The following is a 57,541-nucleotide window of genomic DNA, read 5'->3' as shown; positions in this document are numbered from 1 at the left end:
GCTTGCGGTAGGGCAGGTATTCGAGAATCGCCGGCACCGGCTTTGACTCGGCATCCTCGGGTAGCCAGATGCGCGCCGCCAGCCGCGTTCCGTCGGCCAGCACGATCCATTGGTTCTCGATTTCGCGTACGCGGTGCGGAAAGTCGTGCTTGATGTTCATGCGTCGTCCTTGGCGGTGTGAGAAGAGTGAGGCGGTGTTGCGAGGCGCTCGGGATATTTCAGCCAGCGCCATAGCGAGCCGGTGGCGAGAAGCACGATGATCAGCGCAGGCAGGCCGCCGAGGTTGGAGAGCATCTTGATGCCGTCGATTCCCACGAAGCTGACCATGACCCAGGACACGATGCCGACGATGATCCCCCACAGGACTTTCATCGACACGCCGGTATTGAGATCCGAGTCGGCGGTCAGGCCACGTGTGCATAGGTTGCCGATGGCATCGGTCTGCGAATCCGCCGCCGTGACATAGGAGATGTAGGCGATGAATAGCAGCAGCGGAATCCACACCTGCGAGAACGGCATTTGCCGGAAGAGCTCGTAGAGCACGTTCTCTACGCCGCGATCGCTGAGGATGGCATACAGGTCGACGCCGGTATGCGCCTGATAATAGAGCGCCGCGCCGGAGAAGATGATGACCCAGGCGGAGGCGAAAAGGGCTGGATAGAAGAGGTTGACCCGCAGGAACTCGCGTACCGTGTAGCCGCGTGAAATCTTGCCCAGGAACAGCGCCGCCATAGGCGCCCAGGCGAACCATACTGCCCAATAGAAGATCGACCATGATTGCGGCCACGGGTCTTCGCCGGCGGCGCCGGTAAACAGGCTCTTGGAGAAGAAATCGCTGAGATAGACGCCGAAGGATTCCACGCCCAGCGAGAGCATGAAGCTCGTCGGCCCCACCACGAAGATGAACACGCCGAGAATCGCGAGCAATACGGCATTCAGCGAGGAGAGGCGCGCGATGCCCTTTTGCAGGCCGCTGGCCGCCGAGATCACGAACGTCACCACGATCAGGGCGATGACCACACCCAGGCGTAGCGGGCTGGTCTCGCCGCCCAGGTATTGCCCCGCGCCGCCGGCCAGCGTCAGCGCGCCGGTGCCCAGCGACGAGGCCATGCCGGCCACCAGGGCGTAGAGCGAGACGGCGTCGATCAAGCCGCCGAAGCGCTTGACCTTGGGCCCGAAGACCGGCTCCAGCATGCTGGAGATCGAGAAGCGCAGACGCAGATTGTAAAACGCCAGGGCGAAGATCAGCGCCGGCACGGCGTAGATGGCATAGGGCGTGAACGACCAGTGCAGGAACATGGTCGACATCGCGAACAGCATGGCATCGCTGGAACCGGCTTCCAGGCCCAGTGACTCGGGCGGCCCCATGAAGTGATACAGCGGCTCGGCGGTGGTCCAGAACAACACGCCCACGGCCAGCGTGGTGCACAAGGTGATCGAGAACCAGCGCAGTCGTGACAGCATGGGTGTTGCCTGCTCGCCGCCGATGCGCAGTTTACCCAGCGGCGAGAAATAAACGATGACCGCCAACACCAGCAGGTACAGGCTGCCCAGACTAAATAGCCACGAAAAGTTATCCAGAATGGCATCGTTGAGCGCGCTGGTGGTCGCCAGGAAGGCATCGAGATTGACGTAGCTGGCGATCACTGCCGCCAGCAGTACCAGAAAGGTCGGCCAGAATACCAAGGGCCGTAGCGATGTTTGCATCACCCAGTCTCCGTTTGTCGTTATCGTGTGGCGTCATGCGCCAATAGCATGGCATGTCACTCTACCGACACACGGTGGCCTACACTCAAACGCTACTTGGTAATGGGGGTATGCGTGTGATGCATGGCATACATGCCATGGCGACGTGTATCGCCGCGTCCGTTAGCATGGCCTCTTAGAGCCTTTACGCGAGAAGCGCCGCCATGAATCCTGAAGATCTGCAAAAGCTCACCACCCGCGAGATGCCCTTCGGCAAATACGCAGGCCGGCTGATCGCCGACCTTCCGGGCCCCTACCTTGCCTGGTTTGCCCGGCAGGGTTTTCCCAACGGCGAGATCGGACGGCTGCTCGCCTTGATGCACGAGGTCGATCACAACGGGCTCAATGCCTTGCTCGAGCCGCTGCGTGAGTCATCTCAGGGTGATGAATAGCCGTTGGGAGGAAGGTGGCGCGACGCTATCACGCCTGGGGAAGATTCTCCGGCCCGAAGGAGTCGGGCAGTAACTGCGCCATGGTATAGCGCTTGAGCGGGGCGCCGTCGCCGTCGAGGACGATGATGACGGTCTCCGGCGTGGCGAATTCACGGATACGCTGGCGGCAGTCGCCGCAGGGTGTACACAGGTGTTCACCGGGGCCGATGACGTAGAGCGTGGCGATCCCGCGCTCGCCTTGGGCGATCATCGCGCTGATGGCACCGGCCTCGGCGCAGAGCCCCTTGTAGTTGGCGCTTTCCACGTTGCAGCCCAGGTAATGCTGGCCGCTTTCGGCAATCAGCAAGGCTCCCACCGGATGGCGGGAATAGGGCGCATAAGCGCGCTCGCGCGTCTCGATCAACGCTTGGCGTAGCGCATCGGAAAGCGGTGTGGGGAAGGTCTCAGCCATGGGCGGTTTCTCCGTTCAGATCGTCGTCGCGGCGCAGGGCATCGAGGGTGATCGCCATCATCTCGTGAAAGCCGGTCTGACGGGTGTGCGCATCGAGCGCCTCGCCCTTGAGAATGTGATCGGAGACGGTGCAGACGGTCAGCGCGCGGGCACCGAATTCGGCAGCGACGCCGTACAGGCCGGCGGCTTCCATCTCGACGCCGAGCACGCCGTGGCGCTTCATGAGCTCGAATAGCGCGTCGTCGGGCGAATAGAACAGGTCTGCCGAGAATAGATTGCCGACTAAGACCTTCGTGCCGCGTTCACGGGCGGCATCCGCTGCATGGCGGGTCAGGTCGAAATCGGCGATGGCGGCGAAATCGTGGCCCTTGAAGCGGGTGCGGTTGACCCCAGAGTCGGTACACGCGCCCATGCCGACGACGATGTCGTTGACGGCGACATCGTCGCGCACCGCGCCGCAGGAGCCCACGCGCACCAGGCGCTTGACGCCGTACTCCGTGATCAGTTCCTTGGCGTAGATCGAGATCGAGGGGATGCCCATGCCGCTGCCCATCACCGAGATGCGCTGGCCCTGGTAGGTGCCGGTGAAGCCGAGCATGTTGCGCACCTGGTTGACGCATTCCACGTCGTCCAGAAAGGTCTCGGCGATGAATTGCGCGCGCAGCGGATCGCCGGGCATGAGCACGGTATCGGCGAAGGCGCCTGCGGGGGCATCGATGTGCGGGGTAGCCATCAGCTTTCTCCCTTGGATGAGATTGGCAATAAAGACTGTCCGTATTCCATCGGGCTCAATCCGAAATGCGTCGCCAGACTCTGGCCGATATCGGCGAAGGTCGCCAGGCGGCCGGCATCGTCACCCAACGGCCCTGGCGCCAGGCTCGCGCCGCTGGCGAGCACCGGAACTTGCTCGCGGGTGTGGTCGGTCCCCGTCCAGGTCGGGTCGTTGCCATGATCGGCGGTGAGGATGAGCAGGTCATCGGGACGCAGCTTGGCGAGCACTTCCGGCAGGCGCCGGTCGAAGGCCTCCAACGCCTCGGCGTAGCCATCCGGGTCGCGGCGGTGGCCGTAGAGCGTGTCGAAGTCGACGAAGTTGGTCATCACCAGCGTCTGCTCATTCGCCAGTGAACGCTCGTCGGCCTCATCGATGGCGTTGAGCGTGGCATCGAACAGGGCATCATGGCCGTGCGCCTTGAGCACTTTCGAGACGCCGCAGTGGGCGTAGATATCGCCGATCTTGCCCACGCCCAATACCATGCCGCCGCTGTCATGCAGCTTTTGAAGTACGGTCGGCGTGGGCGGCTCGATGGCGTAGTCGCGGCGATTACCGGTGCGCTCGAAGGTCTCGGGGGACTCTCCAATGAAACCCGAAGCCGTTTCGCCGACGAAAGGGCGCGCGATGACGCGGCCGATGTTGTAGGGCATTAGCAGCTCGCGGGCGATCTCGCACAGTGCGTACAGGCGGTCGAGGCCGAAATGGGTCTCGTGGGCGGCGATCTGAAACACCGAATCCGCCGAGGTGTAGACGATCGGTTTGCCGCTTGCGATATGTTCCTCGCCCAACTCCTTGAGCACCGGGATGCCGGACGCGTGGCAGTTACCCAGTACGCCGGGCAGGTCGGCCCGCTCGATCAGCGCGTCCAAGAGATCGGGCGGGAAGCTCTGCGTCTTGTCGAGGAAGTAGCCCCACTCGAATAGCGCCGGTACGCCGGCGATTTCCCAGTGACCGGAGGGCGTGTCCTTGCCCGAGGATATCTCGGCGGCCGCCGCGTAGGCGCCGTCGAGCGTATCGGGCGGCGTGACACCCGCTGCCCACTCGCCGGTGGCGAGATGATGCGCGTGATAGAGCCCGAGCTTGGCCAGGTTGGGCAGCGCGAGCGGCCGGCCGGCAGCGGCACGATGGCGGGCGATGTGGCCCAGCGTATCCGCACCGGCATCGCCGAAGGCGGCGGCGTCCGGGGCGTTGCCGATGCCGAAGGAATCAAGCACTAATAGAACGGCGCGGGTCATGACAGATCCTCCTGTCTCAGGGTAGCGTGGATCGGCAACGCTGGCGCGATGCTATCTTCCTCGCCGAGGGTGAAGGCCGCGCCCAACTGATGTGTGACGGCCTCGGCCTCGGCACGGTTGGCGGCATGGAGGCGCAGCAGCGGTTGCCCGGCGTCGACGCGCTGGCCGAGGGCGGCGATCTGCGAGAGGCCGACGCGGTGGTCGATGGCATCACCGGCGTTGCGGCGTCCGCCGCCCAGTTCGACCACGCCGAGTCCCAGCGCACGGGTATCGATGGCGTTGACGGTGCCGGCCCCAGGGGCGACTACGTCGGTCGTGAAGGGCGCTGGCGCTAAATAGTGCGCGGGGCGTTCGGCCAGGTCGCTCGGGCCGCCGAGGCCATGGACCATGCGCGAGAAGCGCTCTAGCGCCTCGCCGGAGTCGAGGGCCCGATCCAGGCGAGTTTCGGCGTCTTCCGCGTCGCTTGCCAATCCCGACTGGAGCAGCATTTCCGCCGCCAGCGCATGAGTGACCTGATAGAGACGGCTATCGCGCCCTTCCCCGCGCAACAGCCGCAATGCCTCGTGGACTTCCAGCGCATTGCCGGCGCAGTCGGCGAGCGGTTGGTTCATGTCGGTCAGCAGCACGCTGGTGGGCGTGCCGGCGCCGCTGCCGATGGCGACGATGGCGTCGGCGAGTTCCCGGGAGGCCTTGGCGGTGGGCATGAAGGCGCCGTTGCCGACCTTGACGTCCATCACCAGGGTGTCGAGCCCGCAGGCGAGTTTCTTGCCCAGGATCGAGGCCACGATCAGCGGCAGCGACTCCACCGTGGCGGTGATGTCGCGCACGCCGTAGAGGCGTTTGTCGGCGGGGGCGAGGGTGCCGGTCTGGCCGATGATCGCCACGCCGACGTCTTTCACCAGTTGGCGGAAGCGAGCATCGCTGGGGGCGACGTCATAGCCGGGAATCGCTTCGAGCTTGTCCAGCGTGCCGCCGGTATGGCCGAGCCCGCGCCCCGAGATCATGGGGACGTGACCGCCGCAGGCGGCGATCCACGGCCCCAGCACCAGCGAGACGAGATCGCCCACGCCGCCGGTAGAGTGCTTGTCGAGCACCGGGCCGTCGAGATCGAGATCGTCCCAGCGCAGCACCTGGCCGGAGTCACGAGTGGCTACGGTGAGCGCGATGGCTTCGTCACGGGTCATGCCGTTGAGCATGACCGCCATGGCGAAGGCACCGATCTGGGCGTCGCCGATGCTGCCGTCGGTGATGCCACGCATGAAGGTGTGGATGGCGTCGGCGTCGAGGACCTCGGCGTCACGCTTACGGCGGATAATGTCTTGAATCAGCATGGCGATGTCCGCGTTGTTATTGTCTGCCGGTGAATGTCGATGTCTGTCGTTGTGTATGGGTGTTGCCGGACAGCCTTCAGTAACCGCTTGGTGCGGTGTCGGCCTCGCCGATGTCCAAGGTGGCGAGCAGGGCATCGAGCAGCCCCGAGGCACCGAAGCGGAAATGCGCGGCGCTGATCCAGTCCTCGCCCATGATCCGCGCGGCCAGCTCGAGATAGGCCTTGGCGTCCTCGGTGGTGCGAATGCCGCCGGCGGCCTTGAAGCCGACGTCGCGGCCGCTGTCGCGTATCGTCTCGAGCATGATCTCGGCGGCCTCGAGGGTGGCGTTGACGGCGACCTTGCCGGTGGAGGTCTTGATGAAATCGGCACCCGCAGTGATCGCGATCTCCGCGGCCTGACGGATCAGGGCAGGATCCTCGAGTTCGCCGCTCTCGAGGATGACCTTCAAGGTCGCGCCGCCACAGGCTTCGCGGCAAGCCTCGACGAGCAAGCGGCCGACATCGGGCGCGCCGTCGCGCAGGGCGCGATAGGGAAAGACCACGTCGACTTCGTCGGCGCCGGCGGCCACGGCGAGGCGTGTCTCGCGCGCCGCGCGCTCGGCATTGGGGGCGCCGTCAGGGAAATTGGTCACCGTGGCGATGCGCACGCGCTGGGTCAGGCCGAGGGCGTCGAGTTCGCGCTGGGCGTCCTCGATGAAGGCCGGATACAGGCACAGCGCGGCGGGATGGCCGGCGGGCGTGTCGGCACGGCGGCATAGCGCCTGGATACGAGCGCTGTCGTCATCATCGTTGAGCGAGGTCAGATCCATCAGGCCGAGCGCCTGACGGGCGATGAGCGTGAGATCGGTCATGGGCGTGAGTCCCCGAGTGGCAAGCATGCGCTTGGCGCGCGTGCATGGGTCGATGAGTCGGTCGCGCGGACGCCGAATATGTCGGATGACGCGCAGAAAGACGCTGGCATGGTAATGTCCTTGTCTTCATTGTTGGGCTACATTTGTTATTTTTTTAACAGAAAATTTGTGGCTAAGCTAACAAAATGTGTCGGAGAGATGCGAAATGAATAGCCGCAGTGCGGCCCGCCTTGAATGGCTGCAGGATGCCTTGCGTGCGGAAGGCATGTTGTCCATCGCCGAAGCAGCACAGCGCTGCCAAGTCTCGGAGATGACCATACGCCGCGACATTGCCGCCAGCCAGGACACCATCGTCTCGCTGGGCGGACGTTTGTTGTTGGCCGAGAATCCTCAGGTGGCCACCGGCTACGATTTCGCCGCCCAGCAGGACAGCTTTGCGCAGGCCAAGCAGCGTATGTGTGATGAGGCGGTGCGCATGATCAAGGCCGATGACACCATCTTCGTGGATTGCGGCACGACGCTGATTCCGCTGTTCGCCGGGCTCGACCCCGAGATGCCGCTGACGGTGGTGACGTACGCGCTCAACGTCGCCAATGCCATCGAGCAAATGGCGCTGCCTCACGTGCGCCTGGTACTGCTCGGCGGGCTTTATTACCCCGTGTCACAGTCTTTTGGCGGTGAGGAGCTGGTCACCGCGATCCGCCGCCTGGGCATCAACAAAGCGTTCATTTCCGCTGCCGGCGTACATGCCGACAAGGGCGTGAGCTGCTTTCACTTCCATGAGGTGGTGCCCAAGCAGGTGGCGCTGGAGACCGCCGTGCAGCGCATCCTCGTCGCCGACGAGAGCAAGCTCGACCTGGTGCGCCCGGCGTTTTTCGCCGATCTCGAGACCTTCGATGTGATGCTGACCAGCGGGGCGGCGGGCGAGGCCTTGCGTGACACCCTGGTGGCGCGGCCGGGGCACACTTGGCCGACGCTCAAGGTGTTGTGACGGGCGCGTTCGATTGCGTGGCTGGTCATCCTGTTGCGCTGTTACTACGCGCGGCATGATGGGGCTTATCTGAGTGTCGTGTGTTGTGCAGGTGGTGGCGTGACGAGCGCTTCGAAGGTCTCGACAGAACTCGGGCGTCCATAGTAATAGCCTTGGTAATGATGACAGCCGAGCCGCGCGAGGAAATCGCGTTGAGGCAGGGTTTCCACACCTTCGGCCACGGTCTTGAGTTGCAGGCTGTCGGCCAGGGCGATGATGGTCTTGACGATGGCGGCATCGTTGGCCTCGACGAGGACGTCGCGCACGAAGGAGAGATCGATCTTCAAGGTATTGAACGGTAGGCGCTTTAAATAGGCCAGCGACGAATAGCCGGTGCCGAAGTCATCCAGGGAAAAGCTCACGCCGTGGTGCTTGAGCTGCATCATCTTGTCGATGACGCTCTCGACGTTGACGAGTAGCAGGCTTTCGGTGAGTTCCAGAGTAAGGCGTTCGGGTGGCGCTTGATGGTCGGCGAGTGAGGCCAGCACCTGGGCGACGAAGTCGTGCTGCTGAAACTGGTGCACACTGACATTGACGGACAGCTGCAGGTCGGCCAACGCCGGATCTGTCGCCCAGCAAGCCAGTCGTTCGCATGCCTTTGCCAGCACCCATTGCCCCATGGGCACGATCAATCCGGTTTCCTCGGCGAGGGGAATGAATGCGCCCGGAGAGATCATGCCACGTTCGGGATGCTGCCAGCGGATCAGCGTCTCGGCTCCGATGATGGCGCTTCCGGTATCGACCTGGGGTTGGTAGTACAAGCGCATCTGCTCGCTCTGGATAGCCTGGCGCAGCTCGGCTTCCATCCATAGGCGATCGCGGAGGGCGGCTTCCATCTCGGGATGGAAGACGTGAGCCGCGTTGCCCCCGTTCTGCTTGGCCTGCGAGAGCGCCAGGCTGGCGCGCTTGACCAGCTCGTCCGTTGCCACGTCGTCGTCACTGAACCACACCCCGCCCAGGCTATGCGTCGTGGGGTGCGAATAATCGTCGAGACTGTACATGCCGCTGGCGGCTTGTTGCACGGTGGTCATGTGGTGTTGCAATTCGGCAATGGCGGTGTCGCGAGCGGATGGCAAGCCGGTCACGACCAGGGCGAATTCATTGCCGTCCAGGCGTGCCAGATCGTGCTCGTGGCGTGCGAAACGCTTGAGGCGATGTGCCACATGGCGCAGCAGTATATCGCCGGCAGCATGGCCTCGTGAGTCGTTGAGTGCCTTGAAGTTGTCGATGTCGAGCATGATCAGCGCACCGCTGGTATGGTGGGTACGGCAATCGGCTTGTATGGCGTCGAGACGCTCGTAGAGGGTTCGGCGATTGGGCAGTCCGGTTAGGGTGTCGTGATGCGCCAGGCGGTGGATTTTCGCTTCTGCCTCGCGACGCGCGCTCAAGTCGTTGAGCGTGGCGACGTAATGTCGGGTGGTGCCCTGACTGTACTCGACGCGGCTGATGCTCAAGCGCGCGGGGAAGGCCTGGCCGTCCTTGCGCCGTGCCTTGATCTCACCTTGCCATTGTCCGCTGTCGATGATGTGGCGGCGTATATCGCGTTGGATTCGGGCGCTTGCATTGGAGTGCTCGAGCACTGACAGAGGCTTGCCTTGAATGTCGGTGGGAGAGTAGCCGGTCATGGTCGTGAAGGCCCGGTTGCTGAGTACGATCCGGCCTTGGGCATCGAACAGCAGGAAGGCGTCATTAATCGCGGCGATGACTTCCATGAGTTGTTCGCGTGACATCGTCGACTGACGCGCGTGGCGCTGCAGGCGCCGGTCGATGGCGACACTCAGCGCGGCGAACAGCAACAGTAACGTGACGACACTACTGACGCTAACGGCGAGCCACGAGGGCGATGTTTCTACCATGTGGTGGGGGGCTGCGGGTATCGGGAGATAATACGTGGCGTACATGGCGACGTAATGCATGCCGCTGCTGGCGAGTGCGATGCAGGCGGCGACCCCGAAAAGACGCCGGCCGAGGTGTGTCAGGCGGCGGTGGCGAACGCAGTAGCGGTGAGCCAGCATTGCCACCACGCTGAGTACTAGCGCAACGCCGAACGACATGACGAACAGCGTGGCATCGTAGCGCACGGCGACGGGGACGCGCATGGCCTCCATGCCCAGGTAGTGCATGGTGCCGATACCCGCACCCAACACCAGTCCCCCCAGTACCGAGTAACGCGGTTTCGCGACGGGCCGGGCCATGATGCGCATGGTGTAGATACTGCCAAGCACGGCCGGAAGTAGCGACAAGAATGTCAGCCCCACATCATGTTGCATGGGCAATGGCAGGCGCAGTGCGAGCATCCCGATGAAATGCATACTCCACACTCCCAGCCCCATCATGCCGGCGCCGGCGACTAGCCAGACGCCTCGGCGCAGGCGATTATCGGCTTCCTGCATGCGCTCGCCGATCACCAGTCCGAGGCCCGAAGCGAGCCACGCTACCAGGCACGACAGCACGATCAACCACGGGTCCCATTGGCCATGGATGGCGTTGTCGACAGAAGCTGAAGAGGTCAGGTGGATCATGCGGTCGGTGCTTTCCTGATAAGGCATTGTACGACCACGAGCGGTACCGTGCCGTGATGCATCGATGAATGGCGTGCAGTGGCAAACGCCGTGCAGGAGCCTTCAGGATATTGTTATCGGCATGTAGGGGGCGCTACTTTAGGTATCACGACGCGACGGGGGTGGCGTGTTGTCGATCCCCTAAGGGGTTCTGACCGAAATAGCGTTTGTAATCGCGGCTGAACTGCGAGGCGCTCTGGTAACCCACCTGGGTGGCGGCCTGGGCGACTTGATAGCCCTGCTGGGTGAGCAGGGCGCGCGCCTTGAGCAGGCGCAGGCGCTTGAGATACTGCATCGGCGCGAGTTGCGTGGTGCGTTTGAAGTGATGATGGAAATGCGAAGCGCTCATGTTGACGCGTTGTGCGAGCGTGTCAACGTTCAGGGTCTGAGTATAGTGTTGATGCAGGAAGGCCAGCGCCTCGGCGATGCGCGAGTATTGGCCATGGTAGGCGACCAGCTGACGCAACGAGGCACCCTGTGGCCCGCGAAGCGCGGTGAACAGGACTTCCCGGATGCGCCCATCGCCCAGGGCTGCGGCTTGCTCGGGGTCGTCGAGACAATCGATGAGCCGTGACACGTTCTCTTCCATGTCGGCGTCCATGGAGACGGCGGCCATGGGAGCGGGCATGCGTGGAGAAGTCGCCGATGGCAGGCGCGCCACCAGATCGCTGAGCATGGTCATGTCGAGACTCACTGACAAGCCCAGCAGAGGCTCGGTGTCGGAAGCGTGGGTTTCGCACTCGAAAGGCAGGGACATGGCCTGGATCAGATAGTGACCAGCGCCGTAGTGGATGATGCGATCGCCGAGATACCCGGTCTTGTTGCCCTGAACGATGATCACCAGGCTAGGCTCGTACATCAGTGGTGTGCGCGGATGGCCGCAATGCGAGGCGATGAGTTGTACGCCGGGCAGTGTGGTGGGCGTGAAGCCATCTCGAGTGGTGAGCGACGCCAAGCGCGCGGCTAGGCGCGTCTCCGAGGAAGGTTCGGCGCGGGGCCCACCGGCGGTCAAGTGAGGGGGCGATGGGTGGGTCATGAGGTGGCTCCTCGGCAATGGCGAACGCCCGTCAGGATAACATCGTGCATGAAAAATGCCGTCTATTCGGCGATTCAGGGGGCGAGGCAATAGTTACAGGCAAAGATTACACAGAATCGGGCATGGAGGAAATCGCCTATGGCACCCACACTGGTCGTGTTCGCGACCCAGGCTGAGCGATTCGCTGAGCCGGTACGCGGTTGCACTCACCATTCATAGGATATTCTCTATGCCACAAGCCACGGGCTATGCAATGCACTCTGCCGAGTCGGCACTCGAGCCATATGCTTTCGAGCGCCGCACGCCGCGTCCCGATGACGTCGCCATCGAGATTCTCTACTGCGGGGTCTGCCACAGCGACCTGCACTTCGCACGCGACGACTGGGGAATGGCGCAGTATCCGATCGTACCGGGCCACGAGATCGTCGGTCGGGTCACATCCGTCGGCAGTGATGTCGCCAACTTCAAGGAAGGCGATGTGGTCGGCGTGGGTTGCATGGTCGATTCCTGCCGTCATTGCCAAGCGTGCAACGATGGAGTGGAGCAGTACTGCGCCGAGGGCTTCACCATGACCTACGGCAGCCCCGACCGCCACGACGGCAGTCTCACCCAGGGCGGCTATTCCGACCGGGTCACGGTCAGCGAGCGTTTCGTGCTGCGCATGCCGGAAGGTATCGATCTCAAGTCCGCAGCACCGATTCTGTGTGCCGGGGTCACCACCTATTCGCCGCTGCGTCATTATGGCGTCAAACCGGGTGACAAGGTCGGCGTGATCGGCATGGGGGGACTCGGTCACATGGGCGTCAAGCTGGCCAAGGCACTGGGTGCCGAGGTCACCTTGTTTACGCGTTCCGAGAGCAAGATCGCCGAGGCCAAGTCCAACGGCGCCGATCATGTGGTGGTCTCTTCCGACGAGGAACAGATGGCGGCACTCGCCGAGACCTTCGACTTCATGCTCGATACCGTGCCGAACGAGCATGACCTGAATCCGTACCTGCAGGCCTTGAAGTACGACGGTACGCACATTCTGGTCGGCCAGATGCAACCATTGGAGCCCGGCGTGGCGGGCGCTAACCTGATCTTCCGGCGTCGTGTGCTGGGCGGTTCGCTGATCGGCGGTATTCCTGAGACGCAAGAATTGCTGGATTTCTGCGCCGAGAAGGGCATTACCTGCGATGTCGAGATGATCGATATCCAGAACATCAATGAAGCCTGGGATCGCATGCAGAAAGGCGACGTGCGTTATCGCTTCGTCATCGACATGGCATCGATGAAAGAGGGCTGAATAGCTACGAGCTACGAGCTACGAGCTACGAGCTACGCGCTACGCGCGAAAAACGCCAGCGGCAGTGCCGCTGGCGTTTTTTCGTCTCGGGTAAAGTGCCATCATTTTATGGCTCAAGAGCGACGCCTGACCAAGCCTTCCTGTGCCACTGAGGCGACCAGCCGTCCGGTCCGGTCGTAGACGCTGCCGCGCGCGAATCCACGTGCTGCGCCGGCCCAGGGGCTTTCCATGTCATACAGTAGCCAGTCGTTGATGGTCACGTCGTCGTGGAACCACAGGGCATGATCGAGGCTGGCGATCTGCAGCCGGGGGTCGCCGAAAAAGGTGTCGTGCGAGACGAGGCTGGTAGTCAGCAGGTTGAAGTCAGAGCTGTAGGCAAGCAAATAGCGGTGCAGCGAGCCGTCCTCGGGCAATTCGCCCGCGAGTCGGAACCACAATCGCTTGCGCGGCATATCGGTGGTGACATCCGGGAAATGCAGGAACTCGATGGGATGGCCGTCGAAACGCTGCACCTCGGCGCCGGCCTCGATCAGCGCTTGGGGTGACTCGAGGTCGGGCATTTCACGTTGATGGCCGAAGCCCGGTTCCTCGCCCTGGAACGAAGCGCTGCAGAAGAAGATGGTCTTGCCGTTCTGGATGGCGCTGACGCGCCGGGTGGTGAAACTCCCGCCGTCGCGTACGCGATCGACCTGATACACTACCGGACGTTTGGCGTCGCCGGGGCGCAGAAAATAGCCGTGCAACGAGTGGGCACGGCGCGCCATATCGACCGTGTGGGTGGCGGCGGAAAGTGCTTGGCCGAGCACCTGGCCGCCAAACAACTGGGGAAGGCCGAGATCCTGGCTGCGACCGCGAAACAGGTTCTCCTCCAGAGGTTCCAGACCCAATAGATCGACGAGAGTGGCGAGTGGTTGCGTCATGCCGGCATCCTTCTGATGGCTCGTTTTCATACGATTGTTGCAATTCTACCAGCATACCGGAGTGCCCCTGTGATGCGCAGCGATACCTTCTACATGCACCGTGCGCTGGATCAAGCGCGCATGGGGTTGGAAGCAGGCGAGGTGCCGGTGGGCGCGGTGGTAGTCGAGCCCAGTGGCGAGATCGTGGGGGCGAGCTTCAATGCTCCGGTCTCGTGTCACGATCCGAGTGGGCATGCCGAGGTGCGCGCCTTGCGCGACGCCGCCGCGCATCTGGGCAATTATCGACTGGATAGCTGCACGCTCTTCGTCACCCTGGAGCCTTGCATGATGTGCGCCGGGGCGATCATCCATGCGCGGGTGGCGCGGGTCGTGTACGGCGCTGCCGAACCCAAGAGCGGCATGGTCGAGTCGCGGGCCAACCTGTTTGCCCAGCCGTGGTTCAATCACCGTGTCCAGGTGGAAGGCGGACTGCTGGCGACACGTGCAGCGCAATTGCTGAAAGCCTTTTTCGCTGCGCGACGTGACTGATCTAGAGCACTGGCGGAACGGTGTCGAAAGGCGTTCCCTGAAGCATCGAATCGTCGCGTTCGCCGAGCTGGTGAAACTGGCGCCGGCTGCGATCCACGTAGTTCAGAATTTCGTAATAACGCCGAATGTTGCGCACATAGATCACCGGCTCGCCGCCACGCGCGTAGCCATGGTGAACTTTGCTGTACCACTGTCGTTTCTGCAACAGAGGTAAAGCCTTGCGCACGTCCGCCCAGCTGTAAGGGTCGCCGTCCTGCATCTTGGCGATCTTCTGAGCGTCGTAGAGGTGTCCCAGGCCGACGTTGTAGGCAGCAAGTGCCATCCAGGTACGGTCCGGTTCGGTGATCTCTTCTTGCAGGCGCCCCTTCACATGGCCGAGGTAGATGGCGCCACCCTCGATACTCTGTTCGGGGTCGAGTCGGTTGCTCACGCCGACCTCGGCAGCGGTGGCGTTGGTCAGCATCATCAGGCCGCGCACGCCGGTCGGTGAGGTCGCGCGGGGTTTCCAGTGCGATTCCTGGTAGCCCAGGGCAGCCAACAGTTTCCAGTCGAAGCCGGAGTCGCGCGCCGCTTGCTTGAAAGTGTCTTCATAGCGCGGCAGGCGATTTTGGGCATGCCGGATGAAAAGGCTCGCACCCACGTATTCGAGATAGTTGTCATGACCGAAGTAGCGTGCGATTAGATCTGCAAGGTCGCCGTGCTCTCTAAGGCGTGCAATAAACTGGTTGGCGGCTTGCAAGAGTGCCACGCCGCCCTCCTTGGGGAGTGCCCACACCAGGCTTTGCGGTTCGCCCAGAGGAAAGCCGTTCTCCACGTCGGGGAAGAAAAGCCGATTGAGCTTGAACTGATGGGCATAGACGACAGCGGCATCGAGTTCGCCTTTCTCGACCATTTCGATGAGGTCAGTGACTTCCAGTTCGTCGGTTTCTCGCCACGTAAGCTCGGGGAGCGACTTCTGCAAATCGCGAAGCGCATGGCCGGTTCCTGAGCCACGCAGTGCGGCGATATCCAGCCCCAGGAGGTCTTCCGGTGCCTTGGGAGGAGTGATGCCGTGGTGATAGATGACCAGGGGCTGCATCGACATGATCGGGCGCGTGTAATTCACCCCAGGCTCGGCGGGGTCGAGTGCCAGTGTCGCGGCGCCGAGATCGGCACGGCCACCGCGCACGGCAGTGAGTACGTCGCCGATATTGCCCTGGCTATCGATCGACAAGCTGACGTCCAATGTCTCGGCGAATTGCCGCACCAGCTCGTATTCGAATCCCGTTGGGCCATGGCGACCTTCGTAATAGGTCGACGGCGTATTGCGGGTGAATACCTGGATGAAGTCACGCGAGAAAACCTCCGACAACGCCGCGTCCCGAACAGGGAGCGTGCGGCCGTCAGGAATCAGCAGCGCCAGCAGGGCGACGAGTGCGGTCGCGGCTGGCTGCATGTAGCGTAGGAGAGCATTGAGCATGCCAGTTCGAGTCAGCGATGAGAGGGGCCACCTTAGCGGGCGTTGCGCCTTGTGTCACCTGGTACCGATTCCACGCAATGTGCGAGGGCGTGAAGGCGACTTCGCCCGTGGAGACCTTTTCCAGTATCATGATCGTTCATTGGCCGCCGCCCGCGGCATCGTTTACTTGTTGTCCCAGAGGCCCATTCGACATGCTCGAACTGCGAGGAGCGCCCGCCCTTTCCGCCTTCCGTCATGCCAAGCTGTTAGCCGCGTTGCGTGATGCCGTGCCCGAGGTCGAGGCGCTGCATGCCGATTACGTTCATTTCGTCGATCATCAGGACGAACTCGATGACGCGGCGCAAGAGGTGCTGGCGCAACTGCTGAGTTACGGTCCCGTCCGTGATGGCGGAGAGGCCGAGCACGAAGGGCATCTGTTGTTGGTCGTGCCGCGCCTGGGCACGCTATCGCCGTGGTCGACGAAGGCCACCGATATCGCCCTCAACTGCGGTTTGACGCAGATTCGCCGGATCGAACGGGGCATCGCCTACCGTGTGACGCTCAAGGGCGCGCTCGACGAAGCGGCCTTCGCGAGCCTGGTGGCGGTGCTTCACGACCCGATGACGGAAACGGTGTTGGCTAATTCGAGCGATGCGGCCAAGCTCTTCGAGCGCCACGAGCCGGCGCCGCTGGGGCGTGTCGATGTGCTCGACGGTGGGCGCGATGCGCTGGCCGAGGCCAACGATGCCCTGGGCCTGGCGCTGGCCGACGATGAGATCGACTACCTGCTCGATGCCTTCCAGGGGCTCGATCGCAATCCCACCGATGTCGAACTGATGATGTTCGCGCAGGCCAATTCCGAGCACTGCCGGCATAAGATCTTCAATGCCGATTGGCATGTCGATGGCGAGGCGCAGCCGCATTCGCTGTTCAAGATGATCAAGAACACCCATGCGTGTTCCAGCGCCGGCATCCTTTCCGCCTACAGCGACAACGCCGCCGTGATTCGTGGCACCCAGGCGGGACGTTTCTTCGCTGCCCCCTGGCTACCGGGCGGTGAGCAGGAAGCGCGCTACGCGGCGACGCAGGAGCCGATCCACATCTTGATGAAGGTGGAAACCCACAACCACCCGACGGCCATCGCGCCGCATCCCGGTGCCGCGACCGGTGCCGGTGGCGAGATTCGTGACGAAGGCGCCGCCGGTGTCGGTGGCAAGCCCAAGGCCGGGCTAACCGGGTTTGCGGTCTCCAATCTGCGTATCCCCGAGTTCGTGCAGCCCTGGGAAGCCTTCGATTACGGCAAGCCCGCGCGCATGCAGTCGGCCTTGGAGATCATGCTGAAAGCGCCCATCGGTGGGGCATCGTTCAACAACGAGTTCGGCCGCCCCAACCTGACGGGCTTCTTCCGTACCTTCGAGCAGGACGCAGTGGGGGCCGGCGGCATCGAACGGCGCGGCTACCACAAGCCAGTGATGCTGGCTGGCGGCTACGGCAATATTCGCGAGGACCATGTCACCAAGGGCGAGATCCCGGTCGGCGCCAAGTTGATCGTGATGGGTGGCCCGGCGATGCTGATTGGCCTTGGCGGCGGCGCGGCGTCGAGCATGGCCTCCGGGGCTTCCAGCGAGGATCTCGACTTCGCCTCCGTGCAGCGTGACAACCCGGAAATGGAACGCCGCGCTCAGGAAGTCATCGACCGCTGCTGGGCGTTAGGTGATGACAACCCCCTCTGCTTCATCCATGACGTGGGCGCCGGCGGACTTTCCAATGCCTTGCCGGAGCTGGTCAAGGATGGCAGTCGCGGTGGGCGCTTCGAGTTGCGCGACGTACCCAATGCCGAGCCGGGCATGAGTCCGTTGGCGATCTGGTGCAGCGAAGCCCAGGAGCGTTACGTGCTGGCCGTGGCGCCGGAGGATATCGAGGCGTTCGATACGTTGTGCGCGCGTGAACGTTGCCCCTACGCCGTGGTCGGCGAGGCCACCGAGGCCCATCATCTGGCGGTTCACGATGGCCACTTCGATACGCGTCCCGTCGATCTGCCCATGAGCGTGCTGTTCGGCAAGCCGCCCAAGATGACGCGTTCCTTCGAACGTCAGTCGCGGACTCTGCCAGGGCTGGGGCTCGACAACCTCGATCTGCGCGAGGCGTTGGACCGTGTGCTACGTCTGCCGACGGTAGCCTCCAAGAGCTTCTTGATTACCATTGGTGACCGCTCGATTACGGGCATGGTGGCGCGCGATCAGATGGTCGGCCCCTGGCAGGTGCCGGTGGCCGACTGCGCGGTGACCACGGCGAGTTTCGACACGCATGCGGGCGAGGCCATGGCGCTCGGTGAGCGTCCGCCGGTCGCGTTGATCGATCCCGCCGCCAGCGCGCGTCTGGCGGTGGCCGAGGCGATCACCAACCTGGCGGCGGCGCCGATCGAAAAGATTGAAGATATCAAGCTCTCCGCCAACTGGATGAGCGCCGCCGAGCACGTCGGCGAGAACCAGGCCTTGTTCGATGCCGTACACGCCGTGGGCATGGAGCTCTGCCCTCAGCTTGGCATCGCCATTCCGGTGGGCAAGGACTCGATGTCCATGCGGACCGCATGGCAGTCCGGTGACGAGGAGAAAAGCGTTACCGCGCCGTTGACGCTGGATATCACCGGTTTCGCGCCGGTCACCGATGCTCGGCGTACTCTGACGCCACAGCTGCGCCTGGACCAGAACGAAAGCGACCTGATCCTGATCGACCTGGGCCGCGGTCAGAACCGGCTCGGCGGCTCGGCATTGGCGCAGGTGTATGGCCAGGTCGGCGATGTGTGCCCCGATCTCGAGGATGCCGAGGATCTCAAGGCCTTCTTCGCCGTGATTCAGGGGCTCAGCGCCGATGACAAGCTGCTCGCCTATCATGACCGCAGCGACGGCGGCTTGCTGGTGACGTTGCTGGAGATGGCCTTCGCCGCGCGTGGCGGACTGGAGATCAAGCTCGACTGGCTGATCGACGATGCCTACGAAGCCTTCGATGCCTTGTTTGCCGAAGAACTGGGCGCGGTGATTCAGGTCAATCGTCATGATACCGAGTTCGTGCTCGCCCAGCTTGCCGCCGCAGGCCTCGAAACCAGCGGCGTAGTCGCCCGGCCCCGCTACGACGATCAGGTGCGTGTCACGCTCTTCGAAGAGCCGCTGCTGGAAACCACGCGGGCCATCGCGCAGCGTACTTGGACCGATACCAGTTACCGCATGCAGGCGCTGCGCGACAATCCGGACTGTGCGAAGTCTGAATTCGACGCCTTGCTTGACCTGCGCGACCCGGGCCTTTCGGCGCAGCCTAGCTTCGATGTCGATGAGGACATTACCGCGCCCTATGTCGGACGTGGCGAGAAGCCGCGCGTGGCGGTGCTGCGCGAACAGGGGGTCAACGGTCATGTCGAGATGGCGGCGGCCTTCGATCGCGCGGGTTTCGCGGCCATCGACGTGCACATGAGCGACATCCTCGAGGGCCGTGTCGACCTTGAAACCATGAAGGGATTGGTCGCCTGTGGCGGCTTTTCTTACGGCGATGTGCTCGGCGCCGGCGGCGGCTGGGCCAAGTCGGTGCTCTTCAACAGCCGCGCCCGTGATGCCTTCGAGGGTTTCTTTCAGCGTGATGACAGCTTCTCGCTGGGGGTGTGCAACGGTTGCCAGATGCTCTCGCAGCTCAAGTCGCTGATCCCCGGTGCCGAGAACTGGCCGCGCTTCGTGCGCAACGAGTCCGAGCAGTTCGAGGCGCGGGTAAGCATGGTCCAGGTCGAGAAGAGCCCCTCGATCCTGCTTGCCGGGATGGAAGGTTCGCGGCTGCCGATCGCCGTGGCGCACGGTGAAGGGCGCGCCGAGTTCCGCGACAGTGGCCATTTGCGCAGCATGCAGTCCAGCGACCAGATCGCCATGCGCTACGTGGACAACTACGGCCAGGTAACCACGCGCTATCCCGCCAATCCCAATGGCTCTTCCGCAGGCATTACGGGGCTGACTACACCGGATGGCCGTGTGACGATCATGATGCCGCACCCCGAGCGCGTGGCGCGGGCGGTGACCAACTCCTGGCGTCCCGCCGAATGGCAGGAAGACGGCGCCTGGTTGCGGTTGTTCCGCAACGCACGCGTCTGGGTGGATTGAGCGCGTCTCGCCATGAACGCAAAAACCGCGGCTCGAGTAGAACTCGGCGCCGCGGTTTTTGCGTGGAGCCTCAACTTAAGCCAGCGCTCATTCGGGACGGATGGCCGTGTAGAAGAAGCGCACGTTCGGTTCGCCATCGAGCAGCGGTGCGCTGCCTTCCTTGAAGGGCGCGTAGTGGGGCATCTGCATGTGATGCTCGAAGGCGTCGCGGTCGCGATAGACTTCGTGCAGCACGACGACGTTGTCGCTGCCTTCCGGCGTCAGCACATCGAACGTCAGACAACCTTCCTCGTTGGCCAGGGATTCGCTGGCGTCGTTGTGTGCCAGGGCGAGAAACGCGGGTACCTGGCCTTCCTTGAGATGGAATTCGGCGAGCACCACGAAATGGGGCTGAGTTGAAGACATGAAAGATCTCCGGGTAACGAATGTCGGTTAAAAATACCTTGAAATTTAATGTCGGGGTGCGGGGTGTCGAGATCAAGTCTTCTATTGCCACCTCGCCGATCTTGTCGCCGGTGGTAGGATGCGCCTTTTGATTCGATTGGAAGTCTGCCATGAGCGCACCTTCACTTCGCCCTTATCAGCAACAGGCCGTATCGCGGGTCGTCGAGCACTTTCGCGCGAGTGACGATCCCGCCGTGGTGGTGTTGCCGACCGGCAGCGGCAAGTCGTTGGTGATCGCCGAGCTGGCACGCCTGGCGCGGGGCCGGGTACTGGTGTTGGCTCACGTGCGTGAACTGGTGGAACAGAATCATGCCAAGTACCTGGCCTACGGCCTGGAGGCGGATTTGTTCAGCGCCGGCCTGGGGCGCAAGGAGAGTGAGCGCCAGGTGGTCTTCGGCTCGGTGCAGTCCGTGGTCAATAGCCTGGCGCGTTTCGAGACGCACGACGAATGGGGGGCATTCACCCTGCTGGTCATCGACGAATGCCACCGCATTCCCCCGCCTGCCAGCGACGATGCCCGCCAGCGCAAGGCGCCGTCGAGCTATCACCGCGTGATCGCGCATCTGCGCAAGCACAATCCGCGTCTCAAGGTGCTGGGGCTGACTGCGACGCCGTATCGCCTGGGGCAAGGATTCATCTATCACCGCCATCACCATGGCATGGTGCGTGGCGACGCCGAGAGCTTCTTTCAGGATTGTGTGTTCGAGCAGCCGCTGCGGTTGATGGTCAAGCAGGGCTACCTGGTCGCGCCCAAGCGCGTGGATGCGGCGCTCTACGCCGAGGATGGTCGGCAGACCCGTTACGATTTTTCGCGCCTGGTACCGGGACGCGATGGCGGCTTCGAGGAAGCCGAGTTGAATCGCGTCGTGCAGGGGCACCGGGCGACGCCGGGGATCATCGCCGAGGTCGTCGAGCAGGCGCGCGAACGGTGTGGCGTTATGATCTTCGCGGCCACCGTGGCGCACGCCGAGGAGATCATCGGCTACCTGCCGGCCGAGCAAGCGGCGTTGATCGTCGGTGCGACGCCCACCAAGGAGCGCGAGCGCTTGATCGCGGCCTTCAAGGCGCGCGAAATCAAGTATCTCGTCAACGTGGCGGTGCTGACCACCGGGTTCGACGCGCCGCATGTGGATTTGATCGCTATCCTGAGGCCCACGGAGTCCGTCAGCCTGTATCAACAGATTGTCGGGCGCGGGCTACGCTTGTCACCGGGCAAGGAAGACTGCCTGATCCTCGATTATGCGGGCAATCCTTGGGATTTATACGCACCGGAAGTCGGTGAGCCGCGCCCGGATTCAGACGCTGAACCGGTACAGGTGGAATGCCCTGAGTGCGGACATGCCAACCTGTTCTGGGGCAAGCGTGATGGCGACCTGGTCATCGAACATCACGGCCGGCGCTGCCAAGGGCTTGTCGAGGAGCAGAGTGAGGATAATGCACACGGCGCGGGGTCGGGCGTCGATAGAGTGCGTGGCGCAGGGTCGGGCGCCTATAAAAAGCGTCAATGTTCGTTTCGCTTTCGCTTCAAGGTGTGCGATCAGTGCGGCGCGGAAAACGACATCGCCGCGCGGGCTTGCCATCAATGCGGCGAGCGCATGGTCGATCCTGATGACAAGCTCAAGGCGGCCCTGCGACTCAAGGAAGCCAAGGTGCTTCGCGTGTCGGGCATGCAACTACAAGCGGTGCTCAATGGGCGGGGGCTGCCGCGCTTGAAGGTCACGTATCACGACGAGGACGGCGCCACACTCGACGAATGGTTCGCACTGGAAACCCCCGCGCAGCGCCGCGCTTTCACGCTGGCGTTCTTGCGCTATCACCTGCGTGCCCCGGGCAGCGACTGGCAGCCACGCTCGGCGGAAGAGGTCATCGCCGATGAGCAGCGGCTCAAGGCCCCGGATTTCGTCGTGGGGCGCAAGGTCGGCCGCTACTGGCAGATTCGCGACAAGCTCTTCGACTATAAAGGGCGCTATCGCAAGGCCGATGGATGATGCGCCATCAATATGCGCATTCTTTATAATTGCTAATGCGATAGTGCTATCAAGGGGTTATGATGAAAGGGCAAATCCACCCTAACGGAGAAACGACATGACCTGGACTACTCCCGCAGTCAAAGAGATCTGCATCGCGCTGGAAATCAACGATTACATGCCCGCCGAATTCTGAGGCGGCTTTGTATATTCGAGTACTCGGGGCAGCCGCCGGTGGCGGTCTGCCCCAGTGGAATTGCCGTTGTGAGGTATGTCGGCTGGCGTGGTCGGGTGATCCACGCGTCACGCCGCGAACACAGTCCTCCATTGCCGTGAGTGCCGATGGGCGTTCGTGGGCTCTGATCAACTGCGCGCCCGAAGTGCTGACACAGGTACGCCGAACGCCGGCGCTCTTCCCTCAACAGGGCAGTCGTCACACGCCTATCGAGTCGATCCTGCTGACCAATGCCGATGTAGACCATGTCGGTGGCTTGTTGAGTCTGCGTGAAAGCTCTCCCTATCGGTTGTATGCCACGGCGGAAATCCAGTCCGTATTGCGCGACAACCCGATTTTCAATGTGCTCAATCCGGATTACGTCGAGCGTGTGCCGGTGGCGCTGGAGCAGCCTCTGACACTGGCTGAAGGGCTCGAAGCACGCATGTTCGCGGTGCCGGGCAAGACGGCGTTGTACCTGGAAGGCGAGCAGGTAGACATTGGCGTCGAAGGCGAGGCGACCGTCGGCATCGAGTTTCGTGCCGCGGGTCGCCGGACCTATTACATTCCAGGCTGCGCGGCGATGACGCCTGCGTTGGCGGCGCGTCTCGAAGGGGCCGATGTCCTGCTGTTCGATGGCACCTTGTGGCGTGACGACGAGATGATCCGCGCCGGGGTCGGTCACAAGACGGGGCAGCGCATGGGGCACATGGCGATGTCCGGTGAAACGGGCAGCATGGCCGCATTGTCGTCGCTCTCGCTTGGCCGGCGTGTCTTCCTGCATATCAACAATACCAATCCGGTATTGATCGATGACTCAGCCGAGCGCCGGGAAGCGGCGCGCATGGGATGGGAAATCGCCCATGACGGCATGGAACTGGAGTGCTGATGAACGATATCGACGCGCCGCTGCAGGCACCATTGAGCGCAGAGGCTCTGGAAGCGCGTCTGCGCAGCATTGGTGAGCAGCGTTACCACCACCGGCATCCCTTCCAGTTGATGTTGCAGAACGGCGAGCTCGATCGCCGTCAGGTGCGGGCCTGGGCGCTCAATCGCTATTACTATCAGGCCATGATCCCGCACAAGGATGCGTCGCTGATTGCGCGCCTTGACGATCCGGCGCTGCGTCGCGAATGGCGCTCCCGGCTGGTGGATCATGATGGCGAAGTCGAGGGCGAAGGCGGTATCGCCCGCTGGCTGATGCTCACCGATGGACTGGGCCTCGACCGCGACATGGTCGTCTCGACGCGGCGCATATTGCCGGCCACACGCTTTGCGGTGGATGCCTACATCCATTTCGTGCGCGAGCGCAGCGTGCTGGAAGCCATCGCCTCTTCGCTGACCGAGTTGTTTTCCCCGATGGTGATCGGCCAGCGCGTCAGCGGCATGCTCAAGCACTATGATTTCGTCTCCGCCGAGACCCTGGCCTATTTCGAGCCGCGCCTGACCCAGGCCCCGCGGGATGCCGACATGGCGCTCGATTACGTCACGCGCCACGCGCGGCGACTCGACCAGCAGCAGGCGGTGCTCGATGCGTTGATCTTCAAGTGCAACGTGCTGTGGACTCAACTGGATGCCCTTCATCATGCCTATGTCGCCCCCGGCCATGTGCCGCCCGGCGCATGGGGCGATATGGGGGCGGCCGACGAGCGATGACGACCGATAGAGAAACGAAGACGTTATGACAGCGATTCAGGAAAGCGACATCGTGCGCCTACCGCGTGGTGTCAGGCTGCGTGAAGACAAGCAGCGGGGTGGCTGGGTACTGCTGGCCCCCGAGCGTGTCTTTCAGCTCGATGACATTGCGCAAACGGTGGTCAGCGAAGTGGACGGCGAGCGCAGTGTCGGCACGATCATCGACAGGTTGTGCGACACCTATCAGGCGCCGCGCGAGCGCATTGCCGAGGACGTGACCGCCATGTTCGCGGGGCTGATCGAAAAGCGTGTGCTGGAGATTGCGTGATGGCGTCGTCCGAGGTTCCTCAGCCGCCTATGGGAATGCTGGCGGAGTTGACGCATCGCTGCCCGCTGCAATGTCCGTACTGTTCCAACCCAGTGGCTCTGGAACGCCGTCGGCAAGAGCTGGATACCGCAACTTGGCAGCGGGTCTTTGCGGAAGCCTCGGAGATGGGCGTACTCCAGGTTCATCTTTCGGGAGGCGAGCCGGCCCTGCGTCCGGACTTACCTGAATTGGTACAGGCCTGCGCGGACGCGGGCTTGTATTCCAACTTGATTACGGCGGGCGTCAACATCGACCGTGCTCGGTTGGAGACGCTGGCGGATGCGGGCCTCGACCACGTGCAACTGTCGGTTCAGGGCGCGACACCTGAGGTAACCGACCATATTGCCAACATGGCCGGCGCGCATGCACGCAAGCGTGCCTTCGCCGCCGAGGTTACCGCGCTGGGCTTGCCGTTGACGCTCAACGCAGTGATTCATCGCGCCAACCTGCATCAGATCGACGACTTCGTCGAGCTGGCCATTGAGCTCGGTGCACGGCGCCTTGAGATCGCCCACGCCCAGTATTATGGCTGGGCACTGGTCAATCGCGCAGCCTTGATGCCAAGCCGCGAGCAGGTCATGTCAGCTCTCGAAAGGGTCGAGGCGGCGCGTGAGCGTTTGCAAGGGCGTCTCGTCATCGACGCCGTGGTGCCGGATTACCATGCGCGGCTACCCAAACCCTGCATGAATGGCTGGGGACGCCAGTCACTCAATGTGACGCCATCGGGCAAGGTATTGCCGTGCCATGCGGCGGAGACGATTCCGCACCTTGAATTCTGGAATGTCGCGGATCATGGGTTGCAGGAAATCTGGTACGACAGCCCGGCCTTCAACGCCTATCGCGGTACGGACTGGATGCCCGAAACCTGCCAGAGCTGCGAGCGCAAGGAAATCGACTGGGGCGGCTGCCGTTGTCAGGCGCTGATGCTCACCGGCGACGCTGCGCAGATGGACCCGGTGTGCGAAAAATCGCCTTATCATGACGAGGTCCAGACCTTGGCGGTGCTCGACGCCGCAGGGGATGCCGACTTCACCTACCGGCGTTTTGCGCGGATGCCCGAGGGCGCCTGACAGTCCGACGACACATCTTGCGTGATGCAGGCGTGTTCGCCTCCCGATGGCCTTGCTACACTGCGCGTTTATCGAAGGTCGCGCCGTGAGGCGCAGTCGAGGAGAGCGTCACGCGTGAGTGATACCGCCGAGCCCGTCAGTGCCGATACCGCCTCGGCCGCGTCCCAAGCGGCGGTATTGGCGCGCCTGCACGATCAGCCCATCACCGAACTGCCGGAAGATCTCTACATTCCGCCCGAGGCGTTGCGGGTCTTTCTCGAAACCTTCGAGGGGCCGCTCGACTTGTTGCTGTACCTGATCCGGCGTCAGAATCTCGACATCCTGGGCATCGATGTGGCAGCGATCACGCATCAGTACATCGAATACGTCGAGCTGATGCGGGCGCTGGAGATCGATCTGGCCGGCGAGTATTTGCTGATGGCGGCAATGCTTGCTGAGATCAAGTCGCGGACGTTGTTGCCGCGTCCGCCCAAGAGCGAGGATGAGGAGGCAGAAGATCCGCGCGCCGAGTTGATCCGCCGCCTGCAGGAATACGAGCAGTTGAAACTGGCCGCCGAAGGGCTGGATGAATTGCCGCGCGAGGGGCGCGATTGGGTAGCGGCGCAGGCCGCGCTGCCTTCGCTCGAGACGCGGGTGATTCATCCCCAGGTCGAACTGGATGAGATGCTGCACGCTCTATCGGGACTCCTCAAGCGAGCCGAGTTTCAGCAGTCTCACCAGATCAGCCGCGAGGTGCTGTCCACCCGCGAGCGCATGCTGCGCATCATGGAGCAACTGGACGGCCAGCGTTATACCCCGTTCGAGGCGTTGTTCACGCTCGAGGAGGGGCGCGCGGGCGTGGTGGTGACCTTCATGGCGATTCTCGAGCTGGCCAAGGAGGCGATGATCGAGATCGCGCAGAATGCGCCGTTGTCGCCGATTCATGTGCGTGCTCGGCTGGTCGCCGAGGCGGTCGACGACACCCCTGGGACGGACGATGACGAGGGTGGAGAAAGCGCCTTCGCCGATGCTGAAGAGGATCCCCGATGAACGAGGCGCCGACGTCTCTCGACGAGGTCTGCGAAGCGGCGTTGCTGGCCGCCGGCGAGCCGCTGACAGCCGAACGCCTGGAGAGTCTGTTCGACGCGCGTGAGCGCCCCTCGCGCGGTGAGTTGCGCGATGCCCTGGCGCGTCTGGGCGAGCGCCTCGAGCATAGCGCTCTGGAACTCATCGAGACCGCATCTGGGTTTCAAGTGCGCATTCGTGCACGTTTTTCTCCGTGGATATCGCGGCTTTGGGATGAAAAGCCACAGCGTTATTCGCGTGCGCTGCTGGAGACCCTGGCGCTGATCGCCTATCGTCAACCAGTCACCCGTGGCGATATCGAGGAGGTGCGCGGGGTCTCGGTGAGTACCACGATCATGCGTACCCTGAGCGAGCGGGGATGGATTCGCGTCGTCGGTCAGCGTGACGTGCCGGGACGACCCTCGGTCTACGCTACCACGCGTGCCTTTCTCGACGACTTCGGCCTCAAGACCCTTGATGCCTTGCCGCCGATGCACGAACTCAAGGAATTCGAGACGCGTTTCGAGGAGGCACTGGGGCACGATCAGGAGACGCCGGGACACGATGACGCGGATCATGCATCGGCGCGTGACAGTCAGGCCGACAACGTCGAGAATACTCCGCCGATCGAGGATACGTCGCAAGCAACGTCGTCATCTGAGATCGAGCCAGACACGCTAGAGACGGCAGATACGACGACGGCCGGGATGGCCGACGATCAGCACGCCGGGACGGCGTCCGAGCGGTCGGGATTGAGCTTCGCCGAACTCGAAGCTCGCCTGGCCGAACGCGCCCGCCGACGGGAAGAAGGGGCCGAAGCATCACCATCAGACGATGCCGAGGCTTCCGACGCGGCGGACGCGGAACATTCAACAGACGAGACAACGTTCGATTCATGAACACGCCTACCGAAAAATTGCAGAAGGTACTGGCCCGTGCGGGCTTCGGCTCGCGTCGTGAGATGGAAACCGCCATCAGTGACGGCCGCGTCAAGGTCAATGGCCAAGTGGCCACGTTGGGGGACCGCATCGAAACGCGCGATCGGGTCACCTTCGACGAGCGCCCTGTGAACCTGCGCGATGCCGAGGAAGTGCCACGGCGCGTCATCATGTACAACAAGCCCGAGGGCGAGCTTTGCACGCGTCGCGACCCCGAGGGACGGCGCACCGTCTTCGATCGCTTGCCACGCCTCAAAGGGGAGCGTTGGATCGCCATCGGCCGCCTGGATATCAATACCAGCGGTTTGTTGCTGTTCACCACCGACGGCGAACTTGCCAACCGCTTGATGCATCCCTCCACGCAGGTCGAGCGCGAATATGCGGTGCGCGTGATGGGCGGTGTTCGCCCGGAGAACGTGACCGCGATGACCGAGGGGGTGATGCTCGAAGATGGCCCGGCGCGTTTCACCGATGTGCAGGAATTCGGCGGCGAAGGCATCAATACGTGGTTCCACGTGGTGATTCTCGAAGGGCGCAATCGTGAGGTGCGGCGTCTCTGGGAGTCGCAGGAGCTCACGGTGAGCCGCCTCAAGCGCGTTCGTTACGGCAATATCTTCCTCGATAAGCGTGCCAAGGCGGGTGAGTGGGTCGAACTTTCCCAGGAAGAGGTCGACGACCTGGCGCAATTGGCAGACTTGCCGGCGCGCAAGGTGCCCGCGTTGACGCCTGACGAGAAGAACCGCTGGAGCCGCGACAAGAACAAGCGTCGCCCGGTCAACGCCATGCGCAAGCCGAAGAACTCGCGGGGCTCTCGGTGAGCGGTTTGCAGTAAAAAAATCTTGTCAATGTCGAGCGTTATCAGTACTATGTGCGCCCTGTCGGGACGGGTCGTTAGCTCAGTGGTAGAGCAGTTGGCTTTTAACCAATTGGTCGTAGGTTCGAATCCTACACGACCCACCATTGGCACGTGCCTTTGATTGGTATGGTGCGATAATACGTCTCGAAGACCCGGCGGCGGGTCGTTAGCTCAGTGGTAGAGCAGTTGGCTTTTAACCAATTGGTCGTAGGTTCGAATCCTACACGACCCACCATTGCCGCCCAAAACTGTCCGAACGGACAGGTTATGGGTCGTTAGCTCAGTGGTAGAGCAGTTGGCTTTTAACCAATTGGTCGTAGGTTCGAATCCTACACGACCCACCAGCATTCAACCCCGTCTCGCATGAGGCGGGGTTTTTGCGTTCCGGGTATTCGTGCTGGACATTAGGCCGTGACGACATTCGGGTGGGCACGATGCTGGCAAGCCGGTAGCGACGAGCAGTATCATGAGATTGGGTGTGGCGTGTCCGCGAAGAGATCGCGGCGCGACGCTTCTCGTTATGCAGGGGGAGCCCCTGCCAGTCACAGTGGTAGACACGATGACGATCATGACACCGAAAGTGCCCGAGGCAGCTTCGCCTCTGGCCCGCACGTATTGCCCGGTCGTGCCGAGTGCGTCAGCACGTGCGCAGTCCGAGACGATCAAGCGCTTGCTGCGCGAACGCAATGCCACCTTGGTGGCGCATTACTATACCGACGACGCCATTCAGCAACTCGCCGAGGAAAGCGGCGGCTGCGTGGCCGATTCCCTGGAAATGGCACGCTTCGGCGCCCGGCACTCGGCCACGACCTTGGTGGTGGCCGGGGTGCGCTTCATGGGCGAGACCGCCAAGATCCTGTCCCCCGAGAAAACCGTGCTGATGCCCACGCTGGAAGCGACCTGTTCGCTGGATGACGGCTGTCCGGCGGATGAGTTCGCGGCGTTCTGCGATGCGCATCCCGACCGCACGGTGGTGGTTTATGCCAATACCTCGGCGGCGGTCAAGGCGCGTGCGGATTGGGTGGTGACCTCGTCGATTGCGGTCGAGGTCATCGAGCATCTCCAGGCCTGTGGCGAAAAGATCCTGTGGGCGCCGGACAAGCACCTGGGGCGTTATATCCGCGAGCGTACCGGCGCTGACATGCTGCTCTGGGATGGTGCCTGCATCGTGCACGAGGAATTCAAGGCCCAGGGCGTGCTGGATCTCAAGAAGGTCTACCCCGATGCTGCCTTGCTGGTGCATCCCGAGTCGCCGGCAGAGGTGATCGAACTGGCCGATGTGGTGGGTTCGACCTCACAACTGATCAAGGCCGCGCGCGAACTCGACCGGCAACGCCTGATCGTGGCCACCGACCGTGGCATCTTCTACAAGATGCAGCAGGCCGTGCCGGATAAGACGCTGTTCGAGGCGCCTACGGCGGGCAATGGCGCGACCTGCAAGAGTTGCGCCCACTGCCCGTGGATGGCGATGAACGACCTGGATCGCCTCGAGCGCGCCTTGCATGAAGGCAGTGGCGAGATACGTATCGAGGCGGCGCTGCGTCAGCGGGCCATTAAGCCCCTGGAAAGGATGCTGGCCTTCGGTCGCTGACGCCCAGGCAGCAAACGAGGCGCTAGCGTGTTTCAGTACGCACGACACGCATCGATAGATCGACGGCTTTGACATCCTTGGTCAGCGCGCCGATGGAGATGTAGTCGACCCCGGTCTCGGCGATATCGCGCAGCGTCGCTTCGCTGACATTGCCGGAGGCCTCCAGGCGGCTGCGTCCGGCCGTGCGTGTGACCGCCTCGCGCAGTGTCTCGAGATCGAAGTTGTCGAGCATGATGGTATCCGCGCCGGCGCAGAGTGCGGCATCCAGCTCGTCGAGGGTCTCGACTTCCACCTCCACTGGCAGATCGCTGGCGATACGACGCGCGGCGGTGATGGCCTCGGCAATGCCGCCGCAGGCGGTGATATGATTTTCCTTGATCAGGAAGGCATCGTGTAACCCGAGGCGGTGGTTGTGACCGCCGCCGCAGGTGACGGCGTATTTCTGCGCCAAGCGCAGGCCGGGTAGGGTCTTGCGAGTATCCAGTAGCGCCACGCCGGTATCGTTGATCCGTGCCATGTAATCGCGCGTGCGTGTCGCCGTGCCCGAAAGTGTCTGGAGTAGATTGAGGGCTGCGCGCTCGCCGGTCATCAGGCTGCGTGCGGGGCCTTCCAGTTCGAGAATGGTTTCCTCGGGCGCCAGAGCGTCGCCATCGGCAGCATGCCAATGGAGCTTGACGCTGGGGTCGAGGCGCCGGTAAAGCTCATCGACCCAGGCGACACCGCAGAGTACCGCGTTCTCACGGGTCACGACGCGTGCCCAGGCCCACTGCTTGGCAGGAATCAGTTGCGCGGTGATGTCGCCGGGGCCGACATCCTCGGCCAGCAGGCGGGCGGCACTGGTGCGGATATCCTCCGCGAGAGCTTCGCGATATTGCATGTCGGGCGCCTTCCTTTGATGTGCGACAATATGTGCAGTATATCGGGATCACGGCGATCCGGTCAGGGGGGTCGCTGGTCATCCGAGCGCGTCCCGAAGAGTACGTCTTGAGAAGTACGTCTTGAGAGGTACGTCTCGAGAAGTACGTCCCGAAAAGACAGGAGCAGGCATGCGGGTCGACAATCACTGGCTCACCACGGCGCGGCACGTCGTTTCGCCCAATCACAATGCGCGTCCCGAGGAAGAAATCTCGGCACTGGTACTGCATTCCATCAGCCTGCCGCCGGGGTGCTTCGGGGGTGAGGATATCGAGCGCTTGTTCACCAATCGCCTCGACCCCGCCGCGCATCCTTATTTTGCCACGATCCACGCCTTGCGGGTCTCGGCGCATGTGCTGATTCGCCGCGACGGCGAAGCGGTGCAGTTCGTAGGCTTCGATCGACGCGCCTGGCATGCCGGTCGCTCGCGCTGGTGGGATGGCCAGCGTGAGCGTCGTGAACTCAACGACTTCAGTATCGGCATCGAGCTGGAAGGTGATGAAATTCACGCCTATCGCGATGCGCAGTATCAATGCTTGGCGCGTGTGTTCCAGGCATTGCATGAGCATTATCCTGTCTTGAACCTGGGGCGTGTGACCAGCCATGCGCATATCGCGCCGCTGCGCAAGACCGACCCCGGCCCGGCTTTTGATTGGGCCTATTTTCGCCGTTGTCTCGAGGAGGTGGCGGGCACAGCGTCCTGATGCACATGCATGCATGTAAATGCACTACATCGTGTAAACCTTTGTCGAATCCTGGTGATATGGCCTGAGCGGGCCTGGGCCAATAAGCATTTTACAGGTCGCTTGCGGCCTATCGAATTGGCAGCAGACAGCGTTTGCGGTATCGTCGTGGCCTGAATCCGTGCGTCTTGCACGCCCCGCTGTAAGGAAATTACAGAAAGTTTTCCCGGAGACACGGCCCAAAGAAGGTCGCGCCCACACTGAAGAGCGCCACAGGCCCCATCGCGATGCGTAGACGGGCCATGACCGACATACAATCTTCATTCGGAGAGACGTCTATGAGTCTGGAGGCAAGAAACGATCTCGATCCGATCGAAACCACGGAATGGCTGGATTCCTTGGCCTCGGTCATCGAGCATGAGGGCGAAGAGCGCGCTCGATACATCATGAGCCGCTTGGCGGATCGTCTGCGTCGCGATGGCTCTTCACCCCCCTTTTCCGGGACCACGCCGCATCGCAATACCATTCCGGTGCATCGTGAAGCCAAGATGCCCGGTGATATGTTCATCGAGCGCAAGATTCGTTCGGCCATCCGCTGGAACGCGATGGTTCAGGTATTGCGCGCCAACAAGAAGCACAAGGGCCTGGGCGGTCACATCGCCAGCTATCAGTCCAGTGCCACGCTTTACGAAGTGGGTTTCAACCACTTCTTCCGCGCCGACAACGGCGATCACAAGGGCGATCTGCTCTACATTCAGGGGCACGTCACGCCGGGCATCTACGCGCGTTCGTTCCTCGAAGGGCGACTGACGCAGGAGCAGATGGACAACTTCCGCCAGGAAGTCGACGGCGAGTCGTTGCCGTCCTATCCGCACCCTTACCTGATGCCCGAGTACTGGCAGTTTCCGACAGTCTCCATGGGGCTGGGGCCGATCCAGGCGATCTATCAGGCCCACGTGATGAAGTATCTGCATTCGCGTGAGCTCGAGGACATGCAGGACCGCAAGGTCTGGGCCTTCCTCGGTGATGGCGAGTGCGACGAGCCGGAGTCCCTGGGTGCGCTGCACCTGGCAAGCCGTGAGAAGCTCGACAACCTGATCTTCGTCATCAACTGCAACCTGCAGCGTCTCGACGGTCCGGTGCGCGGCAACTCGCGTGTCATCGACGAACTCGAGGGCGTCTTCCGCGGTGCCGGTTGGAACGTGATCAAGGTCGTCTGGGGCGGCCAGTGGGATCCGCTGTTCGAGCAGGACACCAAGGGCATGCTGCAAAAGCGCATGGACGAGGCGGTCGACGGCGAGTACCAGAACTACAAGGCCCAGGGTGGCAAGTACACCCGCGAGCACTTCTTCGGCAAGTACGATGAAACTGCGAAGATGGTCGAGGACTACTCCGACGAGCAGATCTTCCGTCTCAATCGTGGCGGTCACGATCCGCAGAAGGTCTACGCGGCCTACCATGAAGCGGTCAATAACGCTGGCAATCGCCCCACCGTGATCCTGGCGCATACCGTCAAGGGCTACGGCATGGGCGGCGGCAGCGGCGAAGCCGACATGGAAGCCCACCAGATCAAGTCGATGGATACCGAAGCGCTCAAGAAGTTTCGCGATCGTTTCGGCGTGCCGATCTCCGACGAGCAGATCGAAAGCGGTGACATCCCGTACTACAAGCCCGATGACGACAGCCCGGAGATGAAGTACCTGCATCTCCAGCGCGAGAAGCTCGGCGGCTTTTTGCCGGCGCGCAAGAACGACTTCGAGGCGCTCGAGATTCCCGGGCTCGATGACAAGATGTTCGCCAGCCAGCTCAAGGGCTCCGGCGACCGCGAAGTGTCCAGCACCATGTCCTTCGTGCGTGTACTCAACGGCCTGGTCAAGAACAAGCAGTTGGGCTCGCGCGTGGTGCCGATCATTCCCGACGAAGCGCGTACCTTCGGGATGGAAGGCATGTTCCGCCAGTTGGGTATCTACGCCGCCGAAGGGCAGAAGTACGAGCCCATGGATGCCGGCCAGATCATGTACTACCGCGAGGACCAGAAGGGTCAGATCCTCGAGGAAGGCATCACCGAAGCCGGTTCCATCTCCGCGTGGATTGCCGCGGCGACGTCTTATTCCAACCACCATCTGCCGCTGATTCCGTTCTACGTCTACTACTCGATGTTCGGCTATCAGCGCGTCGGTGACCTGATTTGGGCGGCTGGCGATCTACAGGCGCGTGGCTTCATGATCGGCGGTACCGCCGGGCGCACGACCATCAATGGCGAGGGGCTGCAGCACCAGGACGGTCACAGCCATATCCTGATGTCGACCGTGCCGTCGTGCCGTGCCTACGACCCTTGCTATGGCCACGAGGTTGCGGTGATTCTGCAGGATGGCCTGAAGCGCATGTTCCAGGACAAGGAAAACTGCTTCTACTATCTGACCGTGATGAACGAGAACTACCCGCATCCGGAAATGCCGGAGGGCAGCGAGGAAGGCATCGTTCGTGGCATGTACCTGCTTCAGGAAGGCAAGAAGGACGGTCGCAAGAAGCAGCCGCGGGTGCAGCTCATGGGCAGCGGCACGATTCTGCGCGAAGTCGAGGCCGCCGCCGAGATGCTGGCGAACGAGCACGACGTCGTTGCCGACGTTTGGAGCGTGACCAGCTTCAACGAGCTGCGCCGCGAAGCGCTCGAGTACGACCGGCTGCAGTTCCTCGACTACGATGAGAAGCGTGAGCAGCCGTGGGTGTCACAGCAACTCAGCGGTGTCGAAGGGCCGGTCATTGCATCGACCGACTACATGAAGCTCTACGCCGATCAGATTCGTGCTTGGGTACCGAGTGACTTCCATGTGCTGGGGACCGATGGTTTCGGGCGTTCCGACACGCGTGAAGCGCTGCGTCGTTTCTTCGAGGTCGACCGCTACTACGTGACCATTCAGGCGCTGCGCGCGCTGGTCAGCCGCGGTGAGATCGACGCCAAGGTCGTCAATGATGCCATGAAGAAATACGGCATCGACCCCGCCAAGCCCAGCCCGCTGGTGTCTTGAGACCCGTTGGTGTCTTGGACCCAAGGGTCCCATCGAGGTGCCGCCACTGTTTAGACACGGTGGCGGCCGTGGCCAGATTGCCTGGTCTGGTCGTATTGCCCGGGCGCGATATTTCGCCGGGACGACCAGACTGCCAGATTGGAAAGGAGCGCGACCTTGAGTAGCGAAATCATCAAAGTTCCCGATATCGGCGGCAGTGAAGGCGTCGAGATCATCGAGGTGGCGGTGTCCGAAGGCGATGTCATCGCCGCCGAAGACACCATGATCACGCTGGAGTCCGACAAGGCCAGCATGGATGTCCCGGCGCCCAAGGGCGGCAAGGTCGTCAAGGTGCTGGTCAAGGAAGGCGATAGCGTCTCCGAGGGCGACGATGTCCTCGAGCTCGAAGCCGAAGGTGGCGACGACGGTCAGGACGATAGCGACGCCGGCGAGTCTTCCCAGGACGATGCCAAGTTTCAGGATAAGGACGAAGCCGAGCCCGAGAAGGCTGCGCCGAAGAAGTCGTCCGGTGGCGGCAAGCGTACCGTCGAGGTCAAAGTGCCGGACATCGGCGGCAGTGAAGGCGTCGAGATCATCGAAGTGCCGATCAGCGAAGGCGATGAGGTGAGCGCGGAAGACACCTTGATCACGCTGGAGTCCGACAAGGCCTCCATGGATGTGCCGAGCCCCTACAGCGGCAAACTCGTCTCGTTGGCGGTCAAGGAGGGCGACACTGTCTCCGAGGGTGACCTGATCGGTAGCATGGAGATCGCCGGCGAAGGTGACGACGCAGACGACGACACCGACGAAGCGCCGGCGGAAGGCGACTCCGAGAGTGCCGATTCAGACGCGGGTGCCGAAGATCAAGACGCCGAAGACGAGACGCAGGAAGGCGGCGGCGAGGATGGCCGCAAGGAACTCCGCGTACCCGATATCGGCGGTAGCGAAGGTGTCGAGATCATCGAAATCGCCATCGGCGAGGGCGACGAGATCGGCGAGGAAGACACCTTGATCACGCTGGAATCCGACAAGGCCTCCATGGACGTGCCCAGCCCCTACAAGGGCAAGGTCGTCGAGGTGTCGGTCAAGGAAGGTGATAGCGTCTCTGAGGGCGACCTGATCGGCTATATCGAGGTGGCCGGGGCCAAGAAGCCGGCGAAGAAAGCCGATGCCGGCAAGAAACCTGATGCTGGCAAGGCGGACCAGAAAGCCGGTGGCGGTCAACAACAGGCCAGCGCTGCCAAGTCCGCGCAGCCTGCGGGTGAGCCGAGCCCCGAGGCACGTTACAAGCAAGGTGACGACAAGACGGCGGGTTCCCGCGTCCACGCTGGCCCGGCGGTGCGCATGCTGGCGCGTGAACTGGGCGTCGACCTGGCCCAGGTCACGCCCACCGGGCCCAAGCAGCGCGTGCTGAAGGAAGACGTGCAGGGTTACGTCAAGAACGCCCTTCAGCAGCGTTCGAGTGGCGCTGAAAAAGGCGCTGCGCCGAGTGGCGGTGCGGGTATTCCGGCCGTGCCGGATATCGACTTCAGCCAGTTCGGCGAGGTCGAGGAAAAGCCCATGGGCCGCCTGATGAAAGCGGGCGCGACCAACTTGCACCGCAGTTGGCTCAACGTGCCGCACGTTACGCAATTCGACGAGGCGGACATTACCGAGCTGGAAGCCTTCCGCAAGTCGATGAAGGACGAGGCCGCCCAGCAGGACGCCAAGCTCACGCCGCTGCCGTTCATGATCAAGGCCTGTGCCTACGCCTTGCAGAAGTTCCCGCAGTTCAACGTCAGCCTGAAGAGCGACGGCGAAACGCTGGTGCAGAAGCACTACGTGCACATCGGCATCGCCGTGGACACGCCGGACGGCCTGATGGTTCCGGTGATCCGCAACGCCGATCAGAAATCGCTGATCGACCTGGCCAAGGAATCGGTCGAGCTGGCCGGCAAGGCGCAGTCGAAGAAGCTCAAGCGCGAAGAGATGACCGGTGGCTGCTTCACCATCTCCAGCCTGGGCTCTATCGGCGGCACTGCCTTCACGCCTATCGTCAACGCCCCGGAAGTCGCCATCCTGGGCGTTTCCAAGGCGCAGACGAAGCCGGTGTGGGACGGCGCCGAGTTCGCCCCGCGGCTGATGATGCCGTTGTCGTTGTCCTACGACCACCGGGCGGTCAATGGCGCCGACGCGGCGCGTTTCACGGCCTTCCTGGCTCAGGCGCTGAGCGATATTCGCCGCCTGCTGATGTGATCCAAGCGCGTTCATGGCGTGACCAAAGCGGCCCTCTCGGGGGCCGCTTTTTTATGTCGCGACAAACAGAGGCAGTCGTGGTGCGCGACGAAAGTGCAATGCTTCAGGCAAGTTCATGAAAAAAGGCGAATTATGGCGCTTTGAGCAGGGCAAGCTCAGGTCGGTCGTGCTTGTGCCGCTCGAGCCGTGCAGGTATCGTCATGGGCCATTCCCACGGCGATGGCGTGTGCTTCATGGGGCATGCCATGGCCGACAATGAACATGTGATGACTCGTTCAAGGAGTACTATCGATGCGTTTGATCTTGTTGGGCGCCCCGGGCGCAGGCAAGGGTACCCAAGCCCAATTCATCTGCGAGCATTTCGATATTCCGCAGATCTCCACCGGTGACATGTTGCGCGCGGCGGTCAAGGAGGAGAGTGAGCTGGGTCTCAAGGTCAAGGAGATCATGAACAGCGGCGGTCTGGTGTCCGATGACATCATCATCTCGCTGGTCAAGGAACGTATCGCCCAGCCGGATTGCGCCAACGGTTTCTTGTTCGATGGTTTCCCGCGCACGATCCCCCAGGCCGATGCCATGAAAGATGCCAACGTCAAGCTCGACCATGTGCTGGAAGTCGCTGTGGACGACGAGGAAATCGTCAAGCGCTTGGCCGGTCGTCGGGTGCATCCGGGCTCGGGGCGTGTCTATCACGTCGAGTATCAGCCGCCCCAGGAAGAGGGCAAGGATGACGTGACCGGTGAAGCGATCGTGCACCGCGACGACGATCAGGAAGCCACCGTGCGCAACCGCCTGTCCGTCTACCATGAGCAGACCGAGCCGCTGGTGAAGTATTACCGCGAATGGGCGCAGCAAGATCCGCAAAGCGCGCCAGCTTATCACCGCGTGGAAGGCACCGGCAGCGTCGAGTCGATCCGCGAGCAGGTGCTGACGGCGCTCGAGGGATAAGTCTCTCTTCCTGCCGCGCGGCGTCCCTGGCGCCGCGCAATAACGACCTGCGTCAAACATCGCGTCGAGTGGTGGGCCGGGCGTTTTGCCAATGACCAGCGGCACGTTTATAGTGCGGGCTCACCCGTAGCCCGATGATCGCCGATGCCCACTCTGTTGGCCCTGGATGCCTCTACTAGCGCCTGTTCCTGCGCCCTGTGGCGCGATGGCCATGTGATTTCCCGCTATCGTGACGCCCCGCGTCAACACACCCACCTCTTGATGCCGATGGTCGACGACGTGCTGGCCGAGGCGGGCGTGGTGCTCGCTGATCTCGATGCGTTGGCATACGGCCGTGGGCCGGGCTCGTTTACCGGCTTGCGTATCGCCGCCGGGACGGCGCAGGGACTGGCGTTTGCACTCGAGTGTCCCTTGATCGGTGTGTCTACCTTGGAAGCCTTGGCGCTTTCCGCGCATCGGCGCCTCCACGCGCGCTATGTCGTGGCGGCAATGGACGCGCGCATGGACGAGGTCTATGCCGCGGCCTATCGCTGTCACGATGGCGTGCTCGAGCCGCTCATGGCGGAGGCCGTGTTGGCGCCGGAACGCCTGCGCCTGCCCGTGGCGTTCCACGATGTCGACTGGGTGGGCATCGGTTCGGGCTGGAGCCTAAGCGAGCGCATGCCCGTTGAAGTGCAGTCGGCGCTCGGCCAGTGCCTGAGCGAACCGCAACCGGCCGCCGAGGAGATGGTCCACCTGGCTGCGCAAGCCTGGCAGTCGGGCGAGCGTCCGTCGCCCGACGCGGCGGTGCCGGTGTACTTGCGCAATGAGGTGGCATGGCAGCGCGGCTAAGCGTTTCTTAAGCCTCAGAAAATAATAATGGCGTGTTCGCACGCGCGTACGCAGCGTCATGTTTTTCGTTGCTTCAAGGACATCTCATGGATTGGTTGCACGTCGTTGCGCTGGCCGTCATTCAGGGCCTCACTGAATTCCTCCCTATTTCGTCATCCGCTCACCTGATTCTCCCGTCGCAGTTGCTGGGCTGGCCCGATCAGGGCTTGGCCTTCGATGTCGCCGTGCATGTCGGCTCGCTGGGGGCTGTGCTGTTCGCGTTTCGCCATGAAGTCTGGCGCATTCTTCATGCCTGGTGTACCCAGTTCGGCGAGCGCGGACCGACCCCGGAAAGTCGCTTGGGGTGGGCGATTATTATCGGCACCATCCCGGCGGTGGTCGTTGGCCTGTTGATTGAAGGCTGGATCGAGAGTGCGGGGCGCTCGGTGCTGGTCATTGCCACGACGACGATCCTTTTCGGGGTGCTGCTGGGTGTGGCCGATAAGCGCGGCAGCCGCGTGAAGTCGCTCGAGACCTTGACCCTGAAGACCGCGTTGCTGATCGGACTGGCGCAAGCCATCGCACTGATTCCCGGGACCTCGCGCTCGGGTATCACCATGACGGCAGCGCTGATGCTCGGCTTTACCCGCCAGGCCTCGGCGCGTTTCTCGTTCTTGCTGTCGATCCCGCTGATTCTCGCCGCCGGCTCACTCAAGGGTATCGAGCTCGTCGAAGCGGGCGGGGGCGTGGCCTGGGGCACGCTCATCGCGGGCACGTTGATGTCGTTCATCGCGGCGTGGCTGTGTATCAAGCTGTTTCTGGCTGCACTGGATCGTATCGGTATGCTGCCGTTCGTCATCTATCGCCTGATCCTGGGGGTCGTACTGCTGGTGTGGGCGGTATGAGCCAAAGAGTCGCGGCCATCGGTGAGCCGCTACGTGCGCTGGCCGCGCGTCTGGGGATGCCCTGGGAATCCGAGGCGGATGCCGATGCCGCCTTGCAGTTGACCATGAGTGCCGATGGCCTGGCGCTGTCGGGCAATGCGCGCCACTATGGCGCGCCGATTCGGGTCGATTTTACCGCTGGCAAAGTCGCGCACCGGCGCCGCTTCGGCGGCGGACGTGGACAGTTGATTGCCAAGGCATGCGGTCTGGCGCACGGCGTGACGCCGAGCATCGTCGATGCCACGGCGGGGCTGGGGCGCGATGCCTTCGTGCTGGCGAGTCTCGGCGCCGACGTGTTGTTGATCGAGCGCGTGGCGGCGATCTTCGCATTGCTCGAGGATGGCGTGCGGCGCGCCCGAGTGGATGACGAGGCCGCCGAGATCGTGGCGCGTATGCGGGTGGCGCATGGTGACGCCGCGCGTGAGTTGGAAACGCTGGTGGCGCGTCACGATGTTGTGCCGCAAGTGGTGCACCTCGATCCGATGTTTCCGCACCGCGACAAGAGCGCACTGGTCAAGAAGGAGATGCGTATCTTCCGCGAACTGGCCGGCGACGATGACGACGCGCCGCGCTTGCTGGACGCCGCCCTGGAGGTCGCCACGCATCGGGTGGTGGTCAAGCGCCCCCGCCGCGCGCCGCCGCTCGGTGGCCCGGCACCGGATCACGCTCTCGAGGGCAAGACCAGTCGCTATGATCTCTATGTGCATCGCAGCCTGAAACCCGCATGACGGTGATTTTTCCGCGTCCGGTACTTACGATGGCTGGCGATGCACCAGTTGAGTCAAGCGGTGGCGCAGGCTGGGATCGAAAAGCGCCCGGCCGCGCCGCTGGGCATTTTCGAGCGGGGTGTCATAGCACAGCTTGTCGTTTTCCTGCCATAACCAGCCCTGCGCCTCGAGGGTATCGAGCAAGCCGCTGAAGAGACGTTTATCGAAGAACTCCGGCGCATTGAGCCCCGAGAGCAGCGTCAGGCGTTCGGCCAACTGACGGCTTTGTTCCTCCAGCGCCTCGCGGGTCAGGGTACCGCTTCCCTCGCGCAGCAGCACGGCCAATAGCAGATAACCACGCTCCAGGGTCGGTTGTACCAGCCGCCCCAACAGGCGCAGGTGTTCGCTGCTGGCCAGGTGCCCCGCCGGGCGTTCCCAGCCGTGATCGGTCTCGAGTAGTAGATCCTCCGACGCGAGTGCCGCCAGGGCGCGCTCCAGGCGCGGCGCGAAGGCCTCCAAGGGGAGGTGGAATTCGTGCGCGAGCACCGGCCAGGCGGGGCCCAGCAGTGTGAGCAGCTCCTCGGTGCCAAAGCGCGCATTATGCCGATACGCGAAGGCGACCAGCGCCATGTCGATGAACAGGTGCAAGACGTTATTGCGATACCAGGTCAACAAGGTGGCCTGTTCCGGCGTGGCGAGCACGAGTTCGCCGAGCGCCTGCGGGCGGCATTCGATGAACCCCAATTGGGCGGTATGAGCGATCCAGTCCCGTGGCTCGCCGTCGGGCAGGGTAATGCGCTCGCCCCCCGGGAGATGCCGTCTCAGGTCCACCAGCAAGCCCATGTGGCGCTCGAGCAGGTCGGCCTCGATGGCGTGGTGCGAATTGGCCAGCAGCCCCAGGGCGACCAGCGAGACCGGCGTGATGGCCGCTGCGCCATTGATGCGCTGGGCCAGGGTGGACCCCAGTACGGGCACGGCCTGGTTCAGCCAGTCGGGGCGCGTCTGGCGGCGATTGTCTCGCCAATCGGGGACCTGGCGGTCGAGAAACTCGCTGAGCAGGAGCGGTTCGCCGACATTCACCGTGACATGCCCGTACGACTGGCGCAGGCGACGCACGATGCGCAACAGATCGAAGGGGGATTCCTTCTTCTTGTGCCCGCCGCGCAATTCCTTGAGGTAGCTACCGCTTTCCAGCACTTTCTCGTAGCCGACGTAGACCGGCACGAAGGCGACCTCGCGGCGAGGGTCGCGGGCGAAGGAGCGCAGGGTCATGGCGAGCATGCCCGGGCGCGGCGCCAGCATCCGCCCGGTGCGCGAGCGCCCTCCTTCGATGAAGTACTCCAGCGGATGGCCGCGCGAGATCAGGCGATGCACGTATTCGTTGAATACCGCCGCGTAGAGGCGATTGTCCCGAAAGCTGCGGCGCAGGAAGAAGGCCCCGCCACGGCGTAGCAACGCGCCGATCACCGGCATGTCGAGGTTACGGCCCGCCGCGATGTGCGGCGGCATCAATCCCTCGCGAAAGAGTGCGTAGGACAACAACAGGTAGTCGATATGACTGCGATGACAGGGCACGTAGATCAACTCGTGATCGCCGGCCAGCGCCTTGACGTCGTCGAGTCCATTGACGGTGACGCCGTCGTAGAGGCGATTCCAGAGCCGGCGCAGCAGTTGGTAGAGGAAACGCAGCACCGGGTATGAGGTGTTGGAGGCGATCTCGCGGCCATAGCGCAGCGCGCGGCGGGTTTCACGCTCAGGGCTGGTGCCACGGGCGGTGGCCGCATCAAAGATCGCTTGGCGGACTTGTGGGCTGTCGACCACGCCGCGGATCAGCGTGTTGCGGTGCGAGAGGTCGGGGCCCAGCACGCGGGCGCGTACACGACGAAAGTGAACGCGCAGCACGCGGGCCGTCTTGCGCTGGGCGACCGGCAGCGGACGTGTCTCGACCAAGGTGCGTAGTTGCAGCGGGGCGCCGATATGCACCTGCACGTGCTTGCCGTTGATCGCTATCGACAAGAGTCGGCGCAGACGTCCGCTCCACTGCCAGCTATCCGCGGCGAGCAGTTTCCAGAAGCCGAAGTCCTTACCCGGGGCGCGCCCCCAGAACACGCTGACCGGCACGAGCTGGATGTCCCGCCCGGGGTCGGCGGCTAGCTGTGCCAGCAAGGTATCGAGGTGCGGCGAGCGTCGTCCGTGTACCCGCGTCAGCCCGCGGCTGAGCCGGGGCAGGGCGATACAGGTGGGAAGGCGTGTTTCGCCGAGCACAACGCGGCCTCGGGCGCTGGGCAAGCCCTCGCGGCGGGTTATCAACTCGAGTGCCAGTCTGTCCGAGAAGGCCGGATGCGGCAGCACGTAAATCGTTGGCTGCGTGGCATCGAGCGCGGGCTGCTGCGCTTCGACATGACGGTAGTCGAGCCAGCGGTCGAGCAGCGTGCGGCACAGGGCGCGCAAGGGAGTGAGGAGCGTGCGTAGAACAGCCATCCATTAGCCTTGAAGGAACGCGATGAAGCAGTATAGCCAGTCAGGCCGGGTAGGCCCAAGGCGGGTGCTTTTCAGCGACGTTGCAAACGTGCGTCAATGACGCATGCCCGAGCCGCCGCGCAGGCGGCGAAACAAGGAGACACCATGCGCGGACGTTGGCAGGTAGGCAACCGTTTCACCTTGTTGCCGGAAGGCAAGCGTTTTCTTCCCGCCTTGTTTTCAGCCATCGATAAAGCGCACACCACGCTTTATCTCGAACTCTATCTGATGGAATCGGGAACGCTCGCCACGCGGGTGATCGATGCCTTGTGTGCGGCGGCCGGGCGGGGTGTCACGGTGTTGTTGCTGCTCGATGGCTACGGTTCGATGAAGCTCGCGCATGCGGACCGCGAGCGCTTGCGCGAGGCCGGCGTGGCGCTGCGCTTCTTCAATCCGCTGGCCTGGCATCGGTTGGGAAAGAATCTGTCGCGCGATCATCGCAAGCTGCTGATCGTCGACGAGCAGCTGGCTTTTACCGGAGGGTTCGGCGCCGTCGATGCCTTTATCGAGGCGTGGTATGAAGTCGCCGTACGCATCGAGGGGCCGGTCGTCGCGGATTGGGTCGGCCTTTTCGCGCAGCTTTGGGAGTCGCCCTTGACGCGTCGCAAGGCGGCGACGCGTCACTGGCCGCCCCTGGCCCCCATCGCACCACTCACGGCGGATATGCACGGGCGGATGATCAGCGGGCGTGGGCATCGTTACCAGGCGATCCGGCATTCGTTGCATCAGCGTATCGCCACCGCCGAGCGGCGATTGTGGCTGTGCACGCCCTATTTCGTGCCGACTTTCAGCCTGCGCCGGCGCTTGATCCGCGCGGCGCGTCTGGGCCTTGACGTGCGCCTATTGCTGCCGGGGTCGCGCCACGATCATCCGGGGATTCGTTATGCCGGGCAGCGTTTCTACGCGCGACTGTTGCGGGCCGGGGTACGCATCTACGAGTTCCAGCCGACCTTCATTCACGCCAAGTTCGTGCTGGTCGACGATTGGTCGTCGATCGGCTCGTGCAACTTCGACCACTGGAGTCTGCAGTGGAACCTGGAGGCCAACCAGGAAGTTGAGGATGCCGGTTTCGCCCGCGACGTGGCGGCTCTGTTCGAGCGCAATTTCGCCGCCAGCGAGGAGATCGATTGGGATCAGTGGCGCCATCGTCCATGGACTCAGCGCTGTCGTGAGTGGGTTTTCGGCACCCTTAACGGGTGGATGACGCGGCTGCGCTGAGCACGCCCCTAGCCACGATCCTTGCTGCCCGGACGCCTGGCGGGCTTCTTCTTGCGCGGCGTGGGCTTGGGTTTTTCCTCGGGGACACGGTAATGCAGATAGAGATCGAGGATCAGCTCGGGAAGCTGCTTGACGAGCGCTTCGGCGCGGGTGCCGTCGGCGATCAATTCGTGCATGTCGGGTTCGTCGTCGAATAGCCCCGACAAGGCCATGAAGGGCAGTAGCAGCTCGGCGACCCGGGCTTCGTCGTGCTCGAACCAGGCGACTTCATTGAGAAACACGCCTTCCATGAAGCCCGCACACCAATCGCCGATGGGCGTTTCTTCCGGCGAGATGTCGCCGAGCTCGAGGTCGAACGGCAACTCGGGCAGGTGACCGTGCTCGAGGGCCTCGATGGCGTTTTGCTTGAGCGCCTCGCAGAGGCCGAGGATATGCTCGCGCTGTGCGGCGTCGGTGAACTGCGGTTCACCATGGTAAAGCTCGGCGATCCAGGTCGTGGCCGGTGTCTCGATCGGTGCGATGGCCAGGGCGACGAGGAAGCCGTGCGTACCGATGAGATCGAGCGCCTCAGGGTCGACCTGGTCGGATTCCAGAAAATCGTCGAGGGCCTCGAGCGCTGCGTCGTCAAGCAATGGCATGGGGGGCGACGTCTCGGACATGATGAGCCTCTTGCAGGGGAGCGGTCGGTGAGTGGTGGACGCCTGTCGCGTTGCGCGGCATTCTAGCATCCCATGATGTCTGCCACCTTGCCCACGCCCGATAACGATTGGTTAATGTCTCTTGACGAGCCCGCTCTCCACGCGGCGCTACATGCACGCGTCGAAGCAGCCTGGCGCGTTGCCCGCGAGGTCCATCCCACCTTGCCGTGTCCCCGCGTGTGGCTGGACCTGCGTGGCAAGGGGGCCGGCCAGGCGCACTTCTCGCGCGGTGGCCTGCGTTTCAATCCGGTGCTGCTGCGCGAAAACCGCGAGGCGTTCATGGTGGACGTGATACCGCACGAGATGGCGCATTGGCTGGTCTTCCACCTAGAGGGGCCGCCGGCGCGTCCACATGGCCACGAATGGCGGACCGTCATGCAGAAGCTCTACGGTTTGCCGCCACGTACCACGCATCGTTTCGATGTCGCGCGTGCCAGTCCCGCGCCGTATTGCTACCGTTGTGGTTGTGCCACCGAGCATCGATTTTCCGCGCGGCGTCATTCGCTGGCACAGCGCGGCACGACCTATCATTGCCGACAGTGTCGACAGCGCTTGCGCTTCGTCGCGCAAAAGTGATGTAACTCAATGAATTAAAAAGGAAAAATGGTAATACCAAGGTCTAATAGGGAGTCAGGGGGGCTAGGGGTATATGCTGGGCAGTATTGTTGGACGGCCACATGGGCAACGGTGTGGCTAGTCATCCATTTTTCGACCTTTGAGAGGCAGCCATGACCGAACAGCAGAAAGTCTACCCGGTGGCGGAGGATTTCGCCGCCAATGCCTGGGCGGATGACGAGACGTATTTGAGCCTCTATCAGCGCTCCGTCGACGACCCCGAAGGCTTCTGGGCGGAACAGGCCGAGTCTCTGGATTGGTTCAAGGCGCCGACCAAGGTCAAGAACACCTCATTCGCCGCCTCCAACGTGGATATTCGCTGGTTCGAGGATGGCGAGCTCAACGCTGCCTACAACTGTCTCGATCGCCATCTCGAGACGCGTGGCGATCAGCCGGCGATCATCTGGGAAGGCGACGACCCGGGGCAGGACAAGACCATCACCTACCGCGAGCTGCATGCCGAAGTGTGCCGCCTGAGCAACGCGCTCAAGGAAATGGGTGTCACCAAAGGTGATACCGTCACCCTTTACATGCCAATGATCCCTGAGGCATCGGTGGCGATGCTGGCGTGTGCGCGTATCGGGGCGATCCACTCGGTGGTCTTCGGCGGCTTCTCGCCGGATGCCTTGGCACAGCGCGTGGTCGATGCCCAATCGCGTGTGGTGATCACCGCCGACGAGTCGGTGCGCGGTGGCAAGCATGTGCCGCTCAAGGACAATGTCGATGCCGCGATGACCCGCGACGGCACCGAAATCGTCGACAAGGTATTGGTCGTGCGCCGTACCGGCGGCGAGATCGAATGGCACGATGATCGTGACGTCTGGTATCACGAGTGGGTCGAGCGCCAGTCCAGCGAATGCCCGGCGGAGAAAATGAACGCTGAGGATGCGCTATTCATTCTCTATACCTCTGGCTCTACTGGGCGTCCCAAGGGGCTCAAGCACACCACCGGGGGCTATCTGCTCTATGCGGCGCTGACGCATCGCTATGTGTTCGACTACCACGAAGGTGAAGTGTACTGGTGCAGCGCCGATGTGGGCTGGGTCACCGGACATAGCTACATCGTCTATGGGCCGCTGGCCAACGGTGCGACCACATTGATGTTCGAGGGCGTGCCGAGCTATCCCACGCATGGGCGTCTCGGCGAGATCATCGACAAGCACCAGGTGTCGATCCTCTACACCTCGCCGACCGCCATCCGCGCGTTGATGGCGCATGGTGAGAACATCATGGACTCTAGCCAGCGTGACAGCCTGCGCGTGCTGGGCTCGGTAGGCGAGCCGATCAACCCCGAAGCCTGGAGCTGGTTCTACCGTGTGATCGGTAACTCGCGCTGCCCGATCGTCGATACCTGGTGGCAGACCGAGACCGGCGGCATCATGATCACGCCGCTACCGGGGGCCACCGATCTCAAGCCGGGCTCCGCCACGCGGCCGTTCTTCGGCGTGCGTCCGGCGCTACTCGACAACGACGGTAATGTACTCGAAGGCGCCACCTCGGGCAATCTGGTGCTCCTCGATTCCTGGCCCGGTCAGGCACGTACCATCTGGAACGATCATGAACGTTTCGTGCAGACGTACTTCTCTCCTTATGACGGCGTCTACTTTACCGGTGATGGCTGCCGTCGCGACGAGGATGGCTACTACTGGATTACCGGCCGTATCGATGACGTGCTCAACGTCTCCGGGCACCGCATGGGCACCGCCGAGATCGAGTCCTCGTTGGTGGCACACAGTGCCGTGGCCGAAGCCGCCGTGGTGGGATATCCCCACGACATCAAGGGACAGGGCATCTATATTTACGTGACTCTGGGTGACGATGTCGAACCTAGTGAGGAGCTACGCAAGGAATTGACACAATGGGTGCGCAAGGATATCGGACCGATTGCGACGCCGGATGTCATTCAGTGGGCGCCGGGGCTGCCGAAGACCCGTTCCGGCAAGATCATGCGGCGTATCCTGCGCAAGATCGCAGCCAACGAGTGCGAGGGCTTGGGCGACACCAGTACGCTGGCTGACCCGAGTGTGGTCGATGAGCTGATCGAGCATCGCGCCAATCGTTGACACGTGTTGGGGTGGGTATCCAGCGTCGGTTCGTTCGACACTAGGCGGCACGCCAGCTCGCCTCGGGTGCCCGCCCGACTTTCGCCGGCCGATGGCCGGCTTTTTCGTGCCACCAGGAACGTTCGGGGGTGCGTTGACGGAAGGCTTGGGTATTGTCTACAGCATGGGGTAACATGCTGAAAAGAAGAAGTGAACCTGATGCTTGCCGATGACAATCGCGGCACGACCGTTCGCTCCAGGGGGATCCGGAGGAGACACAATGGCTTTTGCCCAGAAATTCATCGTCGCCGATGACCACCCGCTATTTCGTGCCGCGCTCAACCAGGCGTTGCGCCAAGTAGCGCCACAGGCGGAGATCGTCGAAGCCGATACCATGGAGGCGACTTCCGAGATGGTGATGCGCCATCCCGATGCCGACCTTATCTTGCTCGACTTGCATATGCCGGGTGCGCATGGCTTTTCGGGACTGATCCAATTGCGCGGTCAGTCGCCCGAGGTGCCCGTGGTCGTCATTTCGGGTAGCGAGGAGCCGCCGGTGGTGCGTCGAGCCATCGACTACGGTGCGTCGGGCTTCATTCCCAAGTCCTCATCGCTGGATGTGATCGCCGAGGCGATCCGCCAAGTGCTCGAGGGGGAAGTCTGGTTGCCTGAGGAGATGGCCGATGTGCTCGGGGAATCGAATGAAGATGAAGCGCGCTTCGCCGAAGCTATCGCCTCGCTGACACCTCAGCAGTTTCGGGTGCTCAACATGTTGAACGAAGGTCTGCTCAACAAGCAGATCGCTTATGAACTCAATGTGTCCGAGGCGACCATCAAGGCGCACGTCACGGCGATTCTACGCAAACTGGGCGTGCATTCGCGCACTCAGGCGGTCATCGCCGCGCAGAAACTCGAGGTCGAGCCGCCCAAGGTCGAGTCCTAGACTGTCCTTGGCGGCAGCATAAGAGGCTACGTGTGTAGTGGCACAGTGAGAGACAAGAAGCCGTTTCCGTCAGCATGGGAGCGGCTTTTTCGTATCTGTGTGTCAGTGCGCTCTCAGGGCCATGCCAGGCGGCTCATGAACGCGATTGGCGCTCCAGGAAGTCGCGCATGGCGTTCACGGTTTCCTCACTGCAGTGATGCTCGATGCCCTCGGAGTCGGCACGCGCGACTTCCTCGGGCACGCCGAGCGCCCGCAAGGCATCGAGTACTACTCGGTGGCGTGCCATGACGCGCTTGGCGAGCGCGTCCCCCTCGTCGGTCAGGAAGATTCCGCGGTAGGGGCGAGCGACGGCAAGCCCGTCGCGTTTCAAGCGTGCAATGACTTTCGACACCGCCGCCGCGCTGACGCCGAAACACTCGGCCAGATCGCTGGCACGTGCTTCGCCCAGCTGCGTATGCAGGTGCGCGATTTCCTCGACATAATCCTCGACCAGTTCGGTCTGATGATCCTGTCGGACGCGTTTGAAATATTCGTGCTTGGGCTGAGACTTCATGCAACCCCTGCTTTCAGTGTCCCGTGAGCGTAGAAAATAGCACGTACGCGTTGAGGGCGACGATCAACGTGCACACGATACCGCCTACCACGGTTACCGATCTGTGATTGACTAGGTTGCCCATGATACGGCGATTGGCGGTGAAAAAAAGCAGTGGTATGAGTGCGAACGGAATTCCGAAGCTGAGAATCACCTGACTGGCGACCAGAGCTTTCTGCTCGGACACGCCGAGCATGATGATCACCAGCGCCGGCAACATGGTCACTAGACGACGTAGCCAAAGGGGGATCGTGAAGGCCATGAAGCCTTGCATGATCACCTGCCCCGAGAGTGTACCGACGATGGACGATGACAGGCCAGCGAGCAGCAAGGCGGCGCCGAAGACATGGCTGGCCGTGACCTGGCCGAGCATCGGCGCCAGCAATTTATAGCTGTCACTGATGGTGGCGACATCAAGATGGCCATTGGCATTGAAGGCCGCCGCCGCCATGGCCAGCATGCTGAGATTGATCATGCCGGCAATGGCCATGCCGATGATGACATCGAGGCGGTAGTAACGCATCAAGCGCAATCGATGGGCGTCGTCCTTCACCTGAATCCGTTGCTGCGAGAGTGCCGAGTGCAGGTAGATGACATGCGGCATGATCGTGGCGCCGAGTATGCCCGCCGCCAGATAGAGCGAATAGCTATCCGGGAAGCCGGGGATCAGCAAACCTTCGAGCAGCGGCGTTGCTTCCGGCCGGCTGAGCACCAGCTCGAGGATGAAGCCGCCCGCTACGGCGAGGATCATGGCGCCGATGACGATTTCCATGAGCCGGAAACCGTAACGGTAGAGATGCAGCGCCAGATAGGTGATCGCCCCGGTGAGCAACGCGCCTTCCATCAGCGATAGCCCGAATAGTAGATTGAAGGCCAACGCCGCGCCGAGGAACTCGGCGAGATCGGTGGCGATGGCCACGATTTCTGCCTGTATCCAGTAGCACCAGACCACCGGGCGCGGGTAGCGCGCGCGAATCACCTGGGGCAGGTTGCGCCCGGTGGCGAGCCCCAAGCGTGCCGACAGGGTCTGGATCAACATGGCCATCAGGTTGGCGACGAGCACCACCCACAGCAGGGTATAGCCATAGCGCGAACCCGCCTCGATATTGGTGGCGAAGTTGCCGGGGTCTATATAGGCCACCGCCGCGATCAGCGCGGGGCCGAAAAAGGCCGTCCAGCCCCAGCGTCGGGACTTGCCGTTGAGGGTCGATGCGGCTTGTTCGCGGATCGCGCTGTCGGAAATCATGCTCAGCATGGTAGCGACTCTATCTTAACCATGGTTAATAGAAAGTCTAAAGGTTAACTTAGAGTCCCTGGCTTGGCCAATAGCGGTTGGGTGGGGAGGTGATTGGGGCTGACTATCAATGGCGCCCGGATGGCCGGGCGCCAGCGCTAGCGGTCCTGGCGAGCAGCACGGTTGGCTTGCAAGGTGCGTGTCAATAGCGCTCGCAATGCAGCGGGGCGCACCGGCTTGAGCAGCAACTGATAGCCATTGCGGCGAATCTCCTCGGCGACCTCGTCGGTACGGTCAGCGGTGATCACGATACCCGGTACGGGTCCCTCACAGAGTTCCTCCAGCGCTTCCAGGGCCATCAACCCGGTGACCTCGTTGTCCAGATGGTAGTCGGCGAGAATGGCCTCGGGGTCGCCGTCCAGATGGCGCAACACCGACTTGGCGCCACCGATGGATGTAGCAGTGAAGACTTCGCACTCCCAGCCATCGAGCATTGCCTTCATGCCCTCGAGGATCAGTGTCTCGTTGTCGATGCACAGGATCCTGGCGCCTGCGAGTTTGTTGCCAGGACGCCGTGTGGGCGTATCCTCGGCGCTTTTTTCCTGCTGGTGTCCCTCGACCCGGGGCACCGACACCGAGAATACGGTGCCGACGTTTTCCCACGAGCGAACCTTGATGGGATGCTCGAGCACTCGGCTCATGCGGTCGGCGATGGATAGCCCGAGCCCTAGGCCTTTTTCGCTCTCCTTGTGTCGCGAGGCTTGGTCGAGGCGACGAAACTCCTGGAAGATTTCCGCCTGCTTGGCCTTGGGGATCCCCGGGCCGGTATCCCATACCTCGATGCTCAGTTGATCGCCCTTGCGCCGGCAACCCAGCAGCACACGTCCCTGCTGTGTATAGCGCAGTGCGTTGGAGAGGAAGTTCTGCACGATGCGGCGCAACATCTGGGCGTCGCTGTCCACCCAGGTCCCAGTGGCGACGACATCCAGGTCGAGTCCGCGCTCCGTGGCCATGACTTCGAACTCGGCACGTAGCGGACGCAGGACGTCGGTCAATGGGAACTGTGTGCGGCGGGGGGTCAGGGCGCCGGCATCGAGTTTGGAAATGTCCAGCAGCGTGCTCAACAGCTCCTCGGCGGCCTGTAGCGAATTGTCGATATGGTCGATGGTATGGCGCAGCTCGTCGGCCTCGACCTGCTGTCCCAGCGCCGAGGTGAACAGACGCGCGGCGTTGAGCGGTTGGAGCAGGTCATGGCTGGCGGCGGCCAGAAAGCGTGTCTTCGAGGCGTTGGCCTCCTCGGCGACCTGCTTGGCCTGGCGCAACGCCGACTCGGCTTCGGCGCGCACGCGGTTTTCCTGGCGCAGAGCCGCGTTGGCCTCCGACAGCGCCTGGGTCCGCTCACGGACGCGTTCCTCGAGGTTTTCATTGGTTTCGCGCAGGGCGATTTCGGCCAGGCGGCGCTCGGTGATGTCCTGATAGAGGGCGAAGAACCCGAGCACGCTCTCGCCTTCGCCGAAGTGGGGTGTGTAGGTCACCAGCATGTAACGCACGCCGCCGTCGCCGTCGTCCTGGGAGATTTCGAAGCTCACTCGCTCGCCGGCCAGGACACGATGCATCCACGGCGAACGCTCGCGGATGACCTGGGCAGGCATGACGTGGTCGAAGCGTTCGCCGATCGCTTCGTTGCGGTCGATGCCCATCGCCGCTTCATAGGCACGGTTGGTGAAGAGGTAACGGCATTCCTTGTCGAAATAGGCGATCAGCGCCGGCACATTGTCGGTGTAGATACGAATGTTGTTCTCGGAGCGGATCAGCGCCTCTTCGGTGCGTTTTTGCTGGGTAATGTCCTGATAGGTGTAGACGAATCCGCCGCCTGGCATGGGGTTGCCCTGGACCTCGAGCACGGTGCCATCCTGGCGATAACGCACGTAGCGGTGCGGTTGCCCCTGGCGGATGTTGTCCATCAAGAGCTCGACGTGCTCCTCGGGATCGCCGGGGCCGTATTCGCCGTTATGCGCGTTGTAGCGCAGGATCTTGTCGAACGGCGCGTTGACGCGGATCAAGCTGTCGGGGAAGCGAAACAGCTCCAGGTAACGCTGGTTCCATACCACCAGGCGCGCGTTCTGGTCGATCACGCTGATGCCCTGGTTGATGTTCTCGATGGTTGCTTGCAGCAGGGCGCGGTTGAACTCCAGTACCTGCGAGGCTTCGTCGACGATGGAGATGACATCGGAGATACCGATGCCGCGCCCTTGCAGCGCCGAATTGACCACGATGCGTGCCGAGGACGCCCCGAGCACCGATGACAATAACCGTTCGGTGAACTGGATGACGTCGATCGAGGCGCGGGTATTGTCGTCCACGGACTGGCCGCCACGCCGGGAGTAGTCCTCGAAGGCGCGCTGTACCTGGTCGGTGCCCAGGAAGCGCTCGCAGAGGACCTTGAGATCGCCCACTGTGGTGGCACCGGTCCAGGGACGGTTGACCGAGGTCTGGCGGGTTTCGATGCTATCCACGAACAGCGAGGCCTGGATACGCTCGACGACGCGCTGCGGGGTGATCTGCGAGACGAAGATATAGCAGAACAGATTGAGCCCCAGGGACAACATGACGCCATGGGTGAAGCTATCGCCGACGTTGAGCCCGAACAGGTGCGTGGGCGCCAGCCAGTCGAGTCCCAAGGGACCGCTGGTCAGCCAGGTCACCGGCAGCAATTCGGCCTGCACCAGCGCCGGAAGAAGCAGTGTGTAGGCCCATACCGCGAAACCGACGTTCATGCCGGCGATGACACCGAGACGGTTGCCACGCTTCCAGTAAAGTCCGCCCAGCAAGGCGGGCGCGAACTGAGCAGCCGCCGCGAACGACAGCATGCCCGTCGAGGCCAGGGTGCTGTATTCGGCGATCAGGCGATAAAAGATGTAGGCCAGCAGCAGGATGACGACGATGGTCGCGCGTCGTGCGCGTAGCACCAGCTTGGCGTAGTCGCCTTCGGTGACGAACCAGCGTAGACGGAACAACAGCGGGATGATGATCTCGTTGGAGATCATGATCGACACCGCCACGGCGGCCATGATGACCATGCCGGTGGCTGCCGAGAGCCCGCCGATGAAGGTGAGCAGTCCCAGCCATTCGCTGCCGCCGGCCATGGGCAACGCAAGCATGAAGGTGTCGGGATTGACGTCGCCCTCGGGGAATATCGTCAGCCCCGCTGCTGCGATGGGCAGCACGAAGAAACCGATGGCGGCGAGATACAGCGGGAAGAGCCAGCGGGCACGCTTGGCGTCGTCTGCATGGGTGTTTTCGACCACGGCGAGGTGGAACTGGCGGGGCAGACAGAAGATGGCCAGCATCGCGAGTAGCGTCTGTGCCCAGAAGCCGTGGCCGAAATCCTGCTCGGTCAGTTGGCGTTGCAATTCTAGATAGGTATCGGCACGGCCGAACAGGTCGCCGAGGCCGTCGAACATGCCCCAGGTGACATAGGCGCCGAGGACCAGAAACGCCAGCAGCTTGACCACCGATTCGAAGGCGATGGCGTGAATCAGGCCCTCGTGATGCTCGGTGGCATCGGTATGGCGCGTTCCGAAGAGAATCGCGAACAGCGCCATCACCGCCGCGATATAGAAGGCTGTATCGCCGAATACAGGGGCTCGGGTCAGGTCGGTGCTGTCGGTCAACACGGTGAACGCCGAGGCTACAGCCTTCAGTTGCAAGGCGATGTAGGGCAGCGTGCCGATCAAGGCCACCAGGCTGGCGAATGCCGCCAACGACTGGGTCTTGCCATAGCGCGAGGCGATGAAATCGGCGATCGACGTGACGTTCTGGCGCTTGGCGACGCGAATCATCTTGGCCAGCACGGGCCAGAACAGCAGGAAGGTCAGGATCGGACCGACAAATATGCTGGCGAATGACCAGCCCGACGTGGCGGCCTCGCCGACGGCACCATAGAATGTCCACGACGTACAGTAGACGGCCAGCGCGAGGCTGTAGACGATGGGGCGTCGCCTGCCCGGCCCATGGCGCTTGGCCTGGCTGTCGCCACGCCAGGCGATGGCAAACAATACGGCGATGTAGATCAGCGATACGACGATCAGTAGCCAGCCAGCAAACATGCTCTCTCCCCTATGTCTGCGGCCATTCTAGGTCAATCCGCCGGCACGCGTCAGTCGTCCTTACGCTCGGGGCGTTTCACACAATGCCTGGTAAAGCGGGGTGTCGGTGCCAATCTCGTGCAGCGCGGAAGTGTCCGGTTGGCGCTCATCGCCGACCAATGGCACCCATTCCCGTGCGTTGCAGTTCATCAGATAGGCTTGATGGGTCACGCGGTCTGCGACCTGCTTCTCGAAGCGGTAGAGGAAGAACTCGACCATGTGCTCTCCGTCGGCCTCAGTGGTACGCAAGTGGTCGCGATCGATGACCTCGAAGGCAACTGGCATGGGGTACATGTAAGTCCAGGGACGCCATAGCATCGCGCCGTATTCGACATCGACGACTTCAGCCGAGTCGGGGAGTTGCTGCTGCTTGAACGACAGCCAGCTGTACTCGTAATAGACCTGGTAGCCAAGCATGCCGAGGCCACCCAGTGCCGGAACGATCCAGCGTGGCAGGCGCTTAGCGCTGATGAAACGCAGCAGCAGACCGATACCGGCGGCGCCGAGTCCGGCGAAAAGCGCTGCTATCAAGTGCCATATCATGGGCGTCTTTCCTGAAAGCGCTCGGGCTTCCCTGAGGAAGCCCGAGCGAGAGAGTTGTCTGCGGCCCAGTGTGCCGGGCCGCGTCATTATGGCTTAGTGGTTGTGAGCGACGCCAGCGCCTTTCGGATAACGCACGCTCTGTACCAAGTCCTGGATCTCCTGCGGCGGTGCCTTGGTGACTCGGGAGACCGCGAAGGCCACCGCGAAGTTGATGATCGCCCCCACAGCCCCGAACGAGAGCGGTGAGATGCCGAACAGCCAGTTCTCCGGTGTATTGGCCAGCATGTTGGTGCCCGGAATGAACAGCCAGCCCAGGTAAGTGAAGATGTAAAGCAGCGTGCTGAGGAGGCCCGCCAGCATGCCGCAGACCGCCCCGGCGCTGTTCATCCGAGTAGAGAAGATACCCATCATCAACACCGGGAACAGCGAGGCGCCGGCAATGCCGAAGGCCAAGGCCACGGTCTGTACGGCGAAGCCCGGAGGATTGAGCCCCAGGTAGGTCGCCACCAGGATGGCACCGGCCATCGAGATGCGGGCCGCGAGCATTTCGCCTTTCTCGGTGATGCGAGGATTGATGGTGTTCTTGATCAGGTCGTGACTGATCGCCGAAGAAATCGCCAACAATAGCCCGGCTGCCGTGGAGAGCGCGGCGGCGATACCCCCGGCGGCAATCAAGCCGATGACCCAGGGTGGCAGATTGGCGATCTCCGGATTGGCGAGTACCAGAATGTCGTTGTTGACCGTCAGCTCATTGCCTTCCCAACCACGCTGCTGTGCCGTATCGGCAAAGTCTGCATTGCTATCGTTGTAGGTCTGGATGCGACCATCGCCGTTCTTGTCCTCGAAATTGATGAGGCCGGTTTCTTCCCAGGTTCGGAACCAACCGGGACGATCCTCGTATTGCAGGGCGTTGTCGGCGGCGGCGTCGTAGTTCTCGACCTGGCCGGCCATCTCGGGATAGACGGTGGTCATCAGGTTGAGGCGCGCCATGGACGCCACAGCGGGTGCCGTGAGGTACAGCAACGCGATGAACACCAGCGCCCAGCCGGCTGACCAACGTGCATCGGCCACCTTGGGCACCGTGAAGAAGCGAATGATGACGTGGGGCAGGCCTGCGGTGCCGATCATCAGCGATAGGGTGAACAGCACCATGTTGAGCTTGTTGTCGACATCGGCGGTGTAGTCCTGGAAGCCCAGCGCGTTGACGACGTCATCGAGCTTTTCGAGTAGCGGCACGCCGGATTCGCTATGCGTACTGAACAGGCCGAACATGGGAATCGGGTTGCCGGTCAGTTGCATGGCGATGAACACCGCCGGAATCGTGTAGGCGACGATGAGCACGATGTATTGCGCCACCTGAGTGTAGGTGATGCCTTTCATGCCCCCGAAGACCGCGTACAGGAAGACGATGGCCGCAGCGATCCAGATGCCGGCAGTACTGCTGACCTCGAGGAAGCGTGAGAATGCGACCCCGGCCCCGGTCATCTGACCGATGACATACGTCACCGAGGCGACGATCAGACAGACCACGGCAATGACACGCGCCGTGCGGCTGTAGAAACGGTCGCCGATGAAGTCCGGTACCGTGAATTTGCCGAACTTGCGCAGGTACGGCGCCAAGAGCATGGCCAGGATGACGAAGCCGCCGGTCCAGCCCATGAGGAAGGTAGAGTTGGCATAGCCGCCTGAGGAGATCAGTCCGGCCATGGAAATGAATGATGCGGCGGACATCCAGTCGGCGGCGGTCGCCATGCCATTGGTGACCGGATGCACGCCCCCGCCGGCGACATAGAAGTCCTTGGTCGACCCGGCTCGCGACCAGATTGCGATGCCGATGTAGAGTACGAAGGAGGCGCCGACGAACAGCAAGTTGATGGCGAATTGGCTCATGATGGCTTACTCCTCCAGACCAAATTTTTTATCGATCTTGTTCATTCGCCAGCCATAGAAAAAGATCAGGGCGACGAAGGTAAGAATTGAGCCTTGTTGAGCGAACCAGAACCCCAAGTCGGTTCCACCGATGGGAATGCTGGACAGTAATGGCCGGAAGAGGATGGCGCCACCGTAAGACACCAGGGCCCAGACGATCAGGCAGCCGGTGATGAGTCGCACGTTGGCTTTCCAGTAAGCCTCGGCATTGGTTTTTTCATCTGCCATGGTGTCGCTCTCCACTGGTAGGGATATGTTGGTTTTGTGATGGGAGTGTACGAGACGCTTCAAAGCAATCGCAGGTATAGAACATTCTGTAGGGTAACGTCATTGATACGATAGTGGCGCTAGACGTTTATCGACCATTAACTACCTGGGATTGCCTTGAATTGCCATGCTGATGATAGTGACCAATGACAGGAAAAAAAGAACCCCATACTTTGGTATCGAGCCATTAGTTTAAAGAGTCATTTTTTGAATAATTATACTTTTCATGGGGTTGCGAGAGGGCTGAGGATTTTTTAGCAGGCTTATTAAAACGCGTCAGTGAGCCTTGTGGGGCATCAGTCAATGGCTTTTTTGGGGGCGCGCTTTTAGCGTAGAACGATAGTCTATGTGTCATGATAAAAGTCCGCTTTGCTACTCTTGATCACGTAATATGGTAAGTGTCTTTCTGCCGTGTTACCGAAAAGTATAAGGATATGACGCGGTAATGATGACACCAAGTCGTGCCAGGGCCGGCACGGGACGAGGGTACTACTATGGTCGATATCAGCCTCTCGCAACCCCCTTTCAGCTTGCTCGATGAAAAAGGACGGCAGCGCGTCCGGGACGGAGTCGATCTCGCGTATTTCAATGAGAGCGAGATCATGCTCGATGCCGGCCAACCCGGTGAGCATGTATTCCTGATTCACAAGGGCGAAGTGGCGGAGCTCGATCTCAACGCTAGCGAGGGGGAACGGCGTATCG

47 protein-coding genes, 3 tRNA genes and 1 pseudogene (2 of these 51 running past the window's edge) are annotated in these 57,541 nt (G+C 62.4%); 30 read left to right on the top strand and 21 right to left on the bottom strand.

From position 1 onward, the window contains the following. Window positions 1-160: the beginning of a CocE/NonD family hydrolase gene (locus tag L1073_RS05115; protein WP_246897281.1), read on the bottom strand. The gene continues 1,889 nt to the left of window position 1, outside the view; the window shows 160 of its 2,049 coding nt (coding positions 1-160); the start codon lies at window positions 158-160; its stop codon lies off the left edge, out of view. Beyond that, window positions 157-1,707: a BCCT family transporter gene (locus L1073_RS05110; RefSeq protein ID WP_246897280.1), complete on the bottom strand. Its 1,551-nt coding sequence runs from the start codon at window positions 1,705-1,707 to the stop codon at window positions 157-159. Before L1073_RS05110 ends, L1073_RS05115 begins: the two co-directional genes overlap by 4 nt. 203 nt (window positions 1,708-1,910) lie before the next feature. Here L1073_RS05110 and L1073_RS05105 point away from each other — a divergent pair, with 203 nt between their 5' ends. Further along, window positions 1,911-2,138, top strand: coding sequence for a DUF3820 family protein (locus L1073_RS05105; RefSeq protein WP_246897278.1), 228 nt, complete (start codon window positions 1,911-1,913; stop codon window positions 2,136-2,138). 28 nt (window positions 2,139-2,166) lie between these two features. On the opposite strand, the gene cdd is transcribed toward L1073_RS05105, so the two are convergent. From cdd to deoC, 5 genes are all read right to left on the bottom strand, one after another. Next, window positions 2,167-2,589 (bottom strand): cytidine deaminase, encoded by a 423-nt coding sequence (cdd, locus tag L1073_RS05100; protein ID WP_246897276.1) that lies wholly within the window; start codon window positions 2,587-2,589, stop codon window positions 2,167-2,169. Beyond that, window positions 2,582-3,322: a purine-nucleoside phosphorylase gene (gene deoD / locus L1073_RS05095; protein WP_246897274.1), complete on the bottom strand. Its 741-nt coding sequence runs from the start codon at window positions 3,320-3,322 to the stop codon at window positions 2,582-2,584. The genes cdd and deoD overlap by 8 nt, the downstream gene beginning before the upstream one ends. After that, complete coding sequence (locus tag L1073_RS05090) at window positions 3,322-4,596, bottom strand: phosphopentomutase (RefSeq protein ID WP_246897272.1); 1,275 nt, start codon at window positions 4,594-4,596, stop codon at window positions 3,322-3,324. Before L1073_RS05090 ends, deoD begins: the two co-directional genes overlap by 1 nt. Then, window positions 4,593-5,927: a thymidine phosphorylase gene (gene deoA / locus L1073_RS05085; protein ID WP_246897270.1), complete on the bottom strand. Its 1,335-nt coding sequence runs from the start codon at window positions 5,925-5,927 to the stop codon at window positions 4,593-4,595. Before deoA ends, L1073_RS05090 begins: the two co-directional genes overlap by 4 nt. A gap of 76 nt (window positions 5,928-6,003) precedes the next feature. Beyond that, window positions 6,004-6,777: a deoxyribose-phosphate aldolase gene (deoC, locus tag L1073_RS05080; protein WP_246897269.1), complete on the bottom strand. Its 774-nt coding sequence runs from the start codon at window positions 6,775-6,777 to the stop codon at window positions 6,004-6,006. A gap of 205 nt (window positions 6,778-6,982) precedes the next feature. On the opposite strand from deoC, the gene L1073_RS05075 reads away from it, so the two are divergent. Continuing rightward, window positions 6,983-7,768, top strand: a complete 786-nt coding sequence (locus tag L1073_RS05075) for a DeoR/GlpR family DNA-binding transcription regulator (RefSeq protein WP_246897268.1) — start codon at window positions 6,983-6,985, stop codon at window positions 7,766-7,768. A 65-nt stretch (window positions 7,769-7,833) separates the two neighbouring features. Here the strand turns inward: L1073_RS05075 and L1073_RS05070 are convergent, their stop codons facing one another. Together L1073_RS05070 and L1073_RS05065 are read right to left on the bottom strand one after the other, a co-directional pair. Further along, a complete protein-coding gene (locus tag L1073_RS05070) occupies window positions 7,834-10,329 on the bottom strand; it encodes an EAL domain-containing protein (protein ID WP_246897266.1) in 2,496 nt (831 codons plus the stop codon). Between the two features lie 145 nt (window positions 10,330-10,474). Continuing rightward, on the bottom strand, window positions 10,475-11,404 hold the full coding sequence (locus tag L1073_RS05065) for an AraC family transcriptional regulator (protein WP_246897264.1): 930 nt from the start codon (window positions 11,402-11,404) through the stop codon (window positions 10,475-10,477). Between the two features lie 229 nt (window positions 11,405-11,633). Between L1073_RS05065 and L1073_RS05060 the strand changes: the two genes are divergently transcribed. Then, on the top strand, window positions 11,634-12,689 hold the full coding sequence (locus L1073_RS05060; RefSeq protein WP_246897262.1) for an NAD(P)-dependent alcohol dehydrogenase: 1,056 nt from the start codon (window positions 11,634-11,636) through the stop codon (window positions 12,687-12,689). A 113-nt stretch (window positions 12,690-12,802) separates the two neighbouring features. On the opposite strand, the gene L1073_RS05055 is transcribed toward L1073_RS05060, so the two are convergent. Beyond that, window positions 12,803-13,609: an acyl-CoA thioesterase gene (locus L1073_RS05055; protein WP_246897260.1), complete on the bottom strand. Its 807-nt coding sequence runs from the start codon at window positions 13,607-13,609 to the stop codon at window positions 12,803-12,805. Window positions 13,610-13,681: 72 nt separating this feature from the next. On the opposite strand from L1073_RS05055, the gene tadA reads away from it, so the two are divergent. Next, window positions 13,682-14,137 carry a tRNA adenosine(34) deaminase TadA gene (gene tadA / locus L1073_RS05050; RefSeq protein WP_246897259.1) on the top strand — a complete coding sequence of 152 codons (456 nt, stop codon included), beginning with the start codon at window positions 13,682-13,684 and terminating at the stop codon, window positions 14,135-14,137. A 1-nt stretch (window position 14,138) separates the two neighbouring features. Here the strand turns inward: tadA and mltF are convergent, their stop codons facing one another. Continuing rightward, window positions 14,139-15,596: a membrane-bound lytic murein transglycosylase MltF gene (gene mltF / locus L1073_RS05045; protein WP_246897257.1), complete on the bottom strand. Its 1,458-nt coding sequence runs from the start codon at window positions 15,594-15,596 to the stop codon at window positions 14,139-14,141. 191 nt (window positions 15,597-15,787) lie between these two features. Between mltF and purL the strand changes: the two genes are divergently transcribed. Next, window positions 15,788-19,714: a phosphoribosylformylglycinamidine synthase gene (gene purL / locus L1073_RS05040; protein WP_246897256.1), complete on the top strand. Its 3,927-nt coding sequence runs from the start codon at window positions 15,788-15,790 to the stop codon at window positions 19,712-19,714. An 87-nt stretch (window positions 19,715-19,801) separates the two neighbouring features. On the opposite strand, the gene L1073_RS05035 is transcribed toward purL, so the two are convergent. Then, window positions 19,802-20,119 (bottom strand): putative quinol monooxygenase, encoded by a 318-nt coding sequence (locus L1073_RS05035; RefSeq protein ID WP_246897254.1) that lies wholly within the window; start codon window positions 20,117-20,119, stop codon window positions 19,802-19,804. A gap of 149 nt (window positions 20,120-20,268) precedes the next feature. Between L1073_RS05035 and L1073_RS05030 the strand changes: the two genes are divergently transcribed. From L1073_RS05030 to nadA, 13 genes are all read left to right on the top strand, one after another. Beyond that, the gene (locus L1073_RS05030) at window positions 20,269-22,146 is read left to right on the top strand and encodes a DEAD/DEAH box helicase (protein WP_246897253.1); all 1,878 of its coding nucleotides are present in this window, start codon (window positions 20,269-20,271) and stop codon (window positions 22,144-22,146) included. Between the two features lie 97 nt (window positions 22,147-22,243). Beyond that, window positions 22,244-22,321 (top strand): pyrroloquinoline quinone precursor peptide PqqA, encoded by a 78-nt coding sequence (gene pqqA / locus L1073_RS17340; protein ID WP_075370104.1) that lies wholly within the window; start codon window positions 22,244-22,246, stop codon window positions 22,319-22,321. A 7-nt stretch (window positions 22,322-22,328) separates the two neighbouring features. Then, window positions 22,329-23,228, top strand: coding sequence for a pyrroloquinoline quinone biosynthesis protein PqqB (gene pqqB / locus L1073_RS05025; protein WP_246897251.1), 900 nt, complete (start codon window positions 22,329-22,331; stop codon window positions 23,226-23,228). After that, complete coding sequence (pqqC, locus tag L1073_RS05020) at window positions 23,228-23,995, top strand: pyrroloquinoline-quinone synthase PqqC (protein ID WP_246897249.1); 768 nt, start codon at window positions 23,228-23,230, stop codon at window positions 23,993-23,995. The genes pqqB and pqqC overlap by 1 nt, the downstream gene beginning before the upstream one ends. 25 nt (window positions 23,996-24,020) lie before the next feature. Next, on the top strand, window positions 24,021-24,302 hold the full coding sequence (gene pqqD / locus L1073_RS05015; RefSeq protein WP_246897247.1) for a pyrroloquinoline quinone biosynthesis peptide chaperone PqqD: 282 nt from the start codon (window positions 24,021-24,023) through the stop codon (window positions 24,300-24,302). Beyond that, on the top strand, window positions 24,302-25,411 hold the full coding sequence (gene pqqE / locus L1073_RS05010) for a pyrroloquinoline quinone biosynthesis protein PqqE (protein WP_246897245.1): 1,110 nt from the start codon (window positions 24,302-24,304) through the stop codon (window positions 25,409-25,411). The genes pqqD and pqqE overlap by 1 nt, the downstream gene beginning before the upstream one ends. Window positions 25,412-25,525: 114 nt before the next feature. Next, window positions 25,526-26,440, top strand: coding sequence for a segregation and condensation protein A (locus L1073_RS05005; protein WP_425531567.1), 915 nt, complete (start codon window positions 25,526-25,528; stop codon window positions 26,438-26,440). Then, the gene (gene scpB / locus L1073_RS05000; RefSeq protein ID WP_246897243.1) at window positions 26,437-27,354 is read left to right on the top strand and encodes an SMC-Scp complex subunit ScpB; all 918 of its coding nucleotides are present in this window, start codon (window positions 26,437-26,439) and stop codon (window positions 27,352-27,354) included. Before L1073_RS05005 ends, scpB begins: the two co-directional genes overlap by 4 nt. After that, complete coding sequence (gene rluB / locus L1073_RS04995) at window positions 27,351-28,211, top strand: 23S rRNA pseudouridine(2605) synthase RluB (protein ID WP_246897242.1); 861 nt, start codon at window positions 27,351-27,353, stop codon at window positions 28,209-28,211. The genes scpB and rluB overlap by 4 nt, the downstream gene beginning before the upstream one ends. A gap of 67 nt (window positions 28,212-28,278) precedes the next feature. Further along, window positions 28,279-28,353, top strand: a tRNA-Lys gene (locus tag L1073_RS04990). 56 nt (window positions 28,354-28,409) lie between these two features. After that, window positions 28,410-28,484: transfer RNA gene (locus L1073_RS04985), tRNA-Lys, on the top strand. 34 nt (window positions 28,485-28,518) lie between these two features. Then, window positions 28,519-28,593, top strand: a tRNA-Lys gene (locus L1073_RS04980). A 215-nt stretch (window positions 28,594-28,808) separates the two neighbouring features. Beyond that, window positions 28,809-29,840: a quinolinate synthase NadA gene (nadA, locus tag L1073_RS04975; RefSeq protein ID WP_246897240.1), complete on the top strand. Its 1,032-nt coding sequence runs from the start codon at window positions 28,809-28,811 to the stop codon at window positions 29,838-29,840. Between the two features lie 22 nt (window positions 29,841-29,862). Here nadA and nadC read toward each other — a convergent pair whose 3' ends face one another. Then, window positions 29,863-30,717 carry a carboxylating nicotinate-nucleotide diphosphorylase gene (nadC, locus tag L1073_RS04970; RefSeq protein ID WP_246897238.1) on the bottom strand — a complete coding sequence of 285 codons (855 nt, stop codon included), beginning with the start codon at window positions 30,715-30,717 and terminating at the stop codon, window positions 29,863-29,865. A gap of 169 nt (window positions 30,718-30,886) precedes the next feature. Between nadC and ampD the strand changes: the two genes are divergently transcribed. The 7 genes from ampD to L1073_RS04935 all read left to right on the top strand — a co-directional run bounded on the left by ampD (window position 30,887) and on the right by L1073_RS04935 (window position 40,111). Then, entirely contained in the window at window positions 30,887-31,459 is a 573-nt protein-coding gene (ampD, locus tag L1073_RS04965) for a 1,6-anhydro-N-acetylmuramyl-L-alanine amidase AmpD (protein ID WP_246897236.1), read from the top strand. 317 nt (window positions 31,460-31,776) lie between these two features. Then, on the top strand, window positions 31,777-34,467 hold the full coding sequence (gene aceE / locus L1073_RS04960; protein WP_246897235.1) for a pyruvate dehydrogenase (acetyl-transferring), homodimeric type: 2,691 nt from the start codon (window positions 31,777-31,779) through the stop codon (window positions 34,465-34,467). 156 nt (window positions 34,468-34,623) lie between these two features. Further along, window positions 34,624-36,681 carry a pyruvate dehydrogenase complex dihydrolipoyllysine-residue acetyltransferase gene (aceF, locus tag L1073_RS04955; protein WP_246897233.1) on the top strand — a complete coding sequence of 686 codons (2,058 nt, stop codon included), beginning with the start codon at window positions 34,624-34,626 and terminating at the stop codon, window positions 36,679-36,681. A gap of 291 nt (window positions 36,682-36,972) precedes the next feature. Then, on the top strand, window positions 36,973-37,629 hold the full coding sequence (gene adk / locus L1073_RS04950; RefSeq protein WP_246897231.1) for an adenylate kinase: 657 nt from the start codon (window positions 36,973-36,975) through the stop codon (window positions 37,627-37,629). Window positions 37,630-37,773: 144 nt separating this feature from the next. Next, window positions 37,774-38,460, top strand: coding sequence for a tRNA (adenosine(37)-N6)-threonylcarbamoyltransferase complex dimerization subunit type 1 TsaB (gene tsaB, locus L1073_RS04945; RefSeq protein ID WP_246897229.1), 687 nt, complete (start codon window positions 37,774-37,776; stop codon window positions 38,458-38,460). Window positions 38,461-38,546: 86 nt separating this feature from the next. Then, on the top strand, window positions 38,547-39,344 hold the full coding sequence (locus tag L1073_RS04940) for an undecaprenyl-diphosphate phosphatase (RefSeq protein WP_246897227.1): 798 nt from the start codon (window positions 38,547-38,549) through the stop codon (window positions 39,342-39,344). After that, the gene (locus tag L1073_RS04935; protein WP_246897225.1) at window positions 39,341-40,111 is read left to right on the top strand and encodes a class I SAM-dependent methyltransferase; all 771 of its coding nucleotides are present in this window, start codon (window positions 39,341-39,343) and stop codon (window positions 40,109-40,111) included. The genes L1073_RS04940 and L1073_RS04935 overlap by 4 nt, the downstream gene beginning before the upstream one ends. 24 nt (window positions 40,112-40,135) lie before the next feature. On the opposite strand, the gene plsB is transcribed toward L1073_RS04935, so the two are convergent. After that, window positions 40,136-42,571, bottom strand: a complete 2,436-nt coding sequence (gene plsB, locus L1073_RS04930) for a glycerol-3-phosphate 1-O-acyltransferase PlsB (protein WP_246897223.1) — start codon at window positions 42,569-42,571, stop codon at window positions 40,136-40,138. 144 nt (window positions 42,572-42,715) lie between these two features. Between plsB and L1073_RS04925 the strand changes: the two genes are divergently transcribed. Then, complete coding sequence (locus tag L1073_RS04925) at window positions 42,716-43,828, top strand: phospholipase D-like domain-containing protein (RefSeq protein WP_246897222.1); 1,113 nt, start codon at window positions 42,716-42,718, stop codon at window positions 43,826-43,828. A gap of 8 nt (window positions 43,829-43,836) precedes the next feature. Here L1073_RS04925 and L1073_RS04920 read toward each other — a convergent pair whose 3' ends face one another. After that, entirely contained in the window at window positions 43,837-44,487 is a 651-nt protein-coding gene (locus L1073_RS04920) for a UPF0149 family protein (RefSeq protein WP_246897220.1), read from the bottom strand. Between the two features lie 72 nt (window positions 44,488-44,559). Between L1073_RS04920 and L1073_RS04915 the strand changes: the two genes are divergently transcribed. From L1073_RS04915 to L1073_RS04905, 3 genes are all read left to right on the top strand, one after another. Further along, a complete protein-coding gene (locus L1073_RS04915; protein WP_246897219.1) occupies window positions 44,560-45,102 on the top strand; it encodes a SprT family zinc-dependent metalloprotease in 543 nt (180 codons plus the stop codon). 152 nt (window positions 45,103-45,254) lie between these two features. Then, entirely contained in the window at window positions 45,255-47,204 is a 1,950-nt protein-coding gene (gene acs / locus L1073_RS04910) for an acetate--CoA ligase (RefSeq protein ID WP_246897217.1), read from the top strand. Between the two features lie 259 nt (window positions 47,205-47,463). Further along, window positions 47,464-48,126: a response regulator gene (locus L1073_RS04905; RefSeq protein WP_246897215.1), complete on the top strand. Its 663-nt coding sequence runs from the start codon at window positions 47,464-47,466 to the stop codon at window positions 48,124-48,126. Window positions 48,127-48,259: 133 nt separating this feature from the next. Here the strand turns inward: L1073_RS04905 and mntR are convergent. The 6 genes and pseudogenes from mntR to L1073_RS04875 all read right to left on the bottom strand — a co-directional run. Then, window positions 48,260-48,682, bottom strand: a pseudogene (gene mntR, locus L1073_RS04900) (manganese-binding transcriptional regulator MntR); the annotation flags it as partial. A 10-nt stretch (window positions 48,683-48,692) separates the two neighbouring features. Next, entirely contained in the window at window positions 48,693-49,973 is a 1,281-nt protein-coding gene (locus L1073_RS04895) for an Nramp family divalent metal transporter (RefSeq protein ID WP_246897212.1), read from the bottom strand. A 137-nt stretch (window positions 49,974-50,110) separates the two neighbouring features. After that, window positions 50,111-54,061 carry a hybrid sensor histidine kinase/response regulator gene (locus L1073_RS04890; protein ID WP_246897211.1) on the bottom strand — a complete coding sequence of 1,317 codons (3,951 nt, stop codon included), beginning with the start codon at window positions 54,059-54,061 and terminating at the stop codon, window positions 50,111-50,113. A gap of 60 nt (window positions 54,062-54,121) precedes the next feature. Continuing rightward, entirely contained in the window at window positions 54,122-54,643 is a 522-nt protein-coding gene (locus L1073_RS04885; protein WP_246897210.1) for a hypothetical protein, read from the bottom strand. Between the two features lie 93 nt (window positions 54,644-54,736). Beyond that, entirely contained in the window at window positions 54,737-56,533 is a 1,797-nt protein-coding gene (locus L1073_RS04880; RefSeq protein ID WP_246897209.1) for a sodium:solute symporter family protein, read from the bottom strand. Window positions 56,534-56,539: 6 nt separating this feature from the next. Further along, window positions 56,540-56,800: a DUF4212 domain-containing protein gene (locus L1073_RS04875; RefSeq protein ID WP_246897207.1), complete on the bottom strand. Its 261-nt coding sequence runs from the start codon at window positions 56,798-56,800 to the stop codon at window positions 56,540-56,542. A 533-nt stretch (window positions 56,801-57,333) separates the two neighbouring features. Between L1073_RS04875 and L1073_RS04870 the strand changes: the two genes are divergently transcribed. Continuing rightward, a protein-coding gene (locus L1073_RS04870; RefSeq protein ID WP_246897206.1) for a putative nucleotidyltransferase substrate binding domain-containing protein crosses the window boundary here: on the top strand, window positions 57,334-57,541 show its beginning. It continues 1,610 nt past the right edge of the window; the window shows 208 of its 1,818 coding nt (coding positions 1-208); the start codon lies at window positions 57,334-57,336; its stop codon lies beyond the right edge, outside the window.

Source organism: Chromohalobacter nigrandesensis (assembly GCF_023061285.1).
Taxonomy (GTDB): Bacteria; Pseudomonadota; Gammaproteobacteria; order Pseudomonadales; family Halomonadaceae; genus Chromohalobacter; species Chromohalobacter nigrandesensis.
This window is presented reverse-complemented; position numbering and strand designations above follow the sequence as displayed.

What these genes read in the sequence shown, in the direction of transcription:
- pqqA (WP_075370104.1), top strand. Translation starts at nt 22,244, where the DNA reads ATGACCTGGACTACTCCCGCAGTCAAAGAGATCTGCATCGCGCTGGAA.
- pqqD (WP_246897247.1), top strand. Translation starts at nt 24,021, where the DNA reads ATGACAGCGATTCAGGAAAGCGACATCGTGCGCCTACCGCGTGGTGTC.
- L1073_RS04880 (WP_246897209.1), bottom strand. Translation starts at nt 56,533, where the DNA reads ATGAGCCAATTCGCCATCAACTTGCTGTTCGTCGGCGCCTCCTTCGTA.
- L1073_RS05055 (WP_246897260.1), bottom strand. Translation starts at nt 13,609, where the DNA reads ATGACGCAACCACTCGCCACTCTCGTCGATCTATTGGGTCTGGAACCT.
- scpB (WP_246897243.1), top strand. Translation starts at nt 26,437, where the DNA reads ATGAACGAGGCGCCGACGTCTCTCGACGAGGTCTGCGAAGCGGCGTTG.
- L1073_RS04925 (WP_246897222.1), top strand. Translation starts at nt 42,716, where the DNA reads ATGCGCGGACGTTGGCAGGTAGGCAACCGTTTCACCTTGTTGCCGGAA.
- deoD (WP_246897274.1), bottom strand. Translation starts at nt 3,322, where the DNA reads ATGGCTACCCCGCACATCGATGCCCCCGCAGGCGCCTTCGCCGATACC.
- acs (WP_246897217.1), top strand. Translation starts at nt 45,255, where the DNA reads ATGACCGAACAGCAGAAAGTCTACCCGGTGGCGGAGGATTTCGCCGCC.
- purL (WP_246897256.1), top strand. Translation starts at nt 15,788, where the DNA reads ATGCTCGAACTGCGAGGAGCGCCCGCCCTTTCCGCCTTCCGTCATGCC.
- mltF (WP_246897257.1), bottom strand. Translation starts at nt 15,596, where the DNA reads ATGCTCAATGCTCTCCTACGCTACATGCAGCCAGCCGCGACCGCACTC.
- plsB (WP_246897223.1), bottom strand. Translation starts at nt 42,571, where the DNA reads ATGGCTGTTCTACGCACGCTCCTCACTCCCTTGCGCGCCCTGTGCCGC.
- L1073_RS04905 (WP_246897215.1), top strand. Translation starts at nt 47,464, where the DNA reads ATGGCTTTTGCCCAGAAATTCATCGTCGCCGATGACCACCCGCTATTT.
- nadC (WP_246897238.1), bottom strand. Translation starts at nt 30,717, where the DNA reads ATGCAATATCGCGAAGCTCTCGCGGAGGATATCCGCACCAGTGCCGCC.
- L1073_RS04895 (WP_246897212.1), bottom strand. Translation starts at nt 49,973, where the DNA reads ATGCTGAGCATGATTTCCGACAGCGCGATCCGCGAACAAGCCGCATCG.
- tsaB (WP_246897229.1), top strand. Translation starts at nt 37,774, where the DNA reads ATGCCCACTCTGTTGGCCCTGGATGCCTCTACTAGCGCCTGTTCCTGC.
- rluB (WP_246897242.1), top strand. Translation starts at nt 27,351, where the DNA reads ATGAACACGCCTACCGAAAAATTGCAGAAGGTACTGGCCCGTGCGGGC.
- deoA (WP_246897270.1), bottom strand. Translation starts at nt 5,927, where the DNA reads ATGCTGATTCAAGACATTATCCGCCGTAAGCGTGACGCCGAGGTCCTC.
- L1073_RS05110 (WP_246897280.1), bottom strand. Translation starts at nt 1,707, where the DNA reads ATGCAAACATCGCTACGGCCCTTGGTATTCTGGCCGACCTTTCTGGTA.
- L1073_RS04885 (WP_246897210.1), bottom strand. Translation starts at nt 54,643, where the DNA reads ATGATATGGCACTTGATAGCAGCGCTTTTCGCCGGACTCGGCGCCGCC.
- cdd (WP_246897276.1), bottom strand. Translation starts at nt 2,589, where the DNA reads ATGGCTGAGACCTTCCCCACACCGCTTTCCGATGCGCTACGCCAAGCG.
- L1073_RS04875 (WP_246897207.1), bottom strand. Translation starts at nt 56,800, where the DNA reads ATGGCAGATGAAAAAACCAATGCCGAGGCTTACTGGAAAGCCAACGTG.
- L1073_RS05090 (WP_246897272.1), bottom strand. Translation starts at nt 4,596, where the DNA reads ATGACCCGCGCCGTTCTATTAGTGCTTGATTCCTTCGGCATCGGCAAC.
- aceE (WP_246897235.1), top strand. Translation starts at nt 31,777, where the DNA reads ATGAGTCTGGAGGCAAGAAACGATCTCGATCCGATCGAAACCACGGAA.
- L1073_RS05105 (WP_246897278.1), top strand. Translation starts at nt 1,911, where the DNA reads ATGAATCCTGAAGATCTGCAAAAGCTCACCACCCGCGAGATGCCCTTC.
- pqqC (WP_246897249.1), top strand. Translation starts at nt 23,228, where the DNA reads ATGAACGATATCGACGCGCCGCTGCAGGCACCATTGAGCGCAGAGGCT.
- L1073_RS05075 (WP_246897268.1), top strand. Translation starts at nt 6,983, where the DNA reads ATGAATAGCCGCAGTGCGGCCCGCCTTGAATGGCTGCAGGATGCCTTG.
- adk (WP_246897231.1), top strand. Translation starts at nt 36,973, where the DNA reads ATGCGTTTGATCTTGTTGGGCGCCCCGGGCGCAGGCAAGGGTACCCAA.
- ampD (WP_246897236.1), top strand. Translation starts at nt 30,887, where the DNA reads ATGCGGGTCGACAATCACTGGCTCACCACGGCGCGGCACGTCGTTTCG.
- L1073_RS04940 (WP_246897227.1), top strand. Translation starts at nt 38,547, where the DNA reads ATGGATTGGTTGCACGTCGTTGCGCTGGCCGTCATTCAGGGCCTCACT.
- L1073_RS04920 (WP_246897220.1), bottom strand. Translation starts at nt 44,487, where the DNA reads ATGTCCGAGACGTCGCCCCCCATGCCATTGCTTGACGACGCAGCGCTC.
- nadA (WP_246897240.1), top strand. Translation starts at nt 28,809, where the DNA reads ATGACGATCATGACACCGAAAGTGCCCGAGGCAGCTTCGCCTCTGGCC.
- L1073_RS04915 (WP_246897219.1), top strand. Translation starts at nt 44,560, where the DNA reads ATGATGTCTGCCACCTTGCCCACGCCCGATAACGATTGGTTAATGTCT.
- L1073_RS05060 (WP_246897262.1), top strand. Translation starts at nt 11,634, where the DNA reads ATGCCACAAGCCACGGGCTATGCAATGCACTCTGCCGAGTCGGCACTC.
- L1073_RS05070 (WP_246897266.1), bottom strand. Translation starts at nt 10,329, where the DNA reads ATGATCCACCTGACCTCTTCAGCTTCTGTCGACAACGCCATCCATGGC.
- L1073_RS05035 (WP_246897254.1), bottom strand. Translation starts at nt 20,119, where the DNA reads ATGTCTTCAACTCAGCCCCATTTCGTGGTGCTCGCCGAATTCCATCTC.
- L1073_RS04890 (WP_246897211.1), bottom strand. Translation starts at nt 54,061, where the DNA reads ATGTTTGCTGGCTGGCTACTGATCGTCGTATCGCTGATCTACATCGCC.
- L1073_RS05030 (WP_246897253.1), top strand. Translation starts at nt 20,269, where the DNA reads ATGAGCGCACCTTCACTTCGCCCTTATCAGCAACAGGCCGTATCGCGG.
- tadA (WP_246897259.1), top strand. Translation starts at nt 13,682, where the DNA reads ATGCGCAGCGATACCTTCTACATGCACCGTGCGCTGGATCAAGCGCGC.
- L1073_RS05065 (WP_246897264.1), bottom strand. Translation starts at nt 11,404, where the DNA reads ATGACCCACCCATCGCCCCCTCACTTGACCGCCGGTGGGCCCCGCGCC.
- pqqE (WP_246897245.1), top strand. Translation starts at nt 24,302, where the DNA reads ATGGCGTCGTCCGAGGTTCCTCAGCCGCCTATGGGAATGCTGGCGGAG.
- L1073_RS04935 (WP_246897225.1), top strand. Translation starts at nt 39,341, where the DNA reads ATGAGCCAAAGAGTCGCGGCCATCGGTGAGCCGCTACGTGCGCTGGCC.
- deoC (WP_246897269.1), bottom strand. Translation starts at nt 6,777, where the DNA reads ATGACCGATCTCACGCTCATCGCCCGTCAGGCGCTCGGCCTGATGGAT.